Source organism: Streptomyces sp. 2A115, assembly GCF_052245575.1.
In the GTDB taxonomy this organism is placed as follows: Bacteria; Actinomycetota; Actinomycetes; order Streptomycetales; family Streptomycetaceae; genus Streptomyces.
The window spans coordinates 112,551-164,103 of record NZ_JBQQCG010000016.1 but is presented as its reverse complement, the minus strand read 5'-3'; the positions used below and the strand labels follow the sequence as shown (position 1 = coordinate 164,103).

The window sequence follows — 51,553 nt, the reverse complement described above, 5'->3', positions numbered from 1 at the left end:
CTCCAGTCACGCGAGGCGGGCGGCACGTGGGTGCTGGCCTTCACCATGCCCCGGCACGCCCACGAGACGCTGCTGGCCATGCGGGTCGCCCGGCGTGCGGGCCTGCGCGTCGCCCTGGTCACCGATCTGGGGCTCGGACCGCTGGCCGACGAGGCCGACGTCGTCTTCGCCTCCGGCACCGGCTCACGTCTCGTTTTCGACTCCTACGCCGCGCCCGTCGTGCTGTCCGCGGCTCTGCTCCAGGCCATGACCGACGCCGATCCCGAGCGTACGCAGGCCCGCCTGGAGGACTACGAACAGGTGGCCGACGAGCACACCTTCTTCCTCAAGGACTGACCTTCTCCAGCCCTCTCCCGGCATATGACGACAGCTGTCCGCAAGGCATGATTCGGCCGTATTCAGCCGTACTTCAACATGAATTTTTTCATACACTTGCTTACCGGACGGTATATATGAATACTTCTGGCTGATCGGGATCCGGTGGGGTCCTGGTCAGCCCGGGAATGGCGCCACCTTCTCGCGTCGACCCCGGGCGCACTGAACGGGTACTGCTCGCGCATGCCCGTGGCGGCTCCGGTCAATCCCCTAGGCCGGGGCCGCCAAGAACTTCCCGAACCGCCCGCGGCCACCTCGGAAGCGATGACCATGTCCCTGACGTACTCGCCCATCAGCACCGACTGGCCCCGCCAGGTCAAGACGCCCGGCAACCGTGAATGGGAACGATCGGCGGCCAAGTGGCTGCGCGAACTGGTGCCGGCCCGCTACGCCAGCTATCCGCTGCTGATCCGCCAGCCCGTCCTGCTCGCCCGCCACGCCCAGATCCAGCTCCAGCAGGAGATCCGGGTCGTCCGCACCGCGCTGCACAGCGCGCGGGCCGAGCTGCCCGCGCTGGGGATGCCGGAGTCCGTCATCGAGCACACGATCAAGCTGTACGCGGCTGAGCTCACGCAGTTGAACCACATCGCCCGGGCTGTACGCGTCGTCTCCCAGGCCCTGGTGGACGCCCAGACTCCGAAGTGATCGATGAACCCGGGCAGCCGTCGGGCACCGCGGACCGCGCCGAGAACCCCCACCGCTCACTCTGCAGGTGCGTGCCCTCCGGCCTGAGCCGGTCCACGCCATCACGAAAGGCACGGCCCGCCCGGCACGTCCGGCCGCCTCACTCCCGCCCCCGGAGCGCCATGGCACTCAGTTCCCTCACCGGAGCACACTGAGTGCCACTTCACCTCGCCCGATGCTAGGTTCACCACCATGAGCGAGGCACCCCGTCCCGACCAGGCGGCCGACGTGACGATTCCGAAGCCACCGATGCGGGACTCCCTCGTCGCGGCGGCGTTCCGGCTGTTCCTGGAGCGGGGGTACGAGCAGACCACCGTCGACGACATCGTGGCCCTCGCGGGCGTCGGACGGCGCTCCTTCTTCCGGTACTTCCCGTCCAAGGAGGACGTGGTCTTCCCGGACCACGAGCGCTGCCTGGCCGACATGACCGAGTTCCTGAGCGAGGGCGGCGACGCGGACGATCCGGTGGCACGGGTCTGCGACGCCGCCCGCCTCGTCCTGCGCATGTACGCCGAGAACCCGACGTTCTCCGTCCAGCGCTATCGCCTGACCAAGAAGGTCCCGGGGCTGCGGGCGTACGAACTCTCGGTGGTCTGGCGGTACGAGCGTGCACTCGCCGAGTATCTGCGCGGGCGCTTCGCGGGCCGCCGCGACGGGACGCTGCGGGCCGACGTGATCGCCGCGGCCGTGGTCGCCGCGCACAACAACGGGCTGCGCTCCTGGCTGCGCTCGGCGGGCCAGAGCGACGCGACGGCCGAGGTGGACCACGCGCTCGCCCATGTCCAGCGGACCTTCGGGGCGAGCCACACACCCGCCGAGCCCGCCGGCTCCGCCACCGCGGAGGACGTGGTGGTCGTCATCTCGAAGCGCGGTGCGCCGATGTGGCGAGTCGTTCAGGAGATCGAGACCACACTCGGACGCGAACCCGGCCGACTTCCGGGCTGACTCCGGGCCGACTTCCGCGCCGATCTCCGCGACTCAGCTGATTACCGCGACTGATTCCCGGCCGATTGAGGGTACTGAGTGCCTTTACGAGTGGCACTGCGTGCCATAACCTGAAGGCTGTGCACGGCGCTCCGCGCACCTTCGGATTCCGGCCCAGCGCAGGGAGATGACATCGTGTTCCACCGAGGAAGCGGGACCACGGCGGGCGTACTCGACGCCGAGGCGGCGACAACCACCGGTCCGGTCGAAGAGGGGCTCCTCTTCCAGCGTTGCCGCTGGTGCGGGACCGCCATGTTCCACCGGCTGCTCTGCCCGGTCTGCGCGGGCAGCGACCTGCGTACGGAACGCAGCGCCGGCCTGGGCGTCATACGCCATACGACCGTCGTCCAGCGCAACACTCCGGCCGCGCGCAACGTGTCCCTGATCGAGCTGGCGGAGGGCTTCACCGTGCGGGGCCGCGTGTCGGGCCCGCACATCGCGATACGTGCCGGCGACCGCGTACAGCTCACCACGGCGGCGGATCCGGTGCGCCGCGAGCCGGTGTTCAAGCTCTGCGAGGAGCGGTACTCGGGCTGGTACTGACGCGCCGGTCCTGACGCGCGCCGCCGGGGTCGCGGGGGACACTGGCAGGGACAGGTGCCCGAGCGGAGCGCGGAGGAACCCATGCACGCCAAGGACGTTCTCGTCGACGCGTACGGTCGCATCCAGGAGGAGGTCCACGCCGTTGTCGACGGCCTCTCCCCCGACGATCTCAATGCCCGCCTCGACGACCAGGCCAACTCGATCACCTGGCTGGTCTGGCATCTCACCCGCGTCCAGGACGACCATGTCGCCGACGCGTTCGGGCTGAAACAGATCTGGCAGTCGCAGGACTGGGCGGACCGCTTCGACCTCGGCCTACCCCGCCGCGACACGGGCTACGGCCACACCCCGCAGAAGGTCGCCAAGGTCCGGGTGGACTCGGGCGACCTACTGCTCGGCTACTACGACGCCGTCCACGAGCAGTCGCTGACCTGCCTGCGCGACCTGCGCGCCGGCGACCTGGACCGCGTCGTCGACGAGAACTGGTCCCCGCCCGTCACCCTGGGCGTCCGCCTGGTCAGCGTCGTCTCCGACGACCTGCAGCACGTGGGCCAGGCCGCGTTCGTACGGGGGATCCTGCGCAACCGTTGAAGGCGGCCCGGTCCGGTGTCCGGCGCCGTAGGTCGGTGCGTCGACCGACGGCACTCGGTCAGTCGCGGCGGGCCGGCAGTCAACCGGAGGCCGCGCGCCATGCGATACGTCCCGGCGGCCACCCGCCCATCGAGGTACCCGACCCCGACAGCCGCTACCCCCCTCTCCTCGTCCGCTGGTGGCCGCCACGGCTCCAGCCGCGACATCTGCGCTTCGTCCCGGCCGCGAACCTTCGGCGCAGGCTGACGGACCTCGGCTTCACGGTGGTCGCGGAACAGCACGCCGAACCGCACGACGCCGTCGACCTCCCCGCCGGCACATGCCGGCGGAACGGTTCGCGGTCGACGCCTCCCCTCCCACCGGCTGGGCCTGTCCAACGCCCATCGCTTCCTCGTACGCCGCGAGACGTGACACCGCGCATCACCTACCGGCCGCGTCGCCCAACCCGTTTGTCACACCGAACTCTTGACGCCGACAGAAAGCCCTTGCCACACTCGCGGCCCGCTGTAGAAAACGCTTGCTACGACACGGTCGCGCGGGCGTCAGACCCCCACACACAGGAGAAGACGAGATGGGACGCAGAGCCGCACCTCACCTCATCCGCAGAACCTTAGGGACCCGCGGGAGGCGGATCGGCGCCACCGCCGCGTGCGCCACCGCACTGTTCAGCACGGCAGCCGTGCTGACGGCCCCCGCGAGCGCGGCGCCGGAGACGACCGCTGCCGCCGCCGCCCCGCGCCAGACGGCGGCAGCGTGCGGCGAGGGTTCGTACCAGGCCGAGGCCGTGCTGAACGGCAGCACCTGGACCGCCCGGCGCGGCAGCAGCGTCACCTACACCGGTACCGACATGCGGGCCGCGATGCAGGCCGCCGTCAACAGCCTTACCTCAGGCCGCACTTCGAAGGAACGAGTCGTCGTACGCGGCTCGGGCAGCATCACCGCCGGATCCCGGGTCTCCCTGCCGAGCTACACCGTGCTCGACGTCTGCGGCACCATCAACGTCACCGGATCGGGCTCCGGCGACCAGGCCCCGGTCTACGCACGCGGCGCACGGGACATCGAGGTCCAGCACCTGAACCTCACCGGCACCCCGCTGTACGGCATCTTCATGCGCAACGTCACCAACGTCGTGCTCGGCCAGATCGACATGCGCCTGTCGCGCGGCCTCGGCGTCCGCATCGACAACCGCGGCGACACCAGCCAGTGGACGAAGAACGTCCGCATCGACACCGTGTACGTCTCCGGGGCGAGCAGCCACGCGGTGGAGACGTACGGCGTCGACGGCATCACCATCGGCACGGTCACCGCCCGCAACGTGGGCGAGTCCGGCCTCCTGCTGAACCAGACCATCAACGCCACCGTCACCAAGGTCGACGCGGACGGCGCGGGCGCCGGTACCGGTTACGCGGCCTTCCGCATGGCCAACCGCAACGGCCGGGTCGGCAGCGGCTATCCGACCAACATCCGGGTGGGCGAGGTCATCGCACGCGGCGGCGGGCGCGGGGTCTTCTGCGTCTCCGAGAGCGGCGGCGCGGTCATCGACCGGGTCAACATCTCCAACACCGGCAACAACTCGGTCCTGATCGAGAACTGCTACAACGTGAACATCGCCGCCCAGAGCGGCAGCGTCACCGGCGGCGGGGAGATCCGGCTGGCCGCGCGCTCGGAGTTCCCGAACAACTCCGACATCACCATCCAGAACCTGAAGGTGACCAACTCGGCCATCAGGGAAAGCCCTTGCGGCAGCAACACCACGTTCCGCAACAACACGCTCGTCAACAGCAGCCAGAACATCTGCTGAGGCCCGCCTCGACCGCGGACGGCGCCGCCGGCCTGCTCCTGGACGGGCGACGCGACCGCCGTCCGCGGTCCCCTCTTGTCACGCACCTCTTGTCACGAAAAATTGAAAATGTCAGGGTCGACTCATGCCACGTTCCTTGCACGCTTTCCAAGGTTCGGTCCCCTACTGTTACGCCAACTCGCTGGCGATGGTCCTGGGCGCTGAGGCGCCCGCGCCTTCGGCGATCGAGGTGCTGACCGGGTCGCCGTTCGGGGCGCAGTTCGTCGAGGGCGGTCTGCCGTACTTCGATCCGCCCGGCTGGGATCCCGACCTGGGGCTGGACCAGGCCGTCGGTCTGCTCGGCTGGACCTGTCGGCGTACCGGCGGCGGGGAGGCGACGGAGGCCGTCGGCCGACTGCGGGAAGCCGCGAGGCTGGGGACGGTGTTGGTCGGGCCCGTGGACATCGGCCTGCTCCTGCACCAGCCGTGGTCGTCCGGCGAGGCCACGGGCGGCGACCACTGGGTGGTCGTGCTCGACGTCGACGACCACCGGGTGCTCTTCCACGACCCGGACGGCTTCCCCTTCGCCACGTTGCCCGTCGATGCCTTCGTCGAGGCATGGCGTGCGCGACTGGTGGACTGCGCGGGCCCGTTCACCATGCGCGACGAATTCCGGCGTACCGAGGAGGTCGAGGTCATCGCGGCCCTGCGTGACTCGCTCACCTCGGCACTGCGTCGGCTCACCGGCTCCGCTTCGAATGCCTCCCAAAACGCCGTGGAACGCCTCGCCGACGATGTCGAGGCCGGCCTCGACGCCCGTGTCCGCGGTCATCTGACCGGCTTCGCCGTCCGGCTCGGCGTCCGGCGCCTCGCCGACGCCTCGTTCTGGCTGACGCAACTCGGCGAGACGCGTGCCGCCGATGTCACCGGCCGACAGGCGCTGCTGCTCGGCGGCCTGCAGCACAGCCTGGTCGCGGGTGACACGGCGACGGCCGCGGCCACGCTGCGTCAACTGGCCCCCGCCTACGAGCGGTTGCGTGCCGCGCTCGCTTCGCCCGGGTGACCGTCCCCTACGGCGGCGAGACCAGTGAGGCGGCCCTCGATCACGACTGGTTCGCGGCCGTCGGCGTGCTGTTCCAGCAGGTCACCGTGACGCCGCGGATCCAGGGGTACGACGCCGAGGGCAGGCCGGTGTACGACTGCGACGAGGACAAGTACTGCGCGAAGGCCCTTCCCTGACCTGCCGGTCGGCGGCACTGCCCCATGGAGCGGCGCCGCTCCTGAAAAGAGACGTCGGCATGCGCCTCGGTGCGAGGCACACGCCGACGGGGTGTTCCGTACTCGACACCCGACGGTTCACTACTCGACGGGCGAGACCAGTCCGGTCACGGGCGCGACGAGGTCGGTCACCCGGTGCAGCTGCCGCAGTTCGTTCAGCCTGTTGAGGCCGTCGAGCCGGCTGGAGATCGTCGGGACCTCGTCCCGGCGCTCCGCGGGGATGCCGCTCACGGCGAGTGCGTCGAGTTGCGCGATGGGGTCCAGATTTCCCACCCCAGGGAGAGGGGCGGCGGCACTCGCGGACGGTACGACCAGTCCGGTGGCGCCGACGGCCAGACCAACGGCGGTGACAATACGTCGTGTTGAGATCATGCTTTCAGCAACGGCACCGGGCTGTTCGCGGACACGGTTCCGCCCCACCGCTCACCCGGGAGGCGCATCGGTCCGGCTGCGTTTGCCGTGGCCCCCGCGCCGGAGGAGGCTCGAAGGAGAGAGGCCCTCAACGGCCCGCTCCACCGGGCCGCGGCCTTCGCCAGGTCTACAAGGAGGTCCATCATGGGCACAGCGGCAGGCCCCGGCTTCGACACCGAAGCTCTGCGCCGGGGCATCGAAGGCCAGGACGCGGCGGCACTCCTGTCGCTGTACGCGGACGACGCGGAGCTGCGCGTCGTCGACCGCAACAGCCAGCCCAGCCACCCGAAGGTCATGCACGGTCGCGAGCAGATCCGCGAGATGTTCGACGACGTCTACAGCCGCGACATGACCCACAAGCTGGAGGAATGCGTGGTTCAGGGCGACCACGTCGCCTACACGGAGTCCTGTCAGTACCCCGACGGCGTCAAGGTGCTCGCCAACTCCATGATGTCGCTGCGGAACGGCAAGATCGTCGACCAGACCGTGCTGCAGGCCTGGGACGAGGAACCGTAGGAAGGGGGATGCCAAGGGTCCGGATCACACCCGGTCCGACCTGGACCTTTTCGACTCCGTGGCGGTCGGGGCGGCTTCCGCAGCCTCGGCCGGGTCCTGGCCGACGGCCGCGGACCCCACCGCCGGGCCGGAGGGCGAGTACTGAGGCTCCGCTAGTGTGGTTGCGGGCCGTGACTGGCGCTGAGGTGGAGTACCACCGGGGAGCGGCCTGACGAACACGTCTCTGCCGCGCGCCTGGGCGATGGTTTCTACGACGCTCAGGAGTGGCTCATGTCCCAGGCCCAACTCATGGACGGCACCGGTCTCGCACGGCGGATCGTCGAGGAGACGGCGAAGCGCGCGGCCGATCTCACCGCACGCACCGGTGTGGCACCCCGTCTGGCCACCGTGCTGGTGGGTGAGGACCCCGCCTCCGTCACTTACGTACGGATGAAGCAGAACCGTTCCCGCAAGGCCGGGATCGAGTCGCGGCACATGGCCCTGTCCGCCGCGACCACGACGGCCGAGCTGATCGACACGCTCACCGCGCTGTCCGCCGACCCCACCGTGCACGGCATCCTGCTGCAGCATCCGATGGGGCCGCACATCGACGAGCGCGCGGCATTCGAGGCGATCGCCCCGGCCAAGGACGTCGACGGGGTCACGCTGGCCTCCTTCTCCGCGATGAGCTTCGGCCTGCCCGGCTTCGCGTCGTGCACGCCCGGTGGGATCATGCGGCTCCTCGACGAGTACGACGTCGACCCGGCCGGCAAGCGTGCCGTCGTGGTCGGCCGCAGCGCGATCCTGGGCAAGCCGGTGGGCATGCTGCTGCTCGGCCGCGACGCCACGGTGACGTACTGCCACTCCCGCACCGCCGACCTGTCGTCGGTGGTACGGGAGGCGGACATCGTGGTGGCCGCGGTGGGGCGGCCACGGCTGATCCGCGGGGAGGACATCAAGCCGGACGCGGTCGTGATCGACGCCGGGTACAACCCCGGCAACGTCGGTGACGTCGACTTCGACAGCGCTCGTGAGCGGGCCGGGCTGATCACTCCGGTGCCGGGTGGAGTCGGCCCCATGACGATCGCCACGCTGCTCGCCCAGACCGTCGAGGCGGCGGAGCGGCAGACCGGAGTCTGATCAGCGCATCCACGCGTTGTACTCCATGACGTCCCCCGCCTTGACGGCGTACTCGGGCTGGTCCTCGGTGAAGGTGGTCTCCAGACCGAGGACGGTGCCAGTTGCGGGGTCCAGGATCAGCATCCGGCGGGCGGCGGTCTGCTGGTACGTGTACGCCTGGCCTCGGCGTCCGAGACGGTCCGTCACCTCACCGACGGGGGTCAGCCCCTTCGCTTCGGCCAGGATCCGGGCCAGCGCGGCGGACTCGCGGGCTCCCAGCGTCCAGTTGTCGAGCAACTGCTTCGTGGCGTCCAGGAGTTGAGGGGTGTCCATGACGCTGATGCGGTCCAGCTCCTCCAGATAGGCGTACAGGCGCTTCGCGTCGTGGGGCGGCCGTGCCTGCGGCGGGGCGTCACTCCAACTCGGCGGGTACGTCTGCCTGCTGAGGACGTGGCCGTCGTCGACCGTGCGCGGGTCGCCGCCGGGGTCGGTGATGACCGGCTTGCCCGGGTGGCGCGGGTCGGTCGCGACGACGAGTTCGGTGTGGCTGTCGTCCTCGTGCCAGCGGACGATGCGCTCTTCGGGGAGCGTGACCGGCCGCTCGGTGTCCGGTCCGTCGGTCATGCTCAGGCTCACATTTTTCCTTAAGTATCCGTAGCGATGCGTGATCCGCTGGCGTCATGCGGTGTGCTCGGTGTCGGGGTCGTATGTGAGTCCGTGCATCGAATGCGTGACCTTCCGCGGGGAGTGTCGTTGGTCTGATGACAGCATCGTGGGCGGGAAGGGGGCATAGGTGAGCCGGAAGTTGCCGCGCGCCGAGAGTGAGACCGTCCGCACCGCCTGCGCTCGTGGTCTGCTGCGTACCGGCGTGGAGGAGAAGACGGGTGCACTCCTGTCGGCCTCGGTGCTGGCGGAGCGGGTGGGTTGGGCTGCTGATCTGGTGTCCGGGATGGCCGTCGCGCTGCTGGCCGAGCACTGGAACGCCGCCGATGTGGACGTGCTGGCCGCCGGTGTGGACATCGCGGGCCGCAGGTTGCCGTCGAACGCCTGGATGGCGCTGCGCCGCCTGGGCTGGACGGCCGGCCCGGCCGGGGGCATCCGCGTCAACGACCGCATCGTGCGCATCGCCCAGGAGATGGCCGGGCGCACGCTGCGTGCGGCGAAGTGGCGCGCCGACCTCACCACCGCCGTCATCACGACCTGGCCCGCCGACCCGGCCAAGCGCACCGCCCGGGAGTGGGACCAGGTGCGTGCGGCGGTGCCCGGCGGGGAGTATCTGCCCTCCAGCGTCATCAGGGGCCGGACCCGGCAGATCACCGCGTTCGTCAGGCAGTACGGCCGGATGCCGGTGAACGTGTTCGAGCTGGAGAGCGCGCCCCGCAACGCACGCATGCTGCTGCTGTCCGCCTGCGACGGGCAGCAGGCCACCATCGAACGCGCCGACGAGCCGGGCCGGGCGCTGCTGCGGCTGCAACTGCCCACCCGCCCCGATCCGCGGTCCTACGCGGACTGGACGTGGGTGGCCTGCCCGATCAGCCTGCCACCAACGGTCCCCGTCGGCGCGGTGCTGCACCTGCCCACCCTGCGTCTGAATCAGGGCCGGGTGCGGGCCGATCTCGCCTACACCCACACCGTCCCCAAGACGCAGCGCAGCGGGCACACGGTCGCACTCGGCGTGGACTGGGGTCTGAACACCCTGCTGTCCGCCGGGGCCGCCCGCCTCCACGCCGACAAAACCATCACCGCCCTCGGTAGCGGCGGCATGTTCCGGGCCGCCGGTGTCCTGGCGAAACAGCACCGGCTGCGCCGCCTGTCCGAGCACCTGCATGCCAAGGCCGACCAGTATCAGCGGCTCATCAGCGGGGCCGAACACCACCACCTGACCGCCCAGCACACGGTCCTAGTCGACGAGATCCGGCATGTGTCCGACCGGCGGTTGAACCTCAACGACGCCCTGGCCCGGGCTGCCGCCCGCTGGGCGGTGGACCAGGCGATCGCTGCCGGGGCGAGCGTGATCTATGTCGAGGATCTCCGGTCGATGGAGGCCCGCGGCATGGGCCGCACCCACAACACCCGCCTGTCCCAGACCGTGCGCGGGCAGATCGTGGACCGCATGCGGCACCTCGCCGCCGAGGTGGGTATCGCCGTGGTCACCGTCCCGGCCCGCAACACCTCCAGGCACTGCCCGCAGTGCCTGGAGGTGTTGCGGCACCGCAAGGCCCCGGACCGGCCCGCCACACCGGGCTGGAAGTGGGCCGTCTGCGGTTCCTGCGGCTGGCAGGGCGACCGCGACCAGGGGGCGTGGAGGCGCATCGCCGCCCGCGGCCTCACCCACCAGGCCAAGACCGTCACCGACCGCACCAGCGGAGCCATGGCCATCCGCACTGTGGTGGACACACTCGAAGCGGGCGCGGTCATCACACCCACCGCACGGAAGACCAGCCGGGCGGACCGGTCCAAGACCGGACCCACCCGGCACCGCACATCACGTCCGACGCCCAGGCGACGCCGGACACCCTCCCCCACCAGACCTTCGGGTCCGGCGGGCCAGCGTCCGGAGGGACACGCTCACACGGACCGCAGACGGCTGCCCCGCGCAGCCCACCGGCACCAGGGCGTGACGACAATCAGCACACCCACCACCGGCCAACACCGGCCACGAGGAGCAGCACTGGGCGCAGGCTTCCACCTACACGCCCACTCCACCCCTCTGCGATGGGCAGAACTCACGCCAGACACTACGTCTTGCATGGGATCACTGAGCTGATTAGAGACGCTCCACGACTGCACGTGGGTGCCCTTGGCGCAGGCCGCCGACCTGAACCGTCGGCGCCGGGTCGTCGACGCCTTCCTGGCCGCCACCCGCGGCGGGAACTTCGACGCGCTGGTCGCCCTGCTCCACCCGGAGGTGGCGCTTCACGCCGACGCGGCGGTCATCCCCACACCCGAGCCCGTCGTGGTGCGCGGTGCGCACACCGTGGCCGAGGGCGCGATGGCCGCCACGGGACGGGCCCGGTTCACCGGCCTGGCGCTGGTGAACGGCTCCGTCGGACTCGCGATGGCGCGACATGGACGGCTCTTCCTGGTGCTCGCCTTCACGATCACGGACGACCGGATCACCGAGATCGACGTGATCGCCGACCCGGACCGCCTGCGCGAACTGGAGCTCGCCGTTCTCGACGACTGAGTTCTCGGCTGAGTCCTCGACGACTGACGGAAATCACCCTGCACAGCGCCAACGTAGAGTTGAGCGGACGGAGTCGACGAGAAGGGCGGGACGTCATGGCGAACCCCGAAGAGGGTCAGGATGCCGCCGAAGCGGCGCGTCAGGCTCGGTTCGGCAAGCTGCCGGAGCGGATACAGCCCGAGGACACGGTTCAGGAGGTCCCGGCGACGGATCCGGACCCGGCGAAGGACACGTACAACCCCGACGAGTGGCTCATTCGCAACGTTGGCTGATCCGACAGCCTCGGCGAGGAATTGGCGCTGACGGTGGGACGCGTCCCACCGTCAGCGCCATACTGGCCGTCGTGCGAGTAGCGATCATGACGGCGGGGTCACGGGGTGACGCCGCGCCCTACACGGGACTTGGGCACGGGCTGGCGCGCGGCGGACACGAGGTCACGGTGGTGACCCACGCGTGCTTCGAGCCGCTGGTGGCGGCCGCGGGGGTGGGGTTTCATCCGCTGCCCGTCGATCCGCGGGCGGAACTGGAGTCCGTACGCGGGCTCGCTCTGCACCGCAGTGTCACCGGTGTCGGGAAGCTGGCCCGGGTGGTCGAGATGGCCAGGTCGCTGGTGGGGCGGATGGCGGACGATCTGGTGGCGGCCGCGGGGAACGCCGATGTGCTGCTGTTGTCCAGTTCGCTGGGGCCGCTCGGTCACGCCATCGCCGAGGGGCACGCGCTGCCGAGCATGGGCGTCTATCTCCAACCTCTCGCCCCCACGGGGGAGTTCGCGCCGCCGGTGATCGGCACCCGTTCCCTGGGCCCGGCGGGCAACCGGCTCGCGGGACGTGCCGTCAACGTCGCTGTCGAGCGCATCTTCGCCGACACCACGCGAGCGCTGCGGGCCCGGCTCGGCCTTCCGCCCCTCGGCTCGCGGGCCGCCCGCCGTGCCCGTGAGCGGCGGAACTGGCCGGTCCAGCACGGCTTCAGCCCGCTGGTGGTGCCCCGGCCCCGCGACTGGCGACCCGGGCTGGGCATCGCCGGGTACTGGTGGCCGTACGACAATGAACCCCAACTCCCGTGCGGGCTGGCGGACTTCCTGGACGCCGGTCCTCCCCCGGTCTTCTTCGGCCTGGGCAGTGCGACCGTGCCCGATCCCGAGCGACTGAGCGGAGAGGTCGTACGGGCCCTGCGGGCGGCCGGAGTGCGCGGTGTAGTCCAGCGGGGCTGGGCCGGGCTCCACGCCGCCGGTGACGACATGTTCACCGTGGACGAGGTCCCGCACTCGGCGCTCTTCCCGCGCATGGCCGCGGTGGTCCACCACGCGGGCGCGGGCACGACCGCGGCCACACTGCGCGCCGGTGTTCCGTCCGTGCCCGTTCCGATCCAGTTCGACGAGGCGTTCTGGGCCGCCCGGCTCGTCTCGCTCGAGGTGGCTCCGGGGGTGGTTCCGCTGCGGAGGCTCACCGCCGACGCGCTCGGCAGTGCTGTCGCGCGCGGCGTCACCGACCCGGCGTACGCGCGCCGTGCGAAGGTACTGGCCGGTCGGCTCCGGGAGGAGGACGGGGTGGGCCCGGTCCTCGGCGCCGTGAACCGGCTGGCCGGAGGCTGAAGCTTCGCGCCACACCGGCGCGGGCTACCGGGCCCTGTCGGGACAAGGAACTCAAGCGTCCGCCGGACGCCAGTCGGCGGGGCGCAGGATCCCGAGGAGCAGCCCGACCAGTTCGTCCACGACCTCGTCGAGGCTCGCGTCGACCCACCCCGAACTCCAGTCGTGCAGCAGCCCGTTCACGCTGCCGATGAAGGCCGCCGCGGCGACCCGGTAGTCGCGGGGCACGGCCTCACCTCGTTCCACGGCGGCCGCCGCCTCGGCGCAGATGAACTGGATCCAGCGGGCGCGGCGGGCCAGGCGCTGTCGCTCAAGGCGTGGGCTGACGCCGATGATCTCGACGAAGGTGATGCGCAGGCGGGCCGGGTCGCCGGTGACGTTGGCGGCGTAGGCGCGGAAGGCCGCCGTGGCGCGTTTCGCGATCGGCTGTCCGTCCGCCTCGGCGAGGCCGGACAGGGCGGCTTCCTCGGCCCAGTCGTTGACCTGGAGGTGCAGGGCGGCCAGGACGTCCTCAAGGGTGCGGAACTCCTCGTAGAACTGGCGGGTGGACAGGCCCGCGGCCTCGCTCAGCGCGGAGACGGTGGTGGAGCGGTAGCCGGGGGTGTCACCGAAGAGCCGGAGCCCGGCGTCCAGGAATTTTCGGCGCCGCTCGGCCTTGCGATCCTCGGCGGTCCTGCCGCCGTAACGGCCGGTCGGAGCTCTGAGTCTGCCCGCCACTGGCCCTCCCTCGTTTGTTCGACGGCCAAGTTTGTCCTGTCCGCGGTCTTGTGGAGAACGGCCCCCTCTCCTTACTTTCCAGTAAGTAGATTCTGAACCCGCCCATTTTCAGATTCCCCGCCTTGTCATGCCCCCACCAAATAGGAGAGATCGGTCATGTCTGCCTTTCGCGCCCGGCACGCCTGGTCCATCGCGGCCGCCCTCGTCCTGACCGTCACCGGGTCGGCCACCGCGGCCGGCGCTCCGACCACCTCCGCGGACCTGCGGGAGGTGATGTTCGTCGGCAACAACTGGGACGGCACCGCCGACGTCATCAAGGCCGGCGGCGACTTGGCGAAGATCGGCCGGATCAACGTCGTTCCGGACAAGGAGCAGCGGCTGGCCGAGATCAACGCCGATCCCATCAAGTGGATCTACTTCCTCGCCATCCGCAACGGCGTCGGGGAGGGGCACGACCAGTTCGTCGACGACATGTACTCCACGCCGGACGGGTCGGCCATGGTGGTCTCGCGGCCCAGTTTCTCCGACGTGGTGTCGATCGACCTCGCCACGGGGAAGGTCAACTGGCGTTTCCCGGTGTCGGGTTACCGCGCCGACCACATGGCCGTCTCCCCCGACGGCAAGCGGGTCGCCGTCTCTGCCTCCATCTCCAACACCGTGCATGTCCTCGACATCGGCACCGGCAAGCAGCTCGGCTCGTTCAAGACCGGCGACAAGCCGCATGAGAACGTCTTCTCGGCCGACGGGAAGTACCTCTGGAACATGTCGATCGGCGATGTGAACACCGCTCTCGACGAGCCGTGGCTGGACTGGACGAAGGGCGACCGCCGCATCACGGTCGTCGACGCGAACACGTACGAGCAGGTCAAGGTCATCGACATGCGCGCGCGGCTCGACGCCTTCGGGCGGAGCGATCTGTCCGACGCCGTGCGCCCGGTCGCCTTCTCTCCGGACGAGTCGAAGCTCTACTTCCAGGTGTCCTTCTTCAACGGCTTCGTCGAGTACGACGTCGCCACCGACAAGATCACCCGGGTCAAGACCCTCCCGAAGAACCCGGCGACCAGCGAGGACCGTACGACCTGGGTCAACGACTCGCGGCACCACGGCATGTCGATGAGCCCCGACGGCAAGAAGCTGTGCATCGCGGGCACGATGGACGACTACGCGACGGTTGTCGACCGGGCCTCGCTCCAGGAGGGCCCGCTCGTCACCGCCTCGAAGCCCTACTGGGCGACCGTCAGCGGTGACGGCAAGTCCTGCGTCATCTCCGAGAGCGGCGCCGACCAGGTCACCGCGATCGACTTCGCCACCGGGAAGAAGACGGCGTCCGTGGCGGTCGGCGACCACCCCCAGCGGGTACGCCTCGCACAGGTGGCGGCCGACTGGACCGGCCCGGCCGCCAACTGAGCTTCACCTGACGGGCCTTCGGCTAACCCGCCTTCGTCGCGGCCCAGTTCGACAGCTCCGTCCGCGCGGCACTCAGCAGCGCCGCGGACGGAGCTGTCGCGCCGTTGGTGACCAGGGCGTAGTGCAGGGTGCCCGAGTCCGGGGCGGTCAGCAGCAGCCGGCGGCTGCCCGTGCCGCCCGGTTCGGGCGCGGCCGCGATCGGAGTGGTCCTCGTGTACGCGGGCGGCGCGGCCGTCACGCCGAGGTCGGAGACCACCGTGGTGGACGAGGTCGGGAAGGACGCGGGCAGGTGCAGTTCGGTGGGCTCCGCGCTGCCGTCCGAGCGCCACAGCAGGAGCGAGTACTGTCCGGATCCCACCAGCTCGGCCACGCGCGGAAGTGAGCTCGGGACCGGGTTCCAGGTCAGGGTCGTGGAGCCGTCCCGTGAACGGTCCTCGTAGGTGAAGGCGACAGTCTTGCCCGCCGTGGCGCTCGGGTAGACGCGGTCCAGGAGCCGGGCGTCCTGGCGCAGCACGGCTTTGCCGGAGTCGTCGAGGCGTACGGCGGAGAGGTCCTCGTCGTTCCAGGCGTCACCGGTGGTGAGCACCTTGTCGGGGTTGCCGTTCATCAGCTCTTTGTGGCGGCCGTTGTAGATGTCCCACTGCCACTGCGAACCGGACAGGACGGGACCGGACTCGGTGGGCTTGGACCACCAACTTGCGCCCGGTACGCGGGAGTCGAGGGCTTGGTACATCGCCTTGAGGACGGTGGGTGCCTTGTCGGAGACGTTGCCCGCGAGGGGGTGACCGAACTCGCTGATGATCCCTGCCGTGCCGGCGGCGGCGGCCCGGTCGCGCACGGTCCCGAAGTCGGTGGCGTACTGCCCGTCCCCCGCCTTGCCCCACATGAAGATGCCGGAGATCGCCTTCTGGTCGTAGAAGTGGGTGTTGAAAACGTAGCGCGGGCCGAGCTTGCCCGCGTCGAGCAGGCCGCCCTCCTGCTTCTGGAAGTCGAGGTTGGCGTTCCAGAAGAGGTTCGGCTCCACGAAGGCGGGCTTGTCCTGCCAGCCCGCCGCGTCCATCCGGGCGCGGAACTTCTCGTAGAACGGCCAGAGGACGTCCTTCTCCCAGGCGCGGCTGGTCTGGCCGGAGTCGTAGGTGCCCGCGTGCGGTTCGTTGTACGGGTCGAAGCCGACGACGCCCGCGAACTGGGCGTCGGTCAGGTGCTGTTCGACGTAGGCCATGGTCTTCTGGGCGGTGGTGAGGAAGGCGTCCTGGAGTCCGTACTTGTTGTGCCAGAAGTCGTGCGACGCCTCGGTCACGGCCGCGTTCGAGGTGATGTTCTGGCCCCAGAAGGGGCAGATGCCGCAGTACTCGTCGGGGTAGTCACCGGCGTCGACGGCCCATTTGGGGGCGCCGTCTCCGGTGTACCAGCTGTCGGGGTCGAAGAGGTGGCGCGAGTAGAGGTCCTGGTGGAAGTCCGGGTAGACGCGGATTCCGGCGTCCAGGAAGGCGCGCATCTGGTCGGTGGCGGCGGCGAGGTACGTGGTGTCGACCTGGCCGCGTACGGGTTCGGCGTACGCCCAGGAGAGCAGGAAGCGGACCGAGTTGCCGCCGCCGAGGGCGCGCAGCGCGGTCGCGGACTTCTTGGCGTCGGCGACGGAGGCGAACGGCAGGCCGTGGTTCTCGTCCAGTTTCGTCTCGCCGGAGACGTTGTAGCCGCGCAGCACGACCTCACGGCCGAGGCCGTCGGTGAAGCGGCCGTTCTGGACGGTGAGGGTCGCCGCGGCGGCCTGGTCGAACCACAGATCGTCGGGGAGGGCGGTGGCGGACTGGGCCCCGGTGGTCGTCAGGAGGCCGGTGAGGAGTACGAGGACGCCGAGCAGATGCGCACGCAACTTCGACATGGTCACAACAGTCGCGTGCGCACCTTTGGCCCGTCAATACTCCTGACTTGAGAGTAAGTCACCTTTTTCGCAAGGTAGTTATGGAGGTCACCCGCTGATCCTCCGTGTCACGTTCAGCAGGTACTCCTTGCGGTTGAGCGGGTTGTGATCGGTCCGCGGTCGTTCCGGGACCGTGCCGCGCGCGACGGGCGCGTAGTGGTCGAAGGCGGACTCCAGCTCGCCCTCGCCGCGGGTCAGGCCGGGGAGTTGCTGCTCCAACTCGTGCACCTGGGCCGCGGGAATCGCGCCTTCCAGCAGACACGACGTGCCCCGCGTCTCTGTCGTCTGCGGCGTGGCCCGCAGCTTGGCGAGGACCGGGAGCAGCGCGCCCAGCGTGTCCGCCGGGGCTTCCAGGCCGAAGCGGTGCATCGGCTCGTACACCTGGGTGCCCGCCTGCCGCAGGGCCTCCATGAGAACGAGCGGGGTGAGGCCGCGGAAGTCCGCGCCCGTGCTCGACATGCTCTTGTCGAAGCCCTGGTGCGCGTGGCTCTGCCGGGGTGAGTAGCCGGAGTGCGTCATGGTGACCGTGCAGTCGGTGACCTGCCAGCCGTGGATTCCCTGGCCCAGCGTCTCCTTCACAGTGTCCTCGACGGCCTTGAAGAAGGCGTACGGCATGGCCCCGAGCTCGACCTCCAGCCGGAACTCCACACCGGAACCGACCGGCGCCGGGTCGATGCGCAGTCCGACCGTCGCGAGGAACGGGTTGGGGTCCTTGCCGTTGAACTCGACCGCCACACCGCTGGAGGCGGGCCGTTCGACGCAGATCGTCGTCGTCTCGCGGAAGCCGACATCGAGGCCGAACTCGTCGGCGAGCGTTGCCTGGATGACCTCCTTCTGGACCTCGCCGTAGAGGGACACGGAGATTTCCTGGCGCGTCTCGTCCTGGCGCAGGTTGATCAGCGGGTCCTGCTCGGCGAGTTGGGTGAGCGCGAGATACAGGGCGCCTTTGTCCTCGGCACGGCAGGGGAGGACGACCGTTTCCAGGGTCGGAGGGGAGAAGTGGTGCCGCCCCCTGTCCGAGTTCGGTGACACCCCGAAGGTGTCACCGATTCGGACACCTCCCAGGCCCCACAGTTTCCCGATCCGCCCCGCGGCCAGGGACGTCTCCCGGGCGGCCGAGCCGTGGCCGAAGACGCTGATCGCGGTGACCTTCCCCTCCTCGCGGTCGCCGAAGGTCAGCCGGTCCCGGGTGCGTACGGTCCCCGAGAACATCCGCGCGTACGCGATCTTCTCCCCCGCGGGTCCCCGCTCGACCTTGAAGACGGTGCCGGACACCGGGCCCTCGGCCTTCCCCTCGGCGGCCGGCAGCAGGTCCTTGATGCCGGAGGTCAGCGCGCCCACGCCCGCGCCCGTGATGGCGGAGCCGAAGAACACCGGGTGGACCAGCGTCTGCCGGGTCTGCTCGGCGAGGGCGGCGCGCAGTTGGCCGTACGAGACGGTGTCGTCCTCGACGTACGAGGTCAGCAGCGCGTCGTCGCGGGCCGAGAGGACGTCGAGCATGCCGGCGGTGGCCCCGGTGTGCGGGGTGGCCCGGGCGTCACGCGTGCCGAGTGCGTCGGCCCGGCCCATCGGCACGATCGCCGGCGTGAGCCGCTCGGAGATGCTTCTCAGTACGCGATCCGGGTCGGCGCCCCGGCGGTCGATCTTGTTCACGAAGATCAGCGTCGGGATGCGCAAGCGCCGCAAGGTCCGCATGAGGACGCGCGTCTGCGCCTGGACGCCCTCCACGGCCGAGATCACGAGCACCGCGCCGTCGAGCACGCTCAGCACCCGCTCCACCTCGGCGATGAAGTCCGGGTGCCCGGGTGTGTCGATCAGATTGACCGTGACGTCGTCGATCGCGAAGGAGACGACGGCGGACTTGATGGTGATACCGCGCTGCCGTTCCAGCGCGAGCGAGTCGGTCTGGGTACTGCCGTCGTCGACGCTGCCGATCTCGTCGATGATTCCGACGGTGTGCAGGAGCCGCTCGGTCAGACTCGTCTTACCGGCGTCTACGTGCGCCAGAATTCCCAGGTTCAGCAGGTGCACCGCGCGTCATGTCCTTTGAAGTGAGAGGGATTCCTTCCTGGGTGGACATGAACGGTGCGCGCATTGCTGCTCCTTGATCTCTTTGGTCTCTGCCGACTGGTCCCCCGTAGTGCAGCAGGAAGCGCCGCGCCGCAGCAACGGATTAACGCTCAACAAATGCCTGCCGCGGCACTCGCCCCTCCCGGGACGCGGTCCTAGAGTGACGCACATCACGTCCGGTGGCTGAATTTTCCTCACGGTTCCTGGGGAGGGCACATGACCCGAATCTCGGTGAAGGTGGACGGCACGACGTACGAGGACGAGGTGGAACCCCGTCTTCTGCTGATCCACTACCTGCGTGACCGACTGGGTGTGACCGGCACCCCGATCGGCTGCGACACCTCCAACTGCGGGGCCTGCACGGTCGACCTGGACGGAGAGACCGTCAAGAGCTGCTCCGTCCTCACGGTCCAGGCCGACGGGAGCGAAGTGACCACCGTCCAGGGGCTCGGCGCGTTCGGGGAGTGGCATCCCCTGCAGAAGGCGTTCCACGAGCGGCACGCGTTGCAGTGCGGGTACTGCACCCCGGGGATGCTCATGGCCGCGCGTGACCTGCTCCGCGAGAATCCGCACCCCAGCGCCGAGGACGTACGGCATGCCCTGGAGGGCAATCTCTGCCGGTGCACGGGCTACCAGAACATCGTGCACGCGGTCCTCGCCGCGTCGTCCGGGGCTTCCGGATCCTCCGCCCCCTCCGTCTCCTCCACACAGGAGGTCACGACATGAGCGACCAGGTCACCGAACGCGAGGTCGGCCGCTCCCGCCCCCGCAAGGAGGACGCCCGGCTCGTCACCGGACAGACCAACTGGACCGACAACATCAGCGTCAACGGCCTGCTGCACCTGGCGATCCTGCGCAGCCCGATGGCGCACGCCCGGATCGACCGCATCGACGTCTCGCCCGCGCTCGAACAGCCCGGTGTCATCGCCGCGTTCACCGGACGCGATCTCGCGGAGGGGACGGGATCGCTGCCGTGCGCGTGGCCGGTGACCGAGGACATCGTGCTGCCGGACCACCCGGCCGTCGCGGTCGACGAGGTGCGGTACGCGGGCGACCCGGTCGCGGTCGTCGTGGCCCGCGACCGGTACGCGGCCGCCGACGCGCTCGAAGCCGTCGAGGTCGACTACGCGCCCCTGCCGCCCGTGCTCGACCTGGAGGCCGCGCTCGCCGACGACTCCCCGCTCGTCCACGCGGACAGGGGAACCAACCGCTGCTATGTCTGGCCGCTGGCCACGGGCGAGAACTACGAGACGGTCAGACAGCGCGCCGACGTCGTCCTCCACCGCCGCTATCTCCAGCAGCGCCTCATCCCCAACGCCATGGAGCCTCGCGCGGTGGTCGTCACCCCGCTCGCCGCGTCCGACGAGTACACCGTGTACTCGGCGACCCAGGTCCCGCACATCCTGCGGGTGATGCTCTCCGTGGTCACCGGCGTCCCCGAGCACAAGCTGCGCGTGGTCGCCCCCGATGTCGGCGGCGGTTTCGGCTCCAAACTCCAGGTGTACGGCGAGGAGGTCATCTCCCTCGTCGTCGCGCGGCGCCTCGGACGGCCGGTCAAGTGGACCGAGTCCCGCTCCGAGGGGTATCTCGCCACCCACCACGGGCGGGGCCAGATCCAGGACATCGAGGTCGCCGCGACCCGTGAGGGCAAATTGCTCGGGCTGAAGGTCGACCTGCTCGCCGACATGGGCGCCTATCTGATGCTCGTCACGCCCGGCATCCCGATCCTGGGCGCCTTCATGTACCCGGCGATCTACAAGATGGACGCGTACGACTTCACGTGCACCGGTGTGTTCACGACGCGTACGCCCACGGACGCGTACCGGGGCGCCGGACGCCCGGAGGCCACGTACGCCATCGAGCGGATCATGGACGAGCTGGCCGTCGAAGTCGGTCTGGATCCGGTGGAGTTGCGGCGCCGGAACTGGATCGGGCACGAGGAGTTCCCGTTCACGTCGATCTCGGGTCTGACCTACGACAGCGGCAACTACGAGGCCGCCACCGACAAGGCACTCGCCCTCTTCGGGTACGACGGCCTGCGGGCCGAGCAGCGCAAGCGCAATGAGAGCGGTGACTCCGTGCGGCTGGGCATCGGCGTGTCCACGTACACGGAGATGTGCGGGCTCGCGCCGAGCCGGGTGCTGCGGGATCTGCGGTACTCGGCCGGCGGCTGGGAGGCGGCGAGCATCCGCATGCTGCCCACCGGCAAGGTCGAGGTCGTCACCGGTACCAGCCCGCACGGGCAGGGGCATGTGACCTGCTGGAGTCAGATCGCCGCCGATGTGCTCGGGGTGCCCTTCGAGGACGTGGAGGTCGTGCACGGCGACACCAGGTCGGCGCCGCAGGGCATGGACACGTACGGGTCGCGGTCGCTCGTCGTCGGAGGCGCGGCGGTCCATCACGCGGCCCAGAAGGTCGTGGAGAAAGCCCGGAAGGTCGCGGCCCATCTGCTCGAAGCCAGCGAGGACGACCTGGAGTTCACGCACGGCGTGTTCTCCGTGAAGGGATCGCCCGAGGCGCGGAGGACGATCCAGGAGGTCGCCTTCGAGACGTTCTCCTCGCACGACCTGCCCGACGGCATGGAGCCGACCATCAACGCCGAGCACCTGGTCGATCCGGAGAACTTCTCCTACCCGCACGGCACGCATCTGTGCGCGGTCGAGGTCGACACGGAGACCGGGCGGACGGCGATTCGTTCGTACGTCTGTGTCGACGACGTCGGCCGGGTCATCAACCCGGTGATCGTCGAAGGGCAGGTGCACGGCGGTCTCGCGCAGGGGATCGCGCAGGCGCTGTACGAGGAGGCGGTGTACGACGACGAGGGCAACCTGGTCTCCGGCACCATGGCCGACTACCTGGTGCCCTCCGCGCCGGACCTGCCGGAGTTCACGACTGGCCGCACGGAGACGCCCGCCACGTCAAATCCCCTGGGAGTAAAGGGGGTTGGTGAGGCCGGGACGATCGCCTCCACGCCCGCCGTCGTCAACGCGATCGTCGACGCGCTGCGGCCGCTCGGCGTTCACGACGTGCCGATGCCGTGTTCGCCGTGGCGGGTCTGGGAGGCGATTCAGGCGGCTCAGTCCGCGGAAACCACCCAATCGTCGAAGGAGGGTTCGGCATGATTCCTCCGGCATTCGAGTACGCCAGGCCCGCGAGCGTCGACGAGGCCGTGCGTACGCTCGCGGAGGCGGGCGAGGACGCGAAGGTGCTGGCGGGCGGGCAGAGCCTGCTGCCGCTGCTGAGGATGCGGCTCGCGTTTCCCGAACTCGTCGTGGACGTCGGCCGGATACCCGGCCTTCGCGGTGTGCGCGAGGACGGCGGGACGCTCGTCATCGGCGCGCTGACGACGCACCACGACGTCCTCGCCGATCCGCTGATACGCCGCCACGCGGGTCTCCTCGCGGCGGCCACGGCGACGGTCGCCGACCCCGCGGTACGCCACCGGGGCACCCTCGGCGGCTCGCTCGCGCACGCCGATCCCGCCGGTGACCTGCCGGCGGTGGCGCTGGCCCTGGACGCCGAGCTGGTCGCGGCCGGGCCGCGGGGCCAACGGGCCATCCCGGCACGGGAGTTCTTCGTCGACTACCTCCAGACGTCGCTCCGGCCTGACGAATTGCTGGTCGAGGTCCGGCTGCCGAAGACCGACGAGAGCGACGGATGGGGCTTCCGCTACGAGAAGTTCAGCCGTGTGGCGCAGGCCTGGGCGATGGTCGGCGTGGCGGCGCTGGTGCGGCGCGACGACGGACACATCGCCGAGGCACGGATCGGCCTCACGAACATGGGGTCCACTCCGCTGCGGGCGACGGCGTCCGAGGAGGCGCTGACGGGTGTGGCCGCGGACGGGGTGGCACGCGCCGCGCAGTCGGCGGCGGAGGGCACCCGGCCCTCGGCCGACCCATCGGCCTCGCCCCAGTACCGCGCACATCTCGCCCGCGTGCTCACACGGCGGGCGGTGCTGGCCGCCGCGGGGATGGGGTGAGGCCGAACGCTCGGACGGACGGGCCCGGGACGGCGTCCGGACCCGGTGAGGGCTCGGCCGACGGGGGACCGGCCGCCCGGGCACTGCCCGACGGAAGGCCGGCGGACACGCGATCGGTCGCCGGAGACCGGTCCGCCGCCGGCGGGTCGGCCGGTGGCGGGTCGGCCGGTGGCGGGTCGGCCGCCGGCGGGTCGGCCGGTGGCGGGTCGGCCGCCGAGGGGCCGGAGTGGCTCACGCGGCCCGACGACGTGCGCGAGCGTCTCGAAGCGACGGGATATCTGGTCGACGACGGGTTGGCGGTCGCGTGTTTCCTCGCCCTCAGACTGCGTCGGCCCATCTTCTGCGAGGGCGACGCGGGCGTGGGCAAGACCTCGCTCGCGTCGGCCCTCGCCGCCGCGCTGGACGCTCCGCTGATCCGACTTCAGTGCTACGAGGGCATCGACGCCTCGCAGGCCCTGTACGACTGGGACTTCCCGCGCCAGTTGCTGCACCTGCGCGCGGCGGAGACGGCCGGTGTCGCCGACGTGGACCGGCTCGAGAGTGAGCTGTACGGGCGGAGGTTCCTGATCGCCCGGCCGCTCCTGCGGGCCTTGGAGACCCAGCCGTGCGTGCTGCTCGTCGACGAAGTCGACCGGGCCGACGACGAGTTCGAGGCCTTCCTGCTGGAACTGCTGTCCGAGTACACGGTCACGATCCCCGAACTCGGCACTCTGCGCGCCGAGTTGCCGCCGGTCGTGGTCCTCACGTCGAACCGGACCCGCGAGGTCCACGACGCGCTGAAGCGGCGCTGTCTCTACCACTGGTTCGACCACCCCGGCTTCGCCCGCGAACTCGCCATCGTACGAGGGCAGTTGCCGGGCGTGACGGCACGGCTCGCCGAGCAGGTGACCGCCCTCGTACAGGCGTTGCGTGCGGAGGATCTGGTGAAGCCGCCGGGAGTCGCGGAGACGATCGACTGGGCGGAGGCATTGGACGCGCTGGGAGCGACGGAGGTCGACGCGGAGCTGGCGGTGGCGACGCTCGGCTCGGTGCTGAAGTACCGGGAGGACGTGGAGAGGGCCCGCGGGCTCGATCTGGCCGCGCTGCTCAGCAGATGAGCCTGCTCGGGAGATGAGCACGGTCGGGAGACAAGGGGTGAGGCGGATGGAGCGCGCTGTCGGCGGCGAGGGCCGGCCCGGATCGGTCGAGGTCGACGCGCCCGCCGTCCTGGTCGGCTTCGCCCGCGCCCTGCGCGCCGCCGGGGTCGACGCAGGACCCGACCGCGTACAGGCCTTCCTCGGAGCGCTCGACGTGCTGCGGCCCGCGGCGCGGTCCGACATGTACTGGTCGGGTCGGCTCACGTTGTGCGGGTGCCGGGACGATCTGGAGCGGTACGACCGGGTGTTCGCCGCGTACTTCGGGGGCGCGCGGTCCGAGCGGTGGGCGGCCCGCGCCGCTCCCCCGCCGCGGCTCCGGGCGGTCGTACGGGATGCGGGGCCCGCTCCCCGTACGCGGGTCGAGGGTGAGCGGGACGCCGTGCCCACGGCCGTCCTCGCGAGTTCCGCCGAAGTGCTGCGGCACCGTGACTTCGCCGGGCTCAGCGAGGCCGAGCGGGGCCAACTGCGGCGCCTGCTAGCCGCGTTCGCGTTGCGCGGCGAGCCCCGGCGTACCGCACGGCTGCGGCCGGCCCGGCGCGGGGTCGTCGATCCGCGGCGCACCGTACGGGAGATGCTGCGGCGGGGCGGCGAACCCGTGCTGCCGCGGTCGCGGGCGCGGGCCGAGCGGCCGCGGCGGGTGGTGCTGCTGGTGGATGTGAGCGGTTCGATGGCGGCGTACGCGGACGCGCTGCTGCGCTTCGCGCACGCCGCGACGCACGCCGCCGCGCGGGGTACCCGGGTGCGTACGGAGGTGTTCACCATCGGTACGCGGCTGACCCGGGTGACCCGCGAGCTGACGCACCGCGACCCCGACACGGCGCTGGCCGCGGTCGCGGCGGCCGTACCGGACTGGCGCGGCGGCACCCGGCTCGGCGAGCTGCTGCGTGCCTTCCTCGACCGCTGGGGGCAGCGCGGCATGGCGCGCGGCGCGGTGGTCGTCGTGCTGTCGGACGGCTGGGAGCGCGGCGATCCGGAGCTGCTCGCGGCCCAGATGCGGCGTCTGCACCGGCTGGCGCACCGGGTGATCTGGGCCAATCCGCGCAAGGCCCGTCCCGGTTACGCGCCCCTGGCCGCCGGGATGGCGGCGGCGCTGCCGAGCGTGGACGCGTTCGTCGAGGGGCACAGCCTGGCCGCGCTGGAACGTCTGGCGGCGGTGGTGAGAGGAGCCGACCATGAAACGGCGGGTGCGTGAGACTCCCCCGGCGCCCAGCCAGGGCCGGACAGCGGCGACAGCGACGGTGACGGTGGTTCCGGTGGCAGCGGCAGTGACGGTAATGCCGGTGATGCCGGTAGCAGCGGCAGTGACGGTAATGCCGGTGATGCCGGTAGCAGCGGCAGTGACGGTAATGCCGGTAATGCCGGTGAAAGGAACAAGCGATGCGTGACATCCTCCCCGCGCTCAGCCAGTGGTACGCGGCCGGCTCCCCCTTCGGTCTCGCCACGGTCGTCGCCGTCAGCCGGAGCGCGCCGCGGGATCCGGGTGCGGCCATGGCGGTCGGGCCGGGCGACGAGGTCGTGGGCAGCGTGTCCGGCGGTTGTGTCGAGGGCGCGGTCTTCGAACTTGCCCGGGAAGTGGTGGAGTCCGGCGAGCCCCGCCTGGAGACCTTCGGGTACAGCGACGAGGACGCGTTCGCCGTCGGGCTCACCTGCGGCGGGGAGATCACCCTCCTCGTACGGCCGGTCACGCCCGCTCTCGATCCGTCCTTCGGGGCGGTCGCGGAGTCGGTGGCGGCCGGCCGGCCGGTGACCGTGGCGACGGTGATCGACGGCCCGGCGCCGCGCGGCGCGACGCTCGCCGTCTGGGCGGACGAGGTCTCCGGCACGCTCGGCACGACGGGCCTGGACGTCGCGGTGACCGCCGACGCGCGGGGCGAACTGGCCCTGGGCGCCACGGGACAGCGGCACTACGGTCCGCGCGGCGAGCGGCGCGAGGACGCCGTGACGGTCTTCCTGCACTCCTTCGCTCCCCCGCCGCGCATGCTGGTCTTCGGCGCGATCGACTACGCGGCGGCGGTGGCCCGGATCGGCGCCTTCCTCGGCTACCGGGTCACCGTGTGCGACGCGCGCCCCGTGTTCGCCACCCCGAAACGCTTCCCGGAGGGCGTGGAGGTCGTCGTCGAGTGGCCGCACCGCTATCTGCACGACACCGCCACCGACGAGCGTACGGTGATCTGCGTCCTCACCCATGACCCGAAGTTCGACGTCCCGCTCCTGGAGGAGGCGCTGCGCCGCCCGGCCGCGTACATCGGAGCGATGGGTAGCCGTCGTACGCACGACGAGCGGATGAAACGGCTGCGGGACGCCGGGCTCGGTGCGCCCGAGCTGGCTCGGCTGCGTTCGCCGGTCGGCCTCGACCTCGGGGCGCGTACGCCCGAGGAGGTGGCCGTGTCCGTCGCCGCCGAGATCGTCGCGCTGCGATGGGGCGGCAGCGGCGCTCCGCTGACGGCGACGGCCGGGGCGATCCACCCACGGGAACGATGACGAGCGCGGGAACAATGACGAGGAGGAACAGATGGAACTGCACCACGAGTTCACCGTCCCCGCCCCGGTTCAGGAGGCGTGGCCGATGCTCCTGGACATCGAACGGATCGCCCCGTGCATGCCCGGTGCGACGGTGGAGGACTACGACGGCAAGACCGTGACGGGTTCGGTGAAGGTCCGGGTCGGTCCGATCACCGTGACGTACCGGGGTACCGCCGTCTTCGAGGAGCAGGACGAGTCCGCGCACCGGATGGTGCTCATCGCCGGCGGCAAGGAGACCCGTGGCCAGGGCACGGCGCGAGCCACCGTCACGGGCACGCTCACCGGACAGGACGGCGGGACGGCGGTGTCGGTGCGCACGGATCTGACGGTGACCGGGCGTCCCGCCCAGTTCGGGCGCGGCGTGCTGGCCGAGGTGGGCGACAAGCTGGTCGGGCAGTTCGCCGCGTGTCTGTCCGAGCGGCTCCATCGGACCGAACCCGGCGTCAGCGAGCCGACGGTCACCACACCCGCGCCCGCCGAACCGATCGATCTCCTGCGCACGGCGGGTCCGTCGGTCGCCAGGCGCGCTCTGGCCGCCGCGGCGGGGGCCGTCGTCGCGGCGCTGATCGTGCTGCGGCTCAGGCGCCGCCGCCACTGAAGTGGGCGATGACCGCGTCGATGTGACGGAGGCCGCCGCGGGTGTACGTCATCCCCGGGGCGGCAGCCGGTGCAGCTGTACGTCGGTCAGTTCGCTGTCCGTCACGCTCGCGGTCATGTACGTGCAGTGCGGCTGGTGTCGGCGGTCGGTGGGTGAGCCCGGGTTGAGGAGGCGCAGGCCGGTCGGTGCCGTGGTGTCCCAGGGGATGTGGCTGTGGCCGAAGACCAGGACGTCGAGGTCGGGGAAGCGTGCGGCGCAGCGGGGTTCGCGGCCCTGGGCGGGGCCGGTCTCGTGGACGACTCCGAAGCGCAGGCCGTCCAGTTCGACATGGGCGACCTCGGGGAGGCGGGCTCTGAGCGCGGGGCCGTCGTTGTTGCCGTACACACCGATGACACGCTTCGACCGGCTCTCCAGGAGGTCGAGCGTGGCGACGTCCACCCAGTCACCGGCGTGGATCACGACGTCCGCGCGCGGGAGTTCGGCGAGGAGCGGCGCGGGGAATTCCTTGGCGCGCTTGGGGACGTGGGTGTCGGACATCAGCAGAAGACGCACACCTGTCAGCCTAGACCGGTCGCGGTCTGGGTTCGGTCAGGACGATCTCGGCCCACACCTGTTTGCCGCCACTGACCGGGACCGTTCCCCAGGCCGCCGACAAGGCCTCGACGAGGAGGATGCCGCGGCCCCCGGTGGCCTCCCAGCCGATACTGGTGGGCTTGATGGGCGACCGCGGTGAGGCGTCGGCGACCGCGACACGCAGGCGGTCGTTGATGAGCGTGAGGTCGAACCGGACTTGGCCGTCGGTGTGCACGAGGGCGTTGGTGACCAGTTCGGAGACGATCAGGAGGATGGCGTCGGACTCCTCCGTCACGCCCCAGACGCGCAGGGTGCGCTTGGTGAAGCGTCGGGCATGCCCGACGGCCTGGGGTACCCGCCACACCGTCCAGGTCTCGCGCAGCGGCCGCACGTCCAGGCCGTCGTAGCGCATGAGGAGCAGGGCCACGTCGTCGCTGCGGTTGGCGAAGGTCAGCAGGGTGTCGGCGATGGGTCCGAGGTGGGCCGGGTCGCCGGCGGCCAGCTCGTCGGCCAACCGGTTCATCCCGTCCTCCAGGTCGAGTTCGGACGACTCGACCAGGCCGTCCGTGGTGAGGGCCAGGACCGTGCCCGGCCGCAGCGGCAGCGGACTCATCGGGAAGTCGGCCTGCGTGATGACGCCGAGCGGCGGTCCGCCCTCCGTGATCACGATCTCGGTGGTGCCGTCCGGGTGGCGCAGGACGGGGGGCAGATGTCCGGCGCGTACGCACCAGGCGGTGCCCTCCGCCATGTCGACGTCGACGTAGCAGCAGGTGGCGAAGAGGTCGGTCCCCATGTCCATGAGCAGCCGGTTGGCGCGGGAGACCACCACGTCCGGCGGGTGGCCCTCGACGGCGTACGCGCGCAGCGCGGTGCGCATCTGGCCCATGACGGTGGCGGCCTGGGCGTTGTGCCCCTGGACGTCGCCGATGACGAGGGCGACGTGGTTGTCGGGCAAGGGGATCACGTCGTACCAGTCGCCGCCGACCTCCAGGCCCTCCGTGGTGGGCAGATAGCGGGCGACGGCGACCGCGCCGGGCAGGGTTGGCAGCCGGCGCGGGAGCAGGGTGCGCTGGAGCATGCCGACGAGTTCGTGTTCGGCGTCGAAGGCGTGCGCGCGCATCAGGGCCTGGCCCGCGAGGCCGGCGGAGGCGGTGAGCAGGGCGCGCTCGTCGGGGCCGAAGTCATGCGGGGCGTCCCAGCCGATCAGGCAGGCGCCTGCCATGCGGCCGCCGGCCGGCAGCGGCAGGACGGCGAGGCCGCCGGGGCCGACGTCGGCGAGGGTGGGTTCCAGCGGGGTGCCGGCGGGCCAGATCGCCGCGCGCCCGTCGCGCAGGGCGGCCGCCAGGGTCGGCATGCTGCGCACGGGCGCGTCGGGCCACTCCGAGCGCCACTCGGTGCGCCACACCTCGGGCCAGGCCTCCGGCTCCGGCGGATCCAGGACGGTCACGACGAGCCGGTCGCCCTCCAGCTCGGCGAGGGCGATCCGGTCGGCCATCAGGGGCCGGCGCAGGGCGGTGACGACGGCCTGGCTGACGTCACGGACGGTGCCCGCGGTGGCGAGGGCTGCGGCGAGACGCTGGACGCGGGCCACCTCGTTGACGCCGGACCGCAGCTTGGAGGCGTCCGCGACGGTGCCCACCAGCCGGGACGGGCGCCCGTCGGCCGCGGGCAGCAAGTGCCCGCGCAGCCTGAGCCACCGCTGCTCGCCGGAGGGCTGGAGGATGCGGAACTCCAGCTCCCGGTCGCCGATGGACATGTGGTCCGCCTCCACCACGGACATCAGCGCGGGCAGGTCCTCCGGCACGGTCATCCTCAGCAGCGTCTCGACCTTGCCGTCGAAGTCGTCGCGGTCGAGCCCGAACAGCTCCAGCATCTCGTCGTCGACCTCGACCCGCCCCGAGTCCATGGCCAGGCTGAAGGAGCTGCTGGGCAGTTCGTCCGTGTCGGCCGGCCCGGTCGAGGGCGGGAAGGCGATGGCCTCGGCGAGCAGTTCCAGGCACGCGCGGTCCTCGGTGTCGAAGCCGCCCGGGCTCTCGGTCGCGGCGAGCAGACAGCCGCCGCCCGGCGGATCCACCGGCAGCGGCAGGGCGGCCAGCCAGAAGTCCCCGGCCGGCATCCGCCGGGCGCCGGGGCTGCTCACGGCGAGTTCCTCGGGGCCGAGCCACAGGGACTGCCCGCGACGGTAGGCGTCCGCCGCGGGCGAGTCGCCGGTGAGCGGGTAGCTGTCCCGCAGCCCGTACAGGATCCGGGGTACGCCCGCCGACTCGATCAGGCACAGCTGGTCACCGCGGTCTCCCGTGGCGTACCCGGTGGCGATCGTCGCACCGCTGTAGACGAGCACGTACTCGAGCACGCTCCGTAGCCGTTCGCGTGAGCCGAGGTCCGCGTGGAGCGCTTTCAGGGCAAGTTCGGCACGCAGCGTTCTCGTTCTGCGTCCCGCAGCGCCCTCACTGACCACGTCCGCAATTACAGCGCTTCCGGGACTCTCGCGCAGCCCCTGTGACCGTTCGGGCGAGCGTGTGTGCGATGTCGTGTCCCCTCGCCGTGCGGGAACCGCCCCCGGGAGGGAGCCTTGTTGCCTGGACTCCTTCGCGCGTCCGAGGGAGGAGGTGGTCGGCGTGTCGGACTGGCATGCGTCCGGGCCGGGGCCGGATCCCGCCCCCGCGCCGGTCGGCCGGCCGTTGCTGTCGCTCACGCTGGCCGCGCTCATGGACGACGTGCACGCGCACTCGGGCGCGGTGTACCTGCTGACTCCCGGTGAGCAGGTGCTGGAGATGGCGGTGATGGCGGGGCTGCCCAGGGCGTTCGCCGCGCCCTGGGAGCGGGTGGGGCTGAGTGCGCCGGTCCCGGTGGCGGAGGCGGCACGCGACCGGCGGCTCGTGTGGATCCCCGGCGAGGAGGAGATGGCCCGCCACTATCCGCGGATCTCCGTGGTCCTGCCGTACCCCTTCGCGCTGGCCGCGATGCCGGTGGCGACCGACTGGGCCACGTACGGGGCGATCTTCGTGACCTGGCCCGGCACTCGTCCGACCGAGCTGTCCGACCGGGAGCGGGACCATCTCAGTGCTGCCTGCGACCGGCTCGCGATACGGCTGGAGCGGGCCGTCGAGGAGGGCCACCCGATCCGCCCCGAGCCCGATCTGCTCGCTCCGGCGTCGGCGGCGACCGTGGCGGGAACGCTGGGCACGGTGGAGGCCGCGCGGATGGTGGCGCGGCTGCCGTACGGGCTGTGCGCGCTGGATCTGCGGGGCCGGGTCACCTTCGCCAACGCGACGGCGGCCGAGCTGCTCGGTCTGCCGGTCAGCGGTCTGCTCGGTACGCAGCTGTGGGCGTCCGTGCCATGGCTCAACGACCCGGTCTACGAGGACCGCTACCGTGCCGCGCTGTTCGGCCAGCAGGAAACGTCGTTCGTGGCGCTCCGCCCGCCCGCGGACTGGCTGTCGTTCCGGCTCTATCCGAGTACGAGCGGGCTGACCGTGCGCATCACCCGGGCCCGGGCCGTCGCGCGGGCGGGCGGTGGGGGGCTGCAGCACGGGGACACCGGCACGCGCCTGGTCACCATCTCGCAGGTGCTGAGCCTGGCCGGCGCGCTCACCGAGGCGGTGGGGGTGCAGGACGTGGTGCAGCTGGTCGCGGACGAGATCGCGCCCGCTGTCGGCAGCCAGGCGCTGGTGATCCTCGGCTCGCAGGCCGGCCGGTTGCACGTCCTCGGGCATCACGGCTATCCCGATCCGCACGTCGTGGAGCGGTTCGACGGGATGCCGCTCACCGAGCAGACGCCCGGCGCGCACGCGCTGATCACCGGTGTGCCCGCCTTCTTCGAATCCCGACGCCAGCTGGAGCACCTCTACCCGGCCCGGGACGCCACGCCCGACCCCATGGCGGCCTGGGCGTATCTGCCGCTCATCGCGTCCGGGCGGCCGGTGGGCACCTGCGTCCTCGCGTACGCCGAACCGCATCCCTTCCCGGCCGACGAGCGCGCCGTACTGACCAGCCTCAGCGGTCTGATCGCGCAGGCCCTGGAGCGGGCCCGCCTGTACGACGCCAAGCACCAGCTGGCGCACGGTCTGCAAGCCGCCCTGCTGCCGCACTCCCTGCCGTCGCTGCCCGGCATCGAGGCGGCCGCCCGCTATCTGCCCGCCACCCGGGGCATGGAGATCGGCGGCGACTTCTACGACCTGGTGCCGACGTCCGGGGAGGCCGCGGCGGTGATCGGCGACGTACAGGGCCACAACGTCACCGCGGCCGGGCTCATGGGGCAGATCCGTACCGCCGTACGGGCGTACACGACCGTCGGCCAGCTGCCCGGGGAGGTCATGCGCAGCACCAACCGGCTGCTGATCGACCTGGGCTCCGAGCTCTTCGTGAGCTGCATCTATCTGCGTCTGGACCCGGCACACGGCAAGGTCGTGATGGCCCGTGCGGGACATCCGCCGCCCCTGCTGAAACGGCCGGACGGGAAGGTGCGGGTGCTCGACCTGGCGGGCGGACCGCTGCTCGGCATCGACGCGGCCGCCACCTACCCCACGACCGACGTCGCGCTCGCCCCCGGCTCGCTGCTCGTCCTCTACACCGATGGGTTGATCGAGTCCCCCGGAATCGACATCGAGGACGCGCTGGCCGGGCTCGCGGAGCGGCTCACCGAGATCGGCGACCGGCCACTGGACGAGCTGGCCGACAGCCTCGTACAGCACAGCGGAACGGCCGAGGAGCGGGTCGACGACGTGGCGCTGCTGCTGCTTCGCACGCGGGACATCTGACGGGCTCCGTAAAGGGCGGGGCAGGGGCGCCGGCAGGGCCCGGGGCCGGGCCCCTAAGGGGCGCGGGGAACTGCGCGACCAGCCCCCACGCCCCCGCAGAAGACACACCGGCCCAATTCCCCCACCACAACGCGGAACGGCCCGGTCCTCCCGCCGGAGGACCGAGCCGCGCTTCCACGGTCGTTACTGGCGTACGGTCAGATCACTGGTCGTCCGTCAGTCCCGAGCCGTCGCCCACTACACCGTCATCGGCCTGCTCACCGACGCCCGCCTCTTCACCGACACCGGCTTCCTCGCCTACTCCGGCTTCTTCACCAGCACCGGCTTCCTCACCAGCACCGGCCTCCTCGCCAGCTCCGGCTTCTTCACCAGCACCGGCGTCCTCACCGGCACCAGCTCCACCGGCGGCGCCCCCCGCACCGATCTGCGCGCCGACCGCCGCCAGCGCGGTGGTCACCGGCTGGAAGAAGGTCTCGCCGCCGACGGTGCAGTCGCCGCTGCCGCCCGAGGTCAGGCCGATCGCGCTGCCGTCCGCGGTGAACAGGGAGCCGCCGCTGTCGCCGGGCTCCGCGCAGACGTTGGTCTGGATGAGGCCGGTGACCGTGCCCTCCGGGTAGTTCACGGTGGCGTCGAGGCCCGTGACCTGGCCGTCGAACAGGCCGGTGGTGCTGCCCATCCGGATGACCTCTTGGCCGACGGCGGCCTCCGCGGCCTGCGTGATCTCCACGCTCTGCTGGCCGGTGTTCACCGTGCTGGGTGCCTCGGTCGCCGGGTCGTCGTACTTGACGAGCGCGAAGTCGCCGTCGCCGGGGAACGTGGCCGTCTCGACCGTGCCGATCGGCGCGCCCGCCTCCGAGTCCGACCACTCGGCGGCGGCGACACCGCAGTGACCCGCGGTCAGGAAGCCCGGGCTGCCGTCGTCGGCGACGACGTTGAAGCCGAGCGAGCAGCGTGATCCGCCGCCGAAGATGGCGTCGCCGCCCTCGGCGAACGTCTTGAACTCACCGGCGGACTTCTTGATGGTCGCCATGCCCGTGCCGAGGCTCTGGACGGTCGACTCCAGCTGGTCCCAGTTGGCACCCGTGACGGTGCTGTCGGCGGTGACCTGGATCTTGTTCGTCCTGGGGTCGACGGCCCACGAGGTGCCGGGAATGGTCGCCTCGGACTTCAGCGTCTGCGAGGCCGACTTGAGTTCGGTGGTGCTGTTGGCGACCTCACGAACGACCGCGCCCGCCTGCTCCGCCTGGAGGACGATGTTGTTGTTGTCGCCCACGACGTTGATGATGAGCTGCTGCTTGTCCGAGTCGTAGTACGCACCGGCAAAGGCTTCACCGAGCTGTTCGGACAGTTGCGAGGCGAGGTCCGACGCGTCCGCGGCCTGCATCGTTCTGGGGGCGGCGCCTTCCGTCGCGTCGGTCTGGGACGCCATCGCGTTCGGCAGGATCAGTGCCGCTGCTCCGAGCGCCACCACGCTGCCTGCGGCTATGACGGCCTTGCGCTTCGGTATCCGCTTGTGACTCAACTTCCTGACCTCCTGGGGACGGGGTCCGAGCCGCCGTTCGGCAGCTGACTGCGGGCGCCTGGATGGCTGTTGGTACGGATGCGCCAGGTGTGGCGTTCAACGTGGTTTCCCAACTTCCTTTGCGAAAGCGCGAATCCGTGTGCACGGCATCCGCCCGCCGACGGCGGGGAACAATGGCCGCATGACGCTGACCACCGCCGATGCGGACAAGATCCTCGCGGACAACTTCGCCCCCTGGGTGATCGAACTCGGCCTGTCCGTCGAATCGTTGGGAGCGCACCGTGCGGTGTTGCGGCTGCCCTGGTCCGGGCTGCTCGCGCGCGAGGGCGGTTCCTTGTCCGGTCAGGCGCTGATGGCCGCGGCGGACACGGCGACAGTGATCGCGGTGTCGGTGGCTCGCGGCTCGTACGGGCCGATGACCACGGTCCAGCAGTCCACCGCGTTCCAGCGCGCGGTCACGGACTCGGACGTCCTGATCGACGCGGTCGTCACCAAACTCGGCCGGCGTATGGCGTTCGCCGACATCACGATGACCGCCGAGGGCACGGAGGAGATCGCGGCCCGCGCGAGCACGGTGTACGCGCTGCTCGGCTGAAGGCCTCGCTGTTCGGGGTCCCGAAGACCTCAACGTCCGGGGGCTCGAAGTCCCCGACGTCCGGGGGCTCGGAGTCCTGAACGTCCGAAATCCAGAAGTCCGGAAAGTCCGGAATCCATTCGGGCGGGCCGAAAGGCGCCATTCGGGTCTATTCCCGTGATGCCATCGAGAATCCGATGACCCCCAATGGATCCCCTATTGGATCTGGATGCACCATCGGCCTACCTTCGAGGCATGTCAAAGATTCTCTTCGTAGTGACCGGTGTCGACTTCTGGACTCTCACCGACGGCACCAAGCACCCGACCGGCTTCTGGGCGGAGGAGGTCGTCGCCCCGTACGAGGCCTTCAAGGCCGCGGGCCACGAGATCGTCGTGGCCACCCCGGGCGGCGTCGCGCCGACCGTGGACAGGGGCAGCCTGGCCGCCGAGGTCAACGGCGGCCAGGACGGCGCCGACAAGGTCGCCGCCACCCTCGCCTCCCTCACCGAGCTGCGGCATCCGATCCGGGTCGAGGACGTGGACCTCGACGAGTACGCGGCCGTCTTCTACCCCGGCGGCCACGGCCCCATGGAGGACCTCGCGGTCAACGCCGACTCGGGCAGGCTCCTCACCCTCGCCCTGGAGTCCGGCAAGCCGCTCGGTGTGGTCTGTCACGGCCCGGCCGCGCTGCTGGCCGCCACCAAGGGGAACGGCGACAACGCCTTCGCGGGCTACCGCCTGACCGGCTTCACCAACACCGAGGAGACGCAGGCCGGGCTCGCCGACAAGGCCAGGTGGCTGCTCCAGGACCGCCTGGTGGAGATCGGCACCGACTTCCAGGAGGGCGAGCCCTGGGCGCCGTACGTGGTCGTCGACCGCAACCTCGTCACCGGCCAGAACCCCGCTTCCTCCGCCCCGCTCGCCACCGAACTCCTCAAGAAGCTGGCCTGACGGCTCCTCGAGAAGGCGCCGGATTGACGCCACTCCGGTAACACAGGCCACCTCTTTGCACTCCGCTACCACCTGGTAACAGCCCGTTCGTGCGATGGAGCGGAATCCTGGCTTCAGGAAATCTGCACATCGAATACGCACCCGGGTCACGGCACGCGACGAATCTGCACAGCGATCCGTCGCGTGCCGCGCCTTTGCGAGGAGTGCCCGATTCGGGACCGCGTCCCCCACCGCCGGAATGTGAATCACCCAGGGGCCATGTGAAGAAGTCGGCACCGAGGCGTGAGCACGCCTGCACGGATAGGTCGTTCCGGGGCTCAAATGCCCTGATCACATAGGCCGTTGATTGGATGCCTGCCACGGCACCGTGCTTTGATCCTTTGCACCGCGGGGGTCGTCGACGGTTCTCGTTTCCGGGTTCCGGACGCTCGCGGTCGCGGCCGACCATCTGTCCCCCAGAGGGGGCCGCTCCCCCCTTGTGAATACCAATAGGAAGGGAAGTTCCATCATGAACTCCACCCCCCAGGTCCAGACCGTCGAGATCTCCGACGCCGAGCTCGACAACGTCTCCGGCGGCCTTTCGGTCAACGCCGTTGGCACCGTCACCGGTCTGCTGGACCAGGTCGCCCCGGGTGTCACCCCGCTCGTCGGCGCGGTCGTCGGCACCGTTGAGGGCGCGACCGGCCTGAACACCGGCGCGGTCAGCGGCCTGGTCTCCGGCCTCTGATCACTTCTGTGATCGCATAGTTCGCCTTGAGTCCCGGAACCGCTTCCCGGTTCCGGGACTCTCGGGTGCCGCAAACCGGATGCTGTCCCACGGGTCACGTCATCCGGATGCCGTGAATCAGTCGGCTCGCCCCTGAGCCGCTCATCAGTCGCAGGTGAGGGAAGTCCCGTGCAGTTCCGCCAACAGGCCCTCGCCAAGCTGCAGTCACCGGAAGAGCTCGACCTGCCGGTGCGCTTCGCCCGCCCCCAGGGCTGGCTCGTGCTGTCCGTGACGGTGGTCGTCATGGCGGCCGCGTCGGTCTGGGCCGTGACGGGTTCCGTGGCGTCCACGGTGAGCGCGCCCGCCATCCTCACGCACGGACAGGGCAGTTACCTCCTGCAGAGTCCCGTCGCCGGCCAGGTCACCGCGGTCCTCGCCAAGCAGGGCCGGCGGATCGCCGCGAACGCTCCCGTGCTCAAGGTCCGTACGGAAAAGGGCGAAACAGTCGTCCGCAGCGTCGCTGCCGGCCGGATCACCGGCCTGGCCGCCACGATCGGCGCGATCATCACCACCGGCGCGAACGTCGCCGCCGTGGAGAAGGTCGCCGGCGCCGACGATCCGCTGTACGCGACGGTGTACGTGCCCGCCGAGAACGCCGCCTCCATTCCCTCGAACGCGGCCGTGGACCTCACCGTCCAGTCGGCGCCGACCCAGCAGTACGGGGTGCTGCGCGGCCATGTGAAGTCGGTCGACCGGGCCGCCCAGAGCGAGCAGCAGATCGCCGCCTTCCTCGGCGACAGCCAGCTCGGCGAACAGTTCACGAAGAAGGGCAGGCCGGTGGCCGTCCTCGTCCGCCTCGACCGTTCGTCCGGCACGGAGTCCGGCTACAAGTGGTCGTCGGCCGAGGGCCCGCCGTTCCGGCTCGACTCCATGACCGTGGCCGACGGTTCGATCCGCCTGGCCGATCAGCGTCCGATCGATTGGCTGCTCCCGTGACCGCACCCCAGGAACAGGCGGGCACCTCGGCCACCGTGAGCACCTCGGGCACCTCGGGATCCCAACTGCCGCCGCCCGTACGGGGCAGGCGCCGGGCCGCGCCGCCGAAGCGTACGGTCCCCAAGGGCCGGCGCAGGACCGTCCGTACGCCCACCGTCCTGCAGATGGAGGCCGTGGAGTGCGGCGCCGCCTCGCTCGCGATGGTGCTCGGCCACTACGGCCGGCACATCCCGCTGGAGGAGCTGCGCATCGCCTGCGGTGTCTCGCGTGACGGCTCGCGGGCCAGCAACCTGCTGAAGGCGGCGCGGAGTTACGGCCTCACGGCCAAGGGCATGCAGATGGACACGACCGCGCTCGCCGAGGTGAAGGCGCCCGCGATCCTGTTCTGGGAGTTCAACCACTACGTCGTCTACGACGGCATGGGGCGCCGCTTCGGCCGACGCGGGGTGCACATCAACGACCCCGGCAAGGGCCGCCGGTTCGTCCCCATGGAGGACTTCGACACGAGCTTCACCGGTGTCGTGCTGGTCATGGAGCCGGGTCCGGACTTCAAGAAGGGCGGCCGCAAGCCAGGCGTCATGGGGGCCATGCCGGCCCGGCTGCGCGGCACCTCGGGCACCATGCCGGCGGCGGTCCTGGCGAGCCTGCTGCTGGTCGCGGTCGGCGCCGCGGTGCCCGCGCTCAGCCGGCAGTACATCGACATGTTCCTGATCGGCGGGCAGACCTCGCTGCTCGGGGTGCTGTTCGCGTCGATGGGCGCGACAGTGCTGCTGACGGTCGTGCTGACCTGGCTGCAGCAGGCGAACCTGCTGCGCGGCCGCATCATCTCGTCCACGCTCAGCAGCGCGAAGTTCCTGCGCCATCTGCTGCGCCTGCCGGTCACCTTCTTCGCCCAGCGCAGTCCGGCCGACCTGGTGCAGCGGCTCCAGTCCAACGACGCGGTGGCCGAGACCCTGGCCCGGGACCTCGCGGCGGCCGGCGTGGACGCGGTCGTCGTGGTCCTGTACGCCGTGCTGCTCTACACGTACGACCCGCAGCTCACGGCGGTGGGCATCGGCGTCGCGCTGCTCAACATCGTGGCGATGCGCGTGGTGATCCGGCTTCGGGCCACGCGTACGGCGAAGCTGCGGGCGGACAGCGCGCGGCTGACCAACACGGCGTACACCGGGCTGCAGTTGATCGAGACGATGAAGGCGACGGGCGGCGAGGAGGGCTACTTCCGCAAGTGGGCCGGGCAGCACGCGACCACGCTGGAGGAGCAGCAGCGCCTCGGTGTGCCAAGTGCCTGGCTGGGTGTGGTCGCGCCGACACTCGCGTCCGTCAACAGTGCGCTGATCCTGTGGATCGGCGGTATGCGGGCCGTGGAAGGCGGCATATCCGTCGGCCTGCTCGTCGCGTTCCAGGCGCTGGTGACCCGCTTCACCGCGCCGATCACCCGGCTCAACGGTGTCGCGGGCCGCATCCAGGACTTCGCGGCCGACGTGGCGCGTCTCAAGGACGTCGAGAACTTCGAGGCCGACCCGATCTATGCGCGCCGCGGCGGGGCCGACAGCACCCGCAGGCTGCACGGCCATGTGGAGCTGGAGAACATCACGTTCGGCTACAGCCCCCTCGACAAGCCGCTGTTGTCCGGTTTCTCGCTGACGGTCGGCCCCGGCCAGCAGGTCGCGCTGGTCGGCGGCTCCGGAAGCGGCAAGTCGACGGTGTCCAGGCTGATTTCGGGGCTCTACGCACCCTGGGAGGGCGTGATCCGTATCGACGGGCAGCGTCTGGACGACATCCCCCGGGGCGCGCTCGCGGCCTCCGTCTCCTTCGTCGACCAGGACGTGTTCCTCTTCGAGGGGACGGTCCGCGACAACATCGCGCTGTGGGACCCGTCGGTCCCGGACGACGCGGTGATCGCGGCGCTGGAGGACGCGGCCCTGTACGACGTGGTCACGCGCCGCCCGGGCGGCATCCAGAGCCGCGTCGAGCAGGACGGACGCAACTTCTCCGGCGGCCAGCGTCAACGCCTGGAAATCGCACGGGCGTTGGTGCGCAGGCCCAGCATCCTGGTGCTCGACGAGGTGACGAGCGCCCTGGACGCGGAGACCGAGCAGACCGTCATCGACAACCTCCGCAAGCGCGGCTGCGCCTGCGTGGTGATCGCGCACCGGCTCAGCACCGTGCGGGACAGCGACGAGATCGTGGTGCTCCAGCACGGCACGATCGTGGAACGCGGGCGTCACGACGCCCTGGTGGCGGCCGGCGGCGCGTACGCCGAGCTGGTCAGGGAGCGATGAGATGACGTCCCCGTACGAACAACCCGTCACCCAACCCGTCACCGAGGGCGACTACGTCCTCGCCGCGCTCGGCGGCATGGGCACCCCGGTCGACGGCTCCGGCCTCACCCGACTGGACCTCGAAGGCCCGCACGTGCTGTGGCTCGTCGTGTCCGGCGCCATGGACCTGTTCGCCGTCGACGCGGCCCAGCAGGGCCACTGGCATCACCTCGGCCGCCTCGAAGCGGGCTCCCTGCTGCTCGGCCCGGTCGCGGGACCCCAGCACACCCTGGTCGGCAGGCCGCTGCGCGAGTGCGTACTGCGCCGCATCGCGCTGCGCGAGCTGTACCAGCCCCCGCAGACCGAGACCTGGACGTACGACGAGTACGGCAACCCCCAGCACGTACCGCCCGCCACGAGCCCCCTGGAGTACGCCCTCTCGCTCGGCGTCGGCCGCGGACTGGCCATCCTGTTCGAGGCGCCCCTCGCCACCGAGCGCGACGCCGTGCTGACCGACGAAGACATCCTGTGGATGCAGGTGCCGCCGGGCAGCGTGCAGTACGGCTCCATGTACGGCGCCGAGGCCGCCGCCGACCTGTTGGTCGACCCGGCGATGTGGCAGGCCCTGGTCGACCAGCAGTACCGGCTGCTCGCCACGCTCGACCGCTGGATAGAGCAACTGGAGCGCACCCACGAGAACCGTACGGCCGCGGGCATCAAGGCCGGTGAGGCGGTCCGCGCCCAGGCCGACCAAACGCTCATCGCCTCCATGTCCAAAACCTCGGGGTCGCGTTCGGGCTCGGCGGACGCCGACGCCACGTACGCCGCCTGCAAACTCGTCGCCCGCGCGGCCGGGATCACGCTCGCCGACCCCGGGCAGGGCGGCACGGAGAGCGACCGCCTCGACCCGGTGGAGCAGATCGCGCTCGCCTCCCGCGTCCGCGTGCGCGCCGTGCGCCTCGACGGGCGCTGGTGGCGCGACAACATCGGTCCGCTCGTCGGGCACCGGGTCGCGTCAGGCGCTCCGGCGGCGCTGCTGTGGCGGCGCGGCGGATACGTGGCGGTACATCCGTCGAGCGGCCGGGAGACTCCCGTCGAGAAGGCCAACGCTGCGGAGTTCGAGGCGCGCGCGGTCATGTTCTACCGGCCGCTGCCCGAGCGCGCGTTGAGCCCGCTGCGGCTGCTGCGGTTCAGCCTCCGGGGCACCGGCGGCGACATGCGCAATCTCGCGGTCAGCGGGCTGGTGACGGTGGCGCTCGGCGCGCTGGTGCCGATCGCCACCGGCAAGGTGCTGGGCGAGTTCGTGCCGAAGGCCCAGGAGAGCCTGATCGTCCAGTTCTGCCTGGCCATCGTGATCGCCAGTGTCGTGTCGGCGGCCTTCATGCTGATGCAGAACCTGACCATGCTGCGGCTGGAGGGCCGTATCGAGGCCACGCTGCAACCGGCCGTGTGGGACCGGCTGTTGCGGCTGCCGACGAAGTTCTTCACCTCCCGCTCGACCGGCGAACTGGCCAGTGCAGCCATGGGCATCAGCGGCATCCGCCGCATGATGGCGGGCGTCGGCCCGGTGATCGTCCAGTCGGGCACGGTCGGCGCGATGAATCTCGTGCTCCTCTTCTGGTACAGCGTCCCCATGGCGCTCGCCGCGATCGGCATGCTCGTGGTGATCGCCGCCGTGTTCCTCGGGCTCGGCCTGTGGCAGATACGCTGGCAGCGCCGTCTTGTCGTGCTGAGCAACAAGCTCAACAACCAGGCCTTCCAGACCTTGCGAGGCCTGCCCAAGCTGCGGGTCGCGGCAGCGGAGAACTACGCGTACGCGGCCTGGGCGGGCGAGTTCGCCCGCAGCCGTGAGCTCCAGCAGCGGGTCGGCCGGATCAAGAACCTCACGACGGTGCTGGGCGCGGTGTACCTGCCGCTCTGCTCGCTCATCATGTTCATGTTGCTGGCAGGCCCCGCGCGCGGATCCCTTTCGGCCGCCGCCTTTCTGACGTTCAACACCTCCATGACCATGCTGCTGACCTCGGTCACCCAGCTCACGGGCTCCTTCGTCTCGATGGTCGCCGCGCTGCCGATGTTCGAGGAGATCAAGCCGGTTCTCGACGCGACACCCGAGGTCCGCGTGGCGAGCACCCGCCCCGCCGAACTGCGCGGCGCCATCGAGGCGAAGAAGCTGTCCTTCCGCTACACCGACGACGGTCCGCTCGTCCTCGACGACGTGTCCTTCGAGATCCGGCCGGGCGAGTTCGTGGCGATCGTCGGCCCCAGCGGCTGCGGCAAGTCCACCCTGCTGCGGCTGCTCATCGGCTTCGACAAGCCGGTCTCGGGCAGTGTGCTGTTCGACGGCCAGGACCTGGCGGCGCTCGACCAGTCGGCCGTACGCCGCCAGTGCGGTGTCGTACTCCAGCACGCGCAGCCGTTCACCGGCTCGATCCTGGACGTCATCTGCGGCACCGAGCCGTACACCCCGGAGGAGGCGATGGCCGCCGCCGAGATGGCCGGTCTCGCCGAGGACATCAAGCGCATGCCGATGGGCCTGCACACCATCGTCTCCGGCAGCGGCGCGGTCTCGGGCGGCCAGCGCCAGCGCCTGATGATCGCCCAGGCGCTGATACGCCGCCCCCGCATCCTCTTCTTCGACGAGGCGACCAGCGCGCTGGACAACGAGACCCAGCGCACGGTGATCGAGAGCACCCGCGCCCTGAACGCCACGCGCGTGATGATCGCGCACCGCCTGTCCACGGTCATGGACGCGGACCGCGTCATCGTGATGGAGGACGGCAAGGTCGCCCAGCAGGGCCCGCCCGCGCAGCTGCTCGCGGACACGGGCGGGCGGCTGCACGAGCTGGTGCGGCGGCAGATGCAGTGAGCGGTCAGTCGAGCCCCGGAACGGAGGCTCCTGAAGGGACTCCGGCCTCGACGTAGCGGGCGTAGATCTCCTGCCAGGGCGCGTCGGCACCGGCGTGCGGGCCGTCGAACCGCTCACCTCGGGCCCATGCGTCCAGAGCGGTGAGGCACACCTCCCAGCCGGCACCGTTGCGAGCGGCGGTGTTTTCGGCCACGAGGACGTTGGTGAGCGTGAAGCGGGTGCGCTTCTCGTCCAACTCCTCGAGATCGAAGTGCAGTTCATCACCGCCCCAGTCGAAGGAGAGGTGCCGGGGCGGATCGACGGCGAGGACATGACCCGTCGAGTCCTCCAGGTTCGGATCGTCGCTGAACCGGACCGTGCCGCCGACGCGCAGCTCGATCACGGCGCGCGACGGGAACCAATGGGCCAGTTCGTCCGTGTCCGTCACGAACTGCCAGACGCGGTCGACCGGGTGATCGTAGGTGCGGCTGAAGCGGACGGCCGGGCGGCCGTCGTCGAGGGTGAGGTACGTACCGGTGGGGGTGGTGGGTTCCGTGGACATGGTGACTCAGTCCTTCGGGGTGGGGTCTTGGCTGCCTGCGTCCGACGACTCCCCCGTTGTCGGTGCCGCCGTGGCCGTGGTCGCCGTCTCGTCCAGGCGTCGGCCCAGCGCGTCGAGGCCGGCGTTCCAGAGCTTGCGGTACGGGGCCAGCCACGCGTCGAGCTCCGCGATCGGCGCCGGGTCGAGGGCGTAGACCCTGCGCTGCGCGTCCTGGCGCACGCGCACCAGGCCGGCGTCCCGCAGCACCTTCAGGTGCTTCGACGTGCTCGGCTGGCTCAGTCCGCACGCCTCGACGATCTCACCGACGGGCCGCGGCCGCTCCAGGAGGAACGCGACGATGGCCCGCCGGTGCGGGTCGGCGAGGGCGGTCCAGAGGGAAGCGTCGGACATGCCACCAATATGCCTTGGTGGTTATATTCTCGTCAAGGCATACTGCTCTCGGGGCGGGCTCGGTTCGGCGCGGCGCGGCGTCGGGGCAGCAGGGCGACCGCCGCCACGGGGATCGCGGCGACGACGAGCCAGGGCACGGCCGGCGGGAGGCCGGCGTCGAGGAGGGACCCCGTGACCGCGCTGCCCGCGAGGACGATGAGACCTGAGACCGAGGACAGCGCGCCCGTGTAGAGGCCGAGCCTGCCGTCGTCGGCGAGGTCGGGTATCCAGGCGCGGGCGGCGGGCGCGACGAGCATCTGGCCGAGGGTGAGCAGGACGACGTAGCCGGCCGCGGGAAGGAGCCCCACCGTTCCCGTCCACCCGGCGGGCCGGGCCGCGGCCACGACAGCGAGGCCCGCCGCGATGAGCAGCAGCCCCGCGACCATGGAACGGCGCAGGTCGAGCCGGTCTCCTGCCCAGCGCGTGACCGGCAACTGGGCCGTCACGACCAGTAGCGAGGAGAGGGCGAACAGCCAGGCCAGCGGCGCCTGCGAGCCCGCCGTGCGCTCCACTTCGACGGGGAGGAGCTGGTAGAGCTGGTTGTACGCGAGCAGGTAGGCGCCGTACGCACCGCACAGGGCCAGGAAGCGACGGTTGCGCACCAGGCGGCGGACACCGCCGCGGCTCTTCACATGGGCCCGGCCGGGGATGCGCTGCGGGAGCAGCCGCGCGTGTCCGGCCAGGACGAGTACGAAGACTCCGGCACCGGCCAGGCAGACCGTGCGGAAGTCCACGGCCAGCAGCAGCGCGCCGAGGAGCGGGCCGAGGAACGCCCCGGCCTGGCCCGCAACGGTGAACAGAGCCAGTACATGGGTACGCGGGCCGTCGCCCGCCTCCTCCCGGCACACCGCCTGCCGGGCCACCTCCGACTCGACGGCGGGCGAGAACAGCGCGGCGGCGAAGCCGATCAGGAGCACGGCGCCGATGACCGTCCAGCTCGCCTCCGCGTGGCCGAGCCAGCCGAAGCCCGCGATCCGCAGCACGCAGCCCGCGAGCACCACCGGCCGGACCCCGTACCGGTCGGCCAGCGCGCCGCCCACCACGAACAGCCCCTGCTGGCTGAAGGTGCGCAGGCCCAGCACCAGTCCGACCAGCCAGCCCGCCATGCCGATCGCCGTACCCAGGTGCTCCGCGAGGAAGGGCAGCACGGCGAAGAAGCCGACGTTGAAGGCGAGTTGGGTGAGGATGAGAAGCCGGAGCAGCGGCGAGAGAGCGGCGAAGGTCCGCAGCGAGGAAAGGACCCTCCGCTGGGGACGGCCCGCTGCGGTGCGACGAGCGGTGCGAGCGGGGCGCCCGTCGGAGCAGGGGGAAGGGCGCCCCGGAAGGGTGAAGTGGTTCAGGACAGCGGAACTTCGAAGTGCACGATCCCCTGCTCGCCGCCGGGCTCCGCGCGCTCGTCGTGGACCACCTTGCCCAGCGAGCGCCAGAACGCCTCGGCACCGGGCACCGCCGGATCCGTGTGCAGGTAGACGGCCCGGTAACCGCCGTCCGCGGCCGCGAAGTCGAGCAGCGCGTCGACCAGGCGCCGGGCCAGGCCCCGTCGCCGGTGCTCGGGGCGTACGTAGACGCGGCGCAGCTGGGCGGTCTCGCCGGAGGTATAGCGTTCGGCGAGGTGACGGGGGTTCGGCGGATGCGCCGGGCCCCGGGAATCGAGCGCGGCCGTCGCGGCCACGGTGCCGTCCCGCTCGTCGACCGCGACCAGCAGGGCGTGCCGGGCGGGCACGAGGTAGGCGTGGTCGAGGCCGATGATGTCGCGGTGCCAGTGCGGTACGTATCCGGTGCCGAAGTCCCGGTAGACGGTGTCGAGCATCACGGACCGCGCGCCGTCGAGGTCGTCGGAGGTCGCCGTTCTTATGCAGTAGCTATGCACTTGCACATCATATGCATTAAGGCTGGGCGGCTCTTTCCGGGGTGGGTTCCGAGGTGGATTGCGAGGCCGACGGGGAGGCGGATTCCGGAGTGGGGCCCGTCCGCCGCCAGGAGCCCCGCCATACGACCCACACATGGCCGTCCGGCCCGTGGTGCACGTTCAGTCCGTCGACGACGGTCAGGAGCGGCAGGTTCCTGGCGGTGACCTGGTCGACGGTGTCCAGCGAGACCTTGACGTCATCGGTGGCCGCCACGGTGATGCCCACAGGGTCCGCGGTGAGGACGATCCTGCACAGGTCGGCGCCGCTGCGCGCCAGCAGACATCCGCTCGCGGCGCGGCCGGCGTCGAGCACCGGGGAGAGGAACGACAGCGGGGCCTCGATCACGCGCGTCACCGCCACAGCGGCCGCCTCCGCCGCCAACTCCCCGTCCGCACGGGAGAAATGAGCGGTGAACTCCATCTCCAAAGCGGGCTCCATGAGCCCGCACTCGGTCAGCAGCGGCGGCCCGCCCGACGGAGTGCGTACCGGCGTACCCACTGCCAACCCTCCTTGGTCCGACAGTCGCACGAGAAGCGATGCCACCGGGGACTTGGGCAGCACAGCGACTCTACGTCCACAACACCCCTTTGGGCAGGGCACGTTGAGAGACCACTAAGACCAAAAGTCAACCAGTGAAGCCAAAATTCACTGGGTCGAGTGAACCAGATCTTGCGGAGTGAGCGGCAGGGATGGTTCCGGCTCCGTCCGGGTAACTACCGAGATCAAATGCGCCCTCTCCCGCGCGAGGTGGACCCGACATGCCGCCGGAAACCCATGACCATGCCGCTCGACCCCCCGAGTGCGGCTCGACGGGGTCCGGACTCCCGGCGGCGAATCCGTACGCCCACAGCTACCTGAGGGGCGGGTTCACGGTCGTCGAGGTGCTGGGCGAGATCGACATGGCGACGGCAGGCGCTCTGGCCGAGCACCTGGACGCCGCGGCCGCGCGCCCGGCCCACCAGGTCCTGGTGGACCTCCGCCCGGTCGACTTCTTCGACTGCTCGGGGCTGCGCGTCCTGTGCCGGGCCGACCGCCGGGCGAAGGAGCACGGCGGCTCGCTCCGTCTCGTCTCCGATCAGCCCCGCATCCACCGTCTCCTACGTGCCTCCGACCTCCTCAGCCGCTTCCCGCCGCTCCCGGAACTTCCTCCTCCAGCCCGTCCGGAAAGCGAATCACCACCGCCCCCTCCTGGTTGACCCGCACTCCTGCCCGCGTCCGCAACGCCCCAGGATCGCAGGGCCGCACGGGGTCGGCGCTGAGCACGACGAGGGTGACGAGGAGGTGGGAGCGGCCCGGGTGGGCGGGCAGCCGGAGACAGGGAGTGGCGGAGTACTCGCCGTAGGCGTTGGCGCCCCGGGCCCGGGCGACCGCGCCGCCCGGCAGACAGTCCTCTTCGTCGGACTCGGGCGTCCCCCAACCATGCAGCGCGACGACGGCGCTCGTGAGGCCGTCCCCCTGGCGACGCGCCAGCGCCCAGCCGGGCCCCGTGGACTCGACCAAGGGCCCGCTGTCATCGGCCAGGGCCCACCCTCCTTCGCGAACGACGGCCCCCGGGGGCCCTTCGACCCGATGCACCCGCACCTCCCAGGGACCGTGGACCACGCTCGTCGTCTCGATGCGGTGTTCCTCCCCGGAACCCGGCAGGACCGCCCGGTGCCAGGACGCGGCACACCGCCCTTCGGCACCCAGCGGGTGGATCCGATCGCGCCGGGAGACGGCGGTCCCGTCGGCCGTGAGCAGGGCGATGTGGTTGTCGAACCCGGTGACAGTCCCCGTCCCTGTCGCGGGACCGCCCGCCGGAGTTTCGGGGGCCGCGGCACCGGAGTACGCGAACTTCGTGTAGTGCGGGCTGTCCTCGGCCTCGGCCGGAGGCGGCGGCAGACGGTCGCTGCCGTGGTTGACGAGCCGTACGATCCCGTCGGCGGCCGTCGAGTGGAGCAGCCAGCCGGGAGCGGGCAGGGCGAGGTACGCGTCTTCCGTGTCCACCGGGCCCGGTTCCTCGGGAGCCGTCCACACGGGGTGCTCGGCGGGGACCAGCAGGCCGAGGAACGCCTTGCTCGCCCAGTACGGCGAGGCGGGCCCCGAGTACCGCTGGGTGACCGGGAGAAAGGGCCGGTACCAGCCCAGGCTCAGCAGTCCCCGCTCGTCGGGCACCCCGCGTTCGGCGAAGTGTCTCAGCGCGCCCGAGGCCAGCCGGCGGGTACGCCCCGGTGGCAGCGGAGTCGCGTCGGCGAGCGCGCCGGCCCACAGCGGGGCGGCCGTCGCGTAGCGGTACGTCAGGGACCGGCCCTGGTGGACGGGCGCGCCGTCGGAGCCGAAGAAGTACTGGTGGACGCCGAGGAATTCCCGCAGCCGGGACCGGTGGACGGCCGTCAGCGCCGGGTCCGCGCGCGGTCCGGCGATACGGGCCCACAGGATCGGATAGAGGTGCAGGGCCCAGGCGTTGTAGTAGTCGAACTTGCGGCCGTCGCCGTCGGTGTACCAGCCGTCGCCCCGGTACCAGTCCTCGATGCGTGCGAGGCCGCCATCGATCTCGGCCCGGCTGTGCGGAGCTCCCACGGACGCGAGGAACTCCTCCGTGATCACCTGGAAGAGCCGCCAGTTGGAGTCGTTGACATCGGCCCCGACGAACCCGCCCAGCCACGCCGCCACCCGCTGGCGTACCGCGTCGTCGAGCTTGTCCCAGATCCACGGTCGCGTCTCGTGCAGGGCGATCGCGATCGAGGCGGCCTCGACCATCGGCTGGGACCGGTCGGCGATGGGTGGCCAGCGGTCGGCGCCGTGCGGGTCGGTGCCCGCGGCGAGCCCGGCCGCGTACCGCTCGATCAGCGCGGGCGAGACCTGCCCGCCGGATCCCGCGATACGGAAGGCGGCGAGCAGGAAGGAGCGGGCGTAGCCCTCGAGGCCGTCGGACCAGGGCCCGGAGTGGCTGGCCCGGCCGGGTAGCCGGTACTGGGCCAACTCCCTTGAGGCATAAGGGAGCAGGCCGTCCAGGAGGCGGTCGGCCATCGCCTCCCAGTGTGCTCGGGTCCAGCCTGTGACGGGTGACTGGGTGGGGTCGAGGGGCGGCAGGTGGGAAGAGTGCGTCGGGTCGGGGAGCGACACATGCGGCGCGGTCATGCGGGGGTGGGTCCTCCGTCAGTGGGGGCGCCCCGGTGGGGGCGGCTGGACGCTGTCGCGTACGACGATGTGGGTGCCGAGCAAGTGGTGGGAGTTCGCGGCGTGTTCGGGGTCGCGCAGGGCAATGCGGACGGCGGCGCGGCCGAGTTCTTCCGCGGGGGTGTGCACGGTGGTGAGCGGGGGGTTGAAGTCCTCCGCGAGCGGGATGTCGTTGTAGCCGACTACGGAGATGTCGTCCGGGACGCGCAGGCCGGCCTCGCCGATGGCGCGAATGGCTCCGGCGGCGACCATGTCGTCACCGGCGAAGACAGCGGTGAAGTCATGGGCGTCCTTCAGGAGTTCGGCCATCGCCCGGTGCCCGGCGCCGCGGCCGAGTCCGCAGTCGACGACGTGCGCGGCCTCGGGGCCGAGCCCGTGCTCGGCGAGCGCGGCCCGGTATCCGGCGACGCGGGCGTCCAGGGTCGTGTTGCCGGGCAGTCCGCCGAGGAAGACGATGCCGCGATGGCCCGCCGAGAGGAGATGGCCGGTCATGGCGCGGGCTCCGGCCTCGTTGTCGAACTCCACGACCAGCGCGGGGATGTCGGGGTCGGGCGCGGGCCGTCCACACAGCACGAGCCGGGCGCCGGCGGAGTCGAGGGCGTGCGCGTAGTGGGCCACGCGCTCGCGGTAGGCGTCGTCCTCGACGACTCCGCCGACGAGGATCACCAGCCTGGCTCCCTCCTCCCGCATCAGCTGCACGAACTCCAGTTCGCGCGCCGGGTCCCCGCCCGTGGCGCCGACCAGGCACAGCCAGCCGCGCGCGGCCGCCTCCGCCTCGACACCCTCGGCGACCTGCGCGTAGAAGGGGCTGGTGACCTGCCGCAGGACGACGGCGACCATCTTGCGGCCGCCGCCGACCAGGGCGCGGGCGTGTGCGTTGGCGACGTAGTCGAGGTCGCGGGCCGCGCGCAGCACGCGGGCCCGCGTGGACGCCGGCACCGGGTGGTTGCCGCTGAGTACGCGCGACACGGTGGCCATGGACACGCCTGCCCGCTCGGCGACCTCGCGGATCGTGACCCGCCGCTTCGCCGTCGGCTCCGCCTCTGCCATGTCGTTGCCCATCTCCCCGTGTCTCCCCTCGCGACCGCCCGACGTGCCACGTCAGCTGTTGGCGGCGTAGTCCTTGGCGTATTCGTCGGCCATTCTGTCGCCACCCCGCTGCCGCCAGGTCTTGACCGCCGCGTCCCATTCGGACAGGGGCGTCCGGCCGGCGATGATCCCGGTGGCGGTGTCCTTGAGGAGCGTGTCGAGGGTGGTGCCCTGGGAGGTGTTCGTCGCGGACTGGAGCCCGAACGAGGCGTTGCGGATGGCGACCGGGACCGTCTTCACCTGCCAGGCGTGCAGGGCCTTCACCGCGTCGGGCATACCGGGCACGAACAGCGCCTGAGGCCCTTCGGCGAGGTACTTCAGCGGCAGGTTGGTGTTGTTCTCGACCTGGCCGAGGTCGTTGGGCTCGGGCGCGCCGTCCTTGGCCCGGGTGAAGTGAATGCCTTCCACGCCGTAGTGGACGAGCTCCCACTCCTTGCTGCCGAACGGCGCCGCGAGATAGTCGAGAACGCGCAGGAGCAGCTGGATGCGCTCCTTCTTCGCCTTCTTGAGGATGGTGTAGCCGAACGAGCGGCGAGCCCCGACGATGCCTCCGGGCGTCCCGCCCACGCTGTACGGAAGAGCGGGCGCAGGTGTGAACTCCCTTCCCTTCTCAAGGAACTTGGGGAGATAGCCGCCGAATCCGTCCTGCACCGAACCGACCGTCCCGCTGTAGTAGAGGGCGATCATGTCGATCTGGGAGATGGAGGTCGCGTCGGGGTGGTAGGAGCCCGCCTTGCGCAGCCGGAGCTGGAAGTCGAGCATCGCCTTGTAGCGCTCGTCGGCCGCGGACGGAAGGAACGTGCCGTCCTTCTTCACCGACCAGCCCCGTGCGTGGACGCCGTGCGCCGCGGAGTGGAAACCGTCACCGAACACGGACCCGACCGCCGCCCCCAGGCCGTACTTCTTCCCGCCGGTGCCCTTCTTGGCGACCGCCGCGAAGTCCTGGGCCGTCCAGCCCTCCCTCATCCCGGCGGCCTCGAAGGACTCCTGGTTGAGCCACAGCGTGGAGCCGGGCAGCGGGCGTTCCAGGGGGATGCCGTAGATACGGCCGCCGATGCGGCCCATGTCGCGCCAGGCGTGGGTGGGGATGTTCGCGAGGTTCGGGTAGTCCGCGACGGCGTCGCCGGAGAGGAACGGCGTGAGGTCCTCGGCGCGGCGCTGTACGAACTGGGCCTCACGCGGCAGCACGAACCCGGAGAACATGTTGATGATGTCCGGGAGTTCGCCCGGGTCGCCCGCCATCACGGTGGCCATCTTCTTCTGGTAGTCGGTCTGCGAGATGACCGTGTACTCGATCTTCACGCCGAGAGCCTTCTCGACCGCCTGCCAGAACCGGTTCGCCGAGGCCGGCTTCGGCGGTGTGCCGAAGGACACCGACATCACCTTGACGGTGGAGCCGTCACCGGGGGTGCGGGAGACCGATGTGGCCAGGTCGGCCGGGTAGGAGGTGTAGCCGGGCTGGACTCCCTCCTCGGTCGGGGCGAGGTCTGGCTTGGGCCCCGCGAAAGCCTTGTACGTGGGCCAAGGCGCCAGTTTCTTGCCCGCGTTGGAGACACCGTCGCCGCCGGACTCGGTGGAGCAGGCGGTCAGGGCGGCCGGAGCGGCGAGCGCGAGACCACCCACGGCGGCGGTGCGCATCAGGGCACGACGGGACAGCGGGGTAGCGGACATGCGAGTTCTCTCCCAGCTCTGGATGACAAGTTCTGGACGACAGGCTCTTGATGGACGGCCAAGTGGGACCGATGAAGACCGGTGCGGAACGACACGCCCCGTTTACGGGCGCGGGGCTGTGACATTTGCGGCTGCCGCGGGGCACGACCAGCCCTC

Annotated in this window: 45 protein-coding genes, 1 pseudogene and 1 riboswitch; of the genes and pseudogenes, 30 read left to right on the top strand and 16 right to left on the bottom strand. The window is 70.9% G+C overall.

What is annotated here, in order from left to right; translation table 11 throughout:
• From ACTWQR_RS16955 to ACTWQR_RS16920, 8 genes are all read left to right on the top strand, one after another.
• The coding region (locus ACTWQR_RS16955) for a MurR/RpiR family transcriptional regulator (protein ID WP_443227893.1) at positions 1-336 on the top strand (336 nt) is incomplete at its 5' end.
• 303 nt (positions 337-639) lie between these two features.
• Positions 640-1,020, top strand: coding sequence for a hypothetical protein (locus ACTWQR_RS16950; RefSeq protein ID WP_443227892.1), 381 nt, complete (start codon positions 640-642; stop codon positions 1,018-1,020).
• A gap of 288 nt (positions 1,021-1,308) precedes the next feature.
• Positions 1,309-2,004 carry a TetR family transcriptional regulator gene (locus ACTWQR_RS16945; protein ID WP_443227904.1) on the top strand — a complete coding sequence of 232 codons (696 nt, stop codon included), beginning with the start codon at positions 1,309-1,311 and terminating at the stop codon, positions 2,002-2,004.
• A gap of 174 nt (positions 2,005-2,178) precedes the next feature.
• Positions 2,179-2,586, top strand: a complete 408-nt coding sequence (locus ACTWQR_RS16940) for a Zn-ribbon domain-containing OB-fold protein (protein ID WP_443227891.1) — start codon at positions 2,179-2,181, stop codon at positions 2,584-2,586.
• Positions 2,587-2,667: 81 nt separating this feature from the next.
• The gene (locus ACTWQR_RS16935) at positions 2,668-3,177 is read left to right on the top strand and encodes a mycothiol transferase (protein WP_443227890.1); all 510 of its coding nucleotides are present in this window, start codon (positions 2,668-2,670) and stop codon (positions 3,175-3,177) included.
• 571 nt (positions 3,178-3,748) lie between these two features.
• Complete coding sequence (locus ACTWQR_RS16930) at positions 3,749-4,978, top strand: hypothetical protein (RefSeq protein ID WP_443227889.1); 1,230 nt, start codon at positions 3,749-3,751, stop codon at positions 4,976-4,978.
• Between the two features lie 124 nt (positions 4,979-5,102).
• Positions 5,103-6,020, top strand: a complete 918-nt coding sequence (locus tag ACTWQR_RS16925; protein WP_443227888.1) for a hypothetical protein — start codon at positions 5,103-5,105, stop codon at positions 6,018-6,020.
• Complete coding sequence (locus ACTWQR_RS16920) at positions 6,017-6,196, top strand: hypothetical protein (protein WP_443227887.1); 180 nt, start codon at positions 6,017-6,019, stop codon at positions 6,194-6,196. Before ACTWQR_RS16925 ends, ACTWQR_RS16920 begins: the two co-directional genes overlap by 4 nt.
• A gap of 120 nt (positions 6,197-6,316) precedes the next feature.
• On the opposite strand, the gene ACTWQR_RS16915 is transcribed toward ACTWQR_RS16920, so the two are convergent.
• Positions 6,317-6,607: a hypothetical protein gene (locus tag ACTWQR_RS16915; RefSeq protein WP_443227886.1), complete on the bottom strand. Its 291-nt coding sequence runs from the start codon at positions 6,605-6,607 to the stop codon at positions 6,317-6,319.
• 183 nt (positions 6,608-6,790) lie between these two features.
• Between ACTWQR_RS16915 and ACTWQR_RS16910 the strand changes: the two genes are divergently transcribed.
• A complete protein-coding gene (locus ACTWQR_RS16910; RefSeq protein ID WP_443227885.1) occupies positions 6,791-7,162 on the top strand; it encodes a nuclear transport factor 2 family protein in 372 nt (123 codons plus the stop codon).
• Positions 7,163-7,322: 160 nt separating this feature from the next.
• Positions 7,323-7,409: riboswitch (ZMP/ZTP riboswitch) on the top strand.
• A gap of 23 nt (positions 7,410-7,432) precedes the next feature.
• Positions 7,433-8,281 carry a bifunctional 5,10-methylenetetrahydrofolate dehydrogenase/5,10-methenyltetrahydrofolate cyclohydrolase gene (locus ACTWQR_RS16905; protein WP_443227884.1) on the top strand — a complete coding sequence of 283 codons (849 nt, stop codon included), beginning with the start codon at positions 7,433-7,435 and terminating at the stop codon, positions 8,279-8,281.
• Here the strand turns inward: ACTWQR_RS16905 and ACTWQR_RS16900 are convergent, their stop codons facing one another.
• Complete coding sequence (locus ACTWQR_RS16900) at positions 8,282-8,884, bottom strand: CU044_5270 family protein (protein ID WP_443227883.1); 603 nt, start codon at positions 8,882-8,884, stop codon at positions 8,282-8,284.
• 169 nt (positions 8,885-9,053) lie between these two features.
• Here ACTWQR_RS16900 and ACTWQR_RS16895 point away from each other — a divergent pair, with 169 nt between their 5' ends.
• The 4 genes and pseudogenes from ACTWQR_RS16895 to ACTWQR_RS16880 all read left to right on the top strand — a co-directional run bounded on the left by ACTWQR_RS16895 (position 9,054) and on the right by ACTWQR_RS16880 (position 13,038).
• The gene (locus ACTWQR_RS16895; RefSeq protein ID WP_443227882.1) at positions 9,054-11,027 is read left to right on the top strand and encodes a zinc ribbon domain-containing protein; all 1,974 of its coding nucleotides are present in this window, start codon (positions 9,054-9,056) and stop codon (positions 11,025-11,027) included.
• A gap of 36 nt (positions 11,028-11,063) precedes the next feature.
• Positions 11,064-11,447: pseudogene (locus tag ACTWQR_RS16890) on the top strand (RNA polymerase subunit sigma-70); the annotation flags it as partial.
• Positions 11,448-11,542: 95 nt separating this feature from the next.
• Positions 11,543-11,719, top strand: a complete 177-nt coding sequence (locus ACTWQR_RS16885; RefSeq protein ID WP_443227881.1) for a hypothetical protein — start codon at positions 11,543-11,545, stop codon at positions 11,717-11,719.
• A gap of 86 nt (positions 11,720-11,805) precedes the next feature.
• On the top strand, positions 11,806-13,038 hold the full coding sequence (locus tag ACTWQR_RS16880; RefSeq protein WP_443227903.1) for a glycosyltransferase: 1,233 nt from the start codon (positions 11,806-11,808) through the stop codon (positions 13,036-13,038).
• Between the two features lie 51 nt (positions 13,039-13,089).
• Here ACTWQR_RS16880 and ACTWQR_RS16875 read toward each other — a convergent pair whose 3' ends face one another.
• Positions 13,090-13,752: a TetR/AcrR family transcriptional regulator gene (locus tag ACTWQR_RS16875; RefSeq protein ID WP_443227880.1), complete on the bottom strand. Its 663-nt coding sequence runs from the start codon at positions 13,750-13,752 to the stop codon at positions 13,090-13,092.
• Between the two features lie 156 nt (positions 13,753-13,908).
• Between ACTWQR_RS16875 and ACTWQR_RS16870 the strand changes: the two genes are divergently transcribed.
• Entirely contained in the window at positions 13,909-15,159 is a 1,251-nt protein-coding gene (locus ACTWQR_RS16870; RefSeq protein ID WP_443227879.1) for a YncE family protein, read from the top strand.
• Positions 15,160-15,181: 22 nt separating this feature from the next.
• Here ACTWQR_RS16870 and ACTWQR_RS16865 read toward each other — a convergent pair whose 3' ends face one another.
• A complete protein-coding gene (locus ACTWQR_RS16865) occupies positions 15,182-17,044 on the bottom strand; it encodes a cellulase family glycosylhydrolase (protein ID WP_443227878.1) in 1,863 nt (620 codons plus the stop codon).
• Positions 17,045-17,131: 87 nt separating this feature from the next.
• Positions 17,132-19,114 carry a GTP-binding protein gene (locus ACTWQR_RS16860; protein ID WP_443227877.1) on the bottom strand — a complete coding sequence of 661 codons (1,983 nt, stop codon included), beginning with the start codon at positions 19,112-19,114 and terminating at the stop codon, positions 17,132-17,134.
• A gap of 255 nt (positions 19,115-19,369) precedes the next feature.
• Here ACTWQR_RS16860 and ACTWQR_RS16855 point away from each other — a divergent pair, with 255 nt between their 5' ends.
• The 7 genes from ACTWQR_RS16855 to ACTWQR_RS16825 all read left to right on the top strand — a co-directional run bounded on the left by ACTWQR_RS16855 (position 19,370) and on the right by ACTWQR_RS16825 (position 27,389).
• Positions 19,370-19,879, top strand: coding sequence for a (2Fe-2S)-binding protein (locus ACTWQR_RS16855; protein WP_443227876.1), 510 nt, complete (start codon positions 19,370-19,372; stop codon positions 19,877-19,879).
• Positions 19,876-22,275 carry a xanthine dehydrogenase family protein molybdopterin-binding subunit gene (locus ACTWQR_RS16850; RefSeq protein ID WP_443227875.1) on the top strand — a complete coding sequence of 800 codons (2,400 nt, stop codon included), beginning with the start codon at positions 19,876-19,878 and terminating at the stop codon, positions 22,273-22,275. Before ACTWQR_RS16855 ends, ACTWQR_RS16850 begins: the two co-directional genes overlap by 4 nt.
• A complete protein-coding gene (locus ACTWQR_RS16845; protein ID WP_443227874.1) occupies positions 22,272-23,132 on the top strand; it encodes an FAD binding domain-containing protein in 861 nt (286 codons plus the stop codon). The genes ACTWQR_RS16850 and ACTWQR_RS16845 overlap by 4 nt, the downstream gene beginning before the upstream one ends.
• A 248-nt stretch (positions 23,133-23,380) precedes the next feature.
• A complete protein-coding gene (locus ACTWQR_RS16840) occupies positions 23,381-24,229 on the top strand; it encodes an AAA family ATPase (RefSeq protein WP_443227902.1) in 849 nt (282 codons plus the stop codon).
• Positions 24,230-24,275: 46 nt separating this feature from the next.
• Positions 24,276-25,460 carry a vWA domain-containing protein gene (locus tag ACTWQR_RS16835; RefSeq protein WP_443227873.1) on the top strand — a complete coding sequence of 395 codons (1,185 nt, stop codon included), beginning with the start codon at positions 24,276-24,278 and terminating at the stop codon, positions 25,458-25,460.
• 185 nt (positions 25,461-25,645) lie between these two features.
• A complete protein-coding gene (locus ACTWQR_RS16830) occupies positions 25,646-26,749 on the top strand; it encodes an XdhC family protein (RefSeq protein ID WP_443227872.1) in 1,104 nt (367 codons plus the stop codon).
• Between the two features lie 31 nt (positions 26,750-26,780).
• Complete coding sequence (locus ACTWQR_RS16825) at positions 26,781-27,389, top strand: SRPBCC family protein (RefSeq protein WP_443227871.1); 609 nt, start codon at positions 26,781-26,783, stop codon at positions 27,387-27,389.
• Positions 27,390-27,437: 48 nt separating this feature from the next.
• Here the strand turns inward: ACTWQR_RS16825 and ACTWQR_RS16820 are convergent, their stop codons facing one another.
• Both ACTWQR_RS16820 and ACTWQR_RS16815 read right to left on the bottom strand, forming a co-directional pair.
• On the bottom strand, positions 27,438-27,941 hold the full coding sequence (locus ACTWQR_RS16820; RefSeq protein WP_443227870.1) for a metallophosphoesterase family protein: 504 nt from the start codon (positions 27,939-27,941) through the stop codon (positions 27,438-27,440).
• 10 nt (positions 27,942-27,951) lie between these two features.
• Positions 27,952-30,429: a SpoIIE family protein phosphatase gene (locus ACTWQR_RS16815; protein ID WP_443227901.1), complete on the bottom strand. Its 2,478-nt coding sequence runs from the start codon at positions 30,427-30,429 to the stop codon at positions 27,952-27,954.
• A 142-nt stretch (positions 30,430-30,571) separates the two neighbouring features.
• On the opposite strand from ACTWQR_RS16815, the gene ACTWQR_RS16810 reads away from it, so the two are divergent.
• Entirely contained in the window at positions 30,572-32,722 is a 2,151-nt protein-coding gene (locus ACTWQR_RS16810) for a SpoIIE family protein phosphatase (protein WP_443227869.1), read from the top strand.
• A 202-nt stretch (positions 32,723-32,924) separates the two neighbouring features.
• On the opposite strand, the gene ACTWQR_RS16805 is transcribed toward ACTWQR_RS16810, so the two are convergent.
• Positions 32,925-34,244 carry a S1 family peptidase gene (locus ACTWQR_RS16805; RefSeq protein WP_443227868.1) on the bottom strand — a complete coding sequence of 440 codons (1,320 nt, stop codon included), beginning with the start codon at positions 34,242-34,244 and terminating at the stop codon, positions 32,925-32,927.
• A 181-nt stretch (positions 34,245-34,425) separates the two neighbouring features.
• Between ACTWQR_RS16805 and ACTWQR_RS16800 the strand changes: the two genes are divergently transcribed.
• The 6 genes from ACTWQR_RS16800 to ACTWQR_RS16775 all read left to right on the top strand — a co-directional run bounded on the left by ACTWQR_RS16800 (position 34,426) and on the right by ACTWQR_RS16775 (position 42,598).
• Positions 34,426-34,839, top strand: a complete 414-nt coding sequence (locus ACTWQR_RS16800) for a PaaI family thioesterase (RefSeq protein WP_443227867.1) — start codon at positions 34,426-34,428, stop codon at positions 34,837-34,839.
• Positions 34,840-35,073: 234 nt separating this feature from the next.
• Positions 35,074-35,769, top strand: a complete 696-nt coding sequence (locus tag ACTWQR_RS16795) for a type 1 glutamine amidotransferase domain-containing protein (protein WP_443227866.1) — start codon at positions 35,074-35,076, stop codon at positions 35,767-35,769.
• A 508-nt stretch (positions 35,770-36,277) separates the two neighbouring features.
• A complete protein-coding gene (locus tag ACTWQR_RS16790; protein WP_443227865.1) occupies positions 36,278-36,496 on the top strand; it encodes a type A2 lantipeptide in 219 nt (72 codons plus the stop codon).
• A gap of 168 nt (positions 36,497-36,664) precedes the next feature.
• Positions 36,665-37,471 carry an HlyD family efflux transporter periplasmic adaptor subunit gene (locus ACTWQR_RS16785; protein ID WP_443227864.1) on the top strand — a complete coding sequence of 269 codons (807 nt, stop codon included), beginning with the start codon at positions 36,665-36,667 and terminating at the stop codon, positions 37,469-37,471.
• Positions 37,472-37,536: 65 nt separating this feature from the next.
• Positions 37,537-39,753, top strand: a complete 2,217-nt coding sequence (locus tag ACTWQR_RS16780; protein ID WP_443227900.1) for an NHLP family bacteriocin export ABC transporter peptidase/permease/ATPase subunit — start codon at positions 37,537-37,539, stop codon at positions 39,751-39,753.
• Between the two features lies 1 nt (position 39,754).
• Positions 39,755-42,598: an NHLP bacteriocin export ABC transporter permease/ATPase subunit gene (locus tag ACTWQR_RS16775; protein WP_443227863.1), complete on the top strand. Its 2,844-nt coding sequence runs from the start codon at positions 39,755-39,757 to the stop codon at positions 42,596-42,598.
• 4 nt (positions 42,599-42,602) lie between these two features.
• On the opposite strand, the gene ACTWQR_RS16770 is transcribed toward ACTWQR_RS16775, so the two are convergent.
• The 5 genes from ACTWQR_RS16770 to ACTWQR_RS16750 all read right to left on the bottom strand — a co-directional run bounded on the left by ACTWQR_RS16770 (position 42,603) and on the right by ACTWQR_RS16750 (position 45,976).
• Positions 42,603-43,139: an SRPBCC family protein gene (locus tag ACTWQR_RS16770; RefSeq protein ID WP_443227862.1), complete on the bottom strand. Its 537-nt coding sequence runs from the start codon at positions 43,137-43,139 to the stop codon at positions 42,603-42,605.
• 6 nt (positions 43,140-43,145) lie between these two features.
• On the bottom strand, positions 43,146-43,529 hold the full coding sequence (locus ACTWQR_RS16765) for an ArsR/SmtB family transcription factor (protein ID WP_443227861.1): 384 nt from the start codon (positions 43,527-43,529) through the stop codon (positions 43,146-43,148).
• A gap of 32 nt (positions 43,530-43,561) precedes the next feature.
• A complete protein-coding gene (locus ACTWQR_RS16760; protein ID WP_443227899.1) occupies positions 43,562-44,797 on the bottom strand; it encodes an MFS transporter in 1,236 nt (411 codons plus the stop codon).
• Positions 44,798-44,904: 107 nt separating this feature from the next.
• Positions 44,905-45,438: a GNAT family N-acetyltransferase gene (locus ACTWQR_RS16755; protein ID WP_443227860.1), complete on the bottom strand. Its 534-nt coding sequence runs from the start codon at positions 45,436-45,438 to the stop codon at positions 44,905-44,907.
• A gap of 16 nt (positions 45,439-45,454) precedes the next feature.
• A complete protein-coding gene (locus ACTWQR_RS16750) occupies positions 45,455-45,976 on the bottom strand; it encodes a hypothetical protein (protein WP_443227859.1) in 522 nt (173 codons plus the stop codon).
• 260 nt (positions 45,977-46,236) lie between these two features.
• Between ACTWQR_RS16750 and ACTWQR_RS16745 the strand changes: the two genes are divergently transcribed.
• Positions 46,237-46,674, top strand: a complete 438-nt coding sequence (locus tag ACTWQR_RS16745; protein WP_443227858.1) for an STAS domain-containing protein — start codon at positions 46,237-46,239, stop codon at positions 46,672-46,674.
• Here ACTWQR_RS16745 and ACTWQR_RS16740 read toward each other — a convergent pair.
• The 3 genes from ACTWQR_RS16740 to ACTWQR_RS16730 are packed head-to-tail and all read right to left on the bottom strand — an operon-like array spanning position 46,595 to position 51,397.
• Positions 46,595-48,598, bottom strand: a complete 2,004-nt coding sequence (locus ACTWQR_RS16740) for a DUF2264 domain-containing protein (RefSeq protein ID WP_443227857.1) — start codon at positions 48,596-48,598, stop codon at positions 46,595-46,597. The two genes, ACTWQR_RS16745 and ACTWQR_RS16740, sit on opposite strands and share 80 nt — an antisense overlap.
• Before the next feature lie 18 nt (positions 48,599-48,616).
• Positions 48,617-49,699: a LacI family DNA-binding transcriptional regulator gene (locus ACTWQR_RS16735; RefSeq protein WP_443227856.1), complete on the bottom strand. Its 1,083-nt coding sequence runs from the start codon at positions 49,697-49,699 to the stop codon at positions 48,617-48,619.
• A 39-nt stretch (positions 49,700-49,738) separates the two neighbouring features.
• Entirely contained in the window at positions 49,739-51,397 is a 1,659-nt protein-coding gene (locus tag ACTWQR_RS16730; protein ID WP_443227855.1) for an extracellular solute-binding protein, read from the bottom strand.
• Between the last annotated feature and the right edge of the window lie 156 nt (positions 51,398-51,553).

Bases quoted from the DNA above. Each gene is read 5' to 3' on its own strand.
- ACTWQR_RS16950 (WP_443227892.1), top strand. From the start codon at position 640: ATGACCATGTCCCTGACGTACTCGCCCATCAGCACCGACTGGCCCCGC.
- ACTWQR_RS16945 (WP_443227904.1), top strand. From the start codon at position 1,309: ATGCGGGACTCCCTCGTCGCGGCGGCGTTCCGGCTGTTCCTGGAGCGG.
- ACTWQR_RS16935 (WP_443227890.1), top strand. From the start codon at position 2,668: ATGCACGCCAAGGACGTTCTCGTCGACGCGTACGGTCGCATCCAGGAG.
- ACTWQR_RS16930 (WP_443227889.1), top strand. From the start codon at position 3,749: ATGGGACGCAGAGCCGCACCTCACCTCATCCGCAGAACCTTAGGGACC.
- ACTWQR_RS16925 (WP_443227888.1), top strand. From the start codon at position 5,103: ATGCCACGTTCCTTGCACGCTTTCCAAGGTTCGGTCCCCTACTGTTAC.
- ACTWQR_RS16915 (WP_443227886.1), bottom strand. From the start codon at position 6,607: ATGATCTCAACACGACGTATTGTCACCGCCGTTGGTCTGGCCGTCGGC.
- ACTWQR_RS16910 (WP_443227885.1), top strand. From the start codon at position 6,791: ATGGGCACAGCGGCAGGCCCCGGCTTCGACACCGAAGCTCTGCGCCGG.
- ACTWQR_RS16905 (WP_443227884.1), top strand. From the start codon at position 7,433: ATGTCCCAGGCCCAACTCATGGACGGCACCGGTCTCGCACGGCGGATC.
- ACTWQR_RS16900 (WP_443227883.1), bottom strand. From the start codon at position 8,884: ATGACCGACGGACCGGACACCGAGCGGCCGGTCACGCTCCCCGAAGAG.
- ACTWQR_RS16885 (WP_443227881.1), top strand. From the start codon at position 11,543: ATGGCGAACCCCGAAGAGGGTCAGGATGCCGCCGAAGCGGCGCGTCAG.
- ACTWQR_RS16880 (WP_443227903.1), top strand. From the start codon at position 11,806: ATGACGGCGGGGTCACGGGGTGACGCCGCGCCCTACACGGGACTTGGG.
- ACTWQR_RS16870 (WP_443227879.1), top strand. From the start codon at position 13,909: ATGTCTGCCTTTCGCGCCCGGCACGCCTGGTCCATCGCGGCCGCCCTC.
- ACTWQR_RS16865 (WP_443227878.1), bottom strand. From the start codon at position 17,044: ATGTCGAAGTTGCGTGCGCATCTGCTCGGCGTCCTCGTACTCCTCACC.
- ACTWQR_RS16855 (WP_443227876.1), top strand. From the start codon at position 19,370: ATGACCCGAATCTCGGTGAAGGTGGACGGCACGACGTACGAGGACGAG.
- ACTWQR_RS16850 (WP_443227875.1), top strand. From the start codon at position 19,876: ATGAGCGACCAGGTCACCGAACGCGAGGTCGGCCGCTCCCGCCCCCGC.
- ACTWQR_RS16845 (WP_443227874.1), top strand. From the start codon at position 22,272: ATGATTCCTCCGGCATTCGAGTACGCCAGGCCCGCGAGCGTCGACGAG.
- ACTWQR_RS16835 (WP_443227873.1), top strand. From the start codon at position 24,276: ATGGAGCGCGCTGTCGGCGGCGAGGGCCGGCCCGGATCGGTCGAGGTC.
- ACTWQR_RS16830 (WP_443227872.1), top strand. From the start codon at position 25,646: ATGCGTGACATCCTCCCCGCGCTCAGCCAGTGGTACGCGGCCGGCTCC.
- ACTWQR_RS16825 (WP_443227871.1), top strand. From the start codon at position 26,781: ATGGAACTGCACCACGAGTTCACCGTCCCCGCCCCGGTTCAGGAGGCG.
- ACTWQR_RS16800 (WP_443227867.1), top strand. From the start codon at position 34,426: ATGACGCTGACCACCGCCGATGCGGACAAGATCCTCGCGGACAACTTC.
- ACTWQR_RS16795 (WP_443227866.1), top strand. From the start codon at position 35,074: ATGTCAAAGATTCTCTTCGTAGTGACCGGTGTCGACTTCTGGACTCTC.
- ACTWQR_RS16790 (WP_443227865.1), top strand. From the start codon at position 36,278: ATGAACTCCACCCCCCAGGTCCAGACCGTCGAGATCTCCGACGCCGAG.
- ACTWQR_RS16775 (WP_443227863.1), top strand. From the start codon at position 39,755: ATGACGTCCCCGTACGAACAACCCGTCACCCAACCCGTCACCGAGGGC.
- ACTWQR_RS16770 (WP_443227862.1), bottom strand. From the start codon at position 43,139: ATGTCCACGGAACCCACCACCCCCACCGGTACGTACCTCACCCTCGAC.
- ACTWQR_RS16765 (WP_443227861.1), bottom strand. From the start codon at position 43,529: ATGTCCGACGCTTCCCTCTGGACCGCCCTCGCCGACCCGCACCGGCGG.
- ACTWQR_RS16745 (WP_443227858.1), top strand. From the start codon at position 46,237: ATGCCGCCGGAAACCCATGACCATGCCGCTCGACCCCCCGAGTGCGGC.
- ACTWQR_RS16740 (WP_443227857.1), bottom strand. From the start codon at position 48,598: ATGACCGCGCCGCATGTGTCGCTCCCCGACCCGACGCACTCTTCCCAC.
- ACTWQR_RS16735 (WP_443227856.1), bottom strand. From the start codon at position 49,699: ATGGGCAACGACATGGCAGAGGCGGAGCCGACGGCGAAGCGGCGGGTC.
- ACTWQR_RS16730 (WP_443227855.1), bottom strand. From the start codon at position 51,397: ATGTCCGCTACCCCGCTGTCCCGTCGTGCCCTGATGCGCACCGCCGCC.